At 59.3% G+C, this 55,670-nt stretch carries 48 protein-coding genes and 4 pseudogenes (1 of these 52 only partly in view); 32 read left to right on the forward strand and 20 right to left on the reverse strand.

The genetic code is table 11. The features are described 5' to 3' along the window. From YUU_RS0128435 to YUU_RS0128445, 3 genes are all read right to left on the reverse strand, one after another. Positions 1–229: the beginning of a hypothetical protein gene (locus tag YUU_RS0128435; RefSeq protein ID WP_035663558.1), read on the reverse strand. Its footprint begins 302 nt before the window's first position; the window shows 229 of its 531 coding nt (coding positions 1–229); the start codon lies at positions 227–229; its stop codon lies off the left edge, out of view. A gap of 123 nt (positions 230–352) precedes the next feature. Next, entirely contained in the window at positions 353–1,606 is a 1,254-nt protein-coding gene (locus YUU_RS51980; RefSeq protein ID WP_063621752.1) for an ERF family protein, read from the reverse strand. 13 nt (positions 1,607–1,619) lie between these two features. Continuing rightward, positions 1,620–2,429, reverse strand: a complete 810-nt coding sequence (locus YUU_RS0128445) for a YqaJ viral recombinase family protein (RefSeq protein ID WP_027525432.1) — start codon at positions 2,427–2,429, stop codon at positions 1,620–1,622. A 1,094-nt stretch (positions 2,430–3,523) separates the two neighbouring features. Here YUU_RS0128445 and YUU_RS0128460 point away from each other — a divergent pair. The 4 genes and pseudogenes from YUU_RS0128460 to YUU_RS60385 all read left to right on the forward strand — a co-directional run. Further along, positions 3,524–4,165, forward strand: a complete 642-nt coding sequence (locus YUU_RS0128460; RefSeq protein ID WP_156944552.1) for a hypothetical protein — start codon at positions 3,524–3,526, stop codon at positions 4,163–4,165. A 605-nt stretch (positions 4,166–4,770) separates the two neighbouring features. After that, positions 4,771–5,658 (forward strand): branched-chain amino acid aminotransferase, encoded by an 888-nt coding sequence (locus YUU_RS0128465; protein WP_027525436.1) that lies wholly within the window; start codon positions 4,771–4,773, stop codon positions 5,656–5,658. A 109-nt stretch (positions 5,659–5,767) separates the two neighbouring features. Next, complete coding sequence (locus YUU_RS0128470; RefSeq protein WP_027525437.1) at positions 5,768–5,983, forward strand: hypothetical protein; 216 nt, start codon at positions 5,768–5,770, stop codon at positions 5,981–5,983. Between the two features lie 261 nt (positions 5,984–6,244). Beyond that, positions 6,245–6,350, forward strand: a pseudogene (locus YUU_RS60385) (transposase domain-containing protein); the annotation flags it as partial. A 279-nt stretch (positions 6,351–6,629) separates the two neighbouring features. Here the strand turns inward: YUU_RS60385 and YUU_RS51985 are convergent. Beyond that, on the reverse strand, positions 6,630–7,535 hold the full coding sequence (locus YUU_RS51985) for a response regulator transcription factor (protein ID WP_084801589.1): 906 nt from the start codon (positions 7,533–7,535) through the stop codon (positions 6,630–6,632). A 1,309-nt stretch (positions 7,536–8,844) separates the two neighbouring features. Here YUU_RS51985 and YUU_RS0128490 point away from each other — a divergent pair. The 6 genes and pseudogenes from YUU_RS0128490 (at position 8,845) to YUU_RS0128515 (ending at position 14,590) form a co-directional block, all read left to right on the forward strand. Then, on the forward strand, positions 8,845–9,153 hold the full coding sequence (locus tag YUU_RS0128490) for a helix-turn-helix domain-containing protein (RefSeq protein WP_027525439.1): 309 nt from the start codon (positions 8,845–8,847) through the stop codon (positions 9,151–9,153). A 114-nt stretch (positions 9,154–9,267) separates the two neighbouring features. Beyond that, complete coding sequence (locus YUU_RS55265; protein ID WP_027525440.1) at positions 9,268–10,941, forward strand: hypothetical protein; 1,674 nt, start codon at positions 9,268–9,270, stop codon at positions 10,939–10,941. A 41-nt stretch (positions 10,942–10,982) separates the two neighbouring features. Continuing rightward, the gene (locus YUU_RS52000) at positions 10,983–12,698 is read left to right on the forward strand and encodes a type I secretion system permease/ATPase (RefSeq protein WP_051389932.1); all 1,716 of its coding nucleotides are present in this window, start codon (positions 10,983–10,985) and stop codon (positions 12,696–12,698) included. A gap of 8 nt (positions 12,699–12,706) precedes the next feature. Further along, positions 12,707–13,999 carry an HlyD family type I secretion periplasmic adaptor subunit gene (locus YUU_RS52005; RefSeq protein ID WP_035663565.1) on the forward strand — a complete coding sequence of 431 codons (1,293 nt, stop codon included), beginning with the start codon at positions 12,707–12,709 and terminating at the stop codon, positions 13,997–13,999. A 62-nt stretch (positions 14,000–14,061) separates the two neighbouring features. Beyond that, positions 14,062–14,271: pseudogene (locus YUU_RS0128510) on the forward strand (branched chain amino acid aminotransferase); the annotation flags it as partial. 157 nt (positions 14,272–14,428) lie between these two features. After that, positions 14,429–14,590 carry a hypothetical protein gene (locus YUU_RS0128515; RefSeq protein ID WP_245288110.1) on the forward strand — a complete coding sequence of 54 codons (162 nt, stop codon included), beginning with the start codon at positions 14,429–14,431 and terminating at the stop codon, positions 14,588–14,590. Positions 14,591–14,838: 248 nt separating this feature from the next. Here YUU_RS0128515 and YUU_RS52010 read toward each other — a convergent pair whose 3' ends face one another. Beyond that, positions 14,839–16,287 (reverse strand): UbiA family prenyltransferase, encoded by a 1,449-nt coding sequence (locus tag YUU_RS52010; protein ID WP_051389925.1) that lies wholly within the window; start codon positions 16,285–16,287, stop codon positions 14,839–14,841. Positions 16,288–16,457: 170 nt separating this feature from the next. On the opposite strand from YUU_RS52010, the gene YUU_RS52015 reads away from it, so the two are divergent. Continuing rightward, positions 16,458–17,750 (forward strand): glycosyltransferase family 87 protein, encoded by a 1,293-nt coding sequence (locus YUU_RS52015; RefSeq protein WP_063621754.1) that lies wholly within the window; start codon positions 16,458–16,460, stop codon positions 17,748–17,750. Positions 17,751–17,770: 20 nt separating this feature from the next. On the opposite strand, the gene YUU_RS62410 is transcribed toward YUU_RS52015, so the two are convergent. After that, positions 17,771–17,899 (reverse strand): hypothetical protein, encoded by a 129-nt coding sequence (locus tag YUU_RS62410; RefSeq protein WP_256375310.1) that lies wholly within the window; start codon positions 17,897–17,899, stop codon positions 17,771–17,773. A gap of 163 nt (positions 17,900–18,062) precedes the next feature. Here YUU_RS62410 and YUU_RS0128535 point away from each other — a divergent pair, with 163 nt between their 5' ends. The 3 genes from YUU_RS0128535 (at position 18,063) to YUU_RS0128545 (ending at position 23,037) form a co-directional block, all read left to right on the forward strand. After that, positions 18,063–19,514: a hypothetical protein gene (locus YUU_RS0128535; RefSeq protein ID WP_156944553.1), complete on the forward strand. Its 1,452-nt coding sequence runs from the start codon at positions 18,063–18,065 to the stop codon at positions 19,512–19,514. Positions 19,515–19,520: 6 nt separating this feature from the next. Further along, positions 19,521–21,083 (forward strand): hypothetical protein, encoded by a 1,563-nt coding sequence (locus tag YUU_RS0128540; RefSeq protein WP_156944554.1) that lies wholly within the window; start codon positions 19,521–19,523, stop codon positions 21,081–21,083. Positions 21,084–21,474: 391 nt separating this feature from the next. Then, positions 21,475–23,037: a hypothetical protein gene (locus tag YUU_RS0128545; RefSeq protein WP_156944555.1), complete on the forward strand. Its 1,563-nt coding sequence runs from the start codon at positions 21,475–21,477 to the stop codon at positions 23,035–23,037. Between the two features lie 138 nt (positions 23,038–23,175). Here YUU_RS0128545 and YUU_RS0128550 read toward each other — a convergent pair whose 3' ends face one another. Next, positions 23,176–24,399, reverse strand: coding sequence for a glycosyltransferase family 87 protein (locus tag YUU_RS0128550; protein ID WP_027525446.1), 1,224 nt, complete (start codon positions 24,397–24,399; stop codon positions 23,176–23,178). A gap of 1,511 nt (positions 24,400–25,910) precedes the next feature. Between YUU_RS0128550 and YUU_RS0128560 the strand changes: the two genes are divergently transcribed. The 11 genes from YUU_RS0128560 (at position 25,911) to YUU_RS0128615 (ending at position 34,824) form a co-directional block, all read left to right on the forward strand. Then, positions 25,911–26,105: a hypothetical protein gene (locus tag YUU_RS0128560; protein ID WP_027525447.1), complete on the forward strand. Its 195-nt coding sequence runs from the start codon at positions 25,911–25,913 to the stop codon at positions 26,103–26,105. A gap of 77 nt (positions 26,106–26,182) precedes the next feature. Further along, positions 26,183–26,386, forward strand: coding sequence for a hypothetical protein (locus YUU_RS0128565; protein ID WP_027525448.1), 204 nt, complete (start codon positions 26,183–26,185; stop codon positions 26,384–26,386). Between the two features lie 170 nt (positions 26,387–26,556). After that, entirely contained in the window at positions 26,557–27,063 is a 507-nt protein-coding gene (locus YUU_RS0128570) for a prepilin peptidase (protein ID WP_027525449.1), read from the forward strand. 2 nt (positions 27,064–27,065) lie between these two features. Next, positions 27,066–28,019 carry a Flp pilus assembly protein CpaB gene (gene cpaB, locus YUU_RS0128575; protein ID WP_027525450.1) on the forward strand — a complete coding sequence of 318 codons (954 nt, stop codon included), beginning with the start codon at positions 27,066–27,068 and terminating at the stop codon, positions 28,017–28,019. Beyond that, positions 28,019–29,224 carry a P-loop NTPase gene (locus tag YUU_RS0128580; RefSeq protein ID WP_027525451.1) on the forward strand — a complete coding sequence of 402 codons (1,206 nt, stop codon included), beginning with the start codon at positions 28,019–28,021 and terminating at the stop codon, positions 29,222–29,224. The genes cpaB and YUU_RS0128580 overlap by 1 nt, the downstream gene beginning before the upstream one ends. After that, complete coding sequence (locus YUU_RS0128585) at positions 29,221–30,666, forward strand: CpaF family protein (protein ID WP_027525452.1); 1,446 nt, start codon at positions 29,221–29,223, stop codon at positions 30,664–30,666. Before YUU_RS0128580 ends, YUU_RS0128585 begins: the two co-directional genes overlap by 4 nt. Further along, the gene (locus tag YUU_RS0128590) at positions 30,663–31,595 is read left to right on the forward strand and encodes a type II secretion system F family protein (protein ID WP_027525453.1); all 933 of its coding nucleotides are present in this window, start codon (positions 30,663–30,665) and stop codon (positions 31,593–31,595) included. The genes YUU_RS0128585 and YUU_RS0128590 overlap by 4 nt, the downstream gene beginning before the upstream one ends. Further along, a complete protein-coding gene (locus YUU_RS0128595; RefSeq protein WP_027525454.1) occupies positions 31,592–32,497 on the forward strand; it encodes a type II secretion system F family protein in 906 nt (301 codons plus the stop codon). The genes YUU_RS0128590 and YUU_RS0128595 overlap by 4 nt, the downstream gene beginning before the upstream one ends. Positions 32,498–32,502: 5 nt before the next feature. Further along, positions 32,503–32,991 (forward strand): hypothetical protein, encoded by a 489-nt coding sequence (locus YUU_RS0128600; protein WP_027525455.1) that lies wholly within the window; start codon positions 32,503–32,505, stop codon positions 32,989–32,991. Positions 32,992–33,001: 10 nt separating this feature from the next. Continuing rightward, positions 33,002–34,402, forward strand: coding sequence for a pilus assembly protein TadG-related protein (locus YUU_RS52020; protein ID WP_035663567.1), 1,401 nt, complete (start codon positions 33,002–33,004; stop codon positions 34,400–34,402). Further along, entirely contained in the window at positions 34,402–34,824 is a 423-nt protein-coding gene (locus tag YUU_RS0128615) for a TadE/TadG family type IV pilus assembly protein (RefSeq protein ID WP_245288112.1), read from the forward strand. The genes YUU_RS52020 and YUU_RS0128615 overlap by 1 nt, the downstream gene beginning before the upstream one ends. 20 nt (positions 34,825–34,844) lie before the next feature. On the opposite strand, the gene YUU_RS0128620 is transcribed toward YUU_RS0128615, so the two are convergent. Continuing rightward, the gene (locus tag YUU_RS0128620) at positions 34,845–36,005 is read right to left on the reverse strand and encodes an acyltransferase (protein WP_051389926.1); all 1,161 of its coding nucleotides are present in this window, start codon (positions 36,003–36,005) and stop codon (positions 34,845–34,847) included. A 624-nt stretch (positions 36,006–36,629) separates the two neighbouring features. Here YUU_RS0128620 and YUU_RS0128625 point away from each other — a divergent pair. From YUU_RS0128625 to YUU_RS0128640, 4 genes are all read left to right on the forward strand, one after another. Next, positions 36,630–38,285, forward strand: a complete 1,656-nt coding sequence (locus tag YUU_RS0128625; protein WP_027525459.1) for a type II and III secretion system protein family protein — start codon at positions 36,630–36,632, stop codon at positions 38,283–38,285. A 12-nt stretch (positions 38,286–38,297) separates the two neighbouring features. Continuing rightward, the gene (locus YUU_RS0128630; RefSeq protein ID WP_027525460.1) at positions 38,298–38,693 is read left to right on the forward strand and encodes a hypothetical protein; all 396 of its coding nucleotides are present in this window, start codon (positions 38,298–38,300) and stop codon (positions 38,691–38,693) included. A gap of 268 nt (positions 38,694–38,961) precedes the next feature. Continuing rightward, the gene (locus YUU_RS52025; RefSeq protein WP_245288114.1) at positions 38,962–39,423 is read left to right on the forward strand and encodes a tetratricopeptide repeat protein; all 462 of its coding nucleotides are present in this window, start codon (positions 38,962–38,964) and stop codon (positions 39,421–39,423) included. A 130-nt stretch (positions 39,424–39,553) separates the two neighbouring features. Further along, positions 39,554–40,072, forward strand: a complete 519-nt coding sequence (locus YUU_RS0128640; RefSeq protein WP_027525462.1) for a hypothetical protein — start codon at positions 39,554–39,556, stop codon at positions 40,070–40,072. A gap of 118 nt (positions 40,073–40,190) precedes the next feature. Here YUU_RS0128640 and YUU_RS0128645 read toward each other — a convergent pair whose 3' ends face one another. Next, a complete protein-coding gene (locus YUU_RS0128645; RefSeq protein ID WP_198031841.1) occupies positions 40,191–40,646 on the reverse strand; it encodes a pilus assembly protein N-terminal domain-containing protein in 456 nt (151 codons plus the stop codon). Between the two features lie 312 nt (positions 40,647–40,958). On the opposite strand from YUU_RS0128645, the gene YUU_RS56740 reads away from it, so the two are divergent. The 3 genes from YUU_RS56740 (at position 40,959) to YUU_RS0128655 (ending at position 41,859) form a co-directional block, all read left to right on the forward strand. Next, positions 40,959–41,093: a helix-turn-helix domain-containing protein gene (locus tag YUU_RS56740; RefSeq protein ID WP_198031842.1), complete on the forward strand. Its 135-nt coding sequence runs from the start codon at positions 40,959–40,961 to the stop codon at positions 41,091–41,093. A gap of 62 nt (positions 41,094–41,155) precedes the next feature. Further along, positions 41,156–41,545: a hypothetical protein gene (locus YUU_RS0128650; protein ID WP_027525464.1), complete on the forward strand. Its 390-nt coding sequence runs from the start codon at positions 41,156–41,158 to the stop codon at positions 41,543–41,545. A 74-nt stretch (positions 41,546–41,619) separates the two neighbouring features. After that, complete coding sequence (locus tag YUU_RS0128655; protein ID WP_027525465.1) at positions 41,620–41,859, forward strand: hypothetical protein; 240 nt, start codon at positions 41,620–41,622, stop codon at positions 41,857–41,859. Between the two features lie 261 nt (positions 41,860–42,120). Here the strand turns inward: YUU_RS0128655 and YUU_RS0128660 are convergent. The 11 genes and pseudogenes from YUU_RS0128660 to YUU_RS0128725 form a co-directional block, all read right to left on the reverse strand. Then, positions 42,121–43,310, reverse strand: a protein-coding gene (locus YUU_RS0128660; protein WP_156944557.1) for an IS3 family transposase whose coding sequence is annotated in 2 segments (ribosomal slippage) — positions 42,121–43,061 and positions 43,061–43,310 — 1,191 coding nt in all. Because the reading frame shifts where the segments join, the coding sequence is not laid out codon by codon here. A 1,490-nt stretch (positions 43,311–44,800) separates the two neighbouring features. Beyond that, on the reverse strand, positions 44,801–45,145 hold the full coding sequence (locus YUU_RS0128675) for a hypothetical protein (RefSeq protein ID WP_245288115.1): 345 nt from the start codon (positions 45,143–45,145) through the stop codon (positions 44,801–44,803). Between the two features lie 313 nt (positions 45,146–45,458). Continuing rightward, positions 45,459–46,022: a hypothetical protein gene (locus YUU_RS0128680; protein ID WP_027525469.1), complete on the reverse strand. Its 564-nt coding sequence runs from the start codon at positions 46,020–46,022 to the stop codon at positions 45,459–45,461. Beyond that, positions 46,019–47,197 carry an ERF family protein gene (locus YUU_RS0128685; RefSeq protein ID WP_027525470.1) on the reverse strand — a complete coding sequence of 393 codons (1,179 nt, stop codon included), beginning with the start codon at positions 47,195–47,197 and terminating at the stop codon, positions 46,019–46,021. Before YUU_RS0128685 ends, YUU_RS0128680 begins: the two co-directional genes overlap by 4 nt. Beyond that, positions 47,181–48,040, reverse strand: a pseudogene (locus YUU_RS52030) (YqaJ viral recombinase family protein). Before YUU_RS52030 ends, YUU_RS0128685 begins: the two are co-directional and overlap by 17 nt. A gap of 701 nt (positions 48,041–48,741) precedes the next feature. After that, the gene (gene terL / locus YUU_RS0128700; RefSeq protein WP_027525472.1) at positions 48,742–50,193 is read right to left on the reverse strand and encodes a phage terminase large subunit; all 1,452 of its coding nucleotides are present in this window, start codon (positions 50,191–50,193) and stop codon (positions 48,742–48,744) included. Beyond that, positions 50,190–50,594: a DUF5681 domain-containing protein gene (locus YUU_RS52035; protein ID WP_051389927.1), complete on the reverse strand. Its 405-nt coding sequence runs from the start codon at positions 50,592–50,594 to the stop codon at positions 50,190–50,192. The genes terL and YUU_RS52035 overlap by 4 nt, the downstream gene beginning before the upstream one ends. Next, the gene (locus YUU_RS0128710; RefSeq protein ID WP_027525473.1) at positions 50,591–51,928 is read right to left on the reverse strand and encodes a site-specific DNA-methyltransferase; all 1,338 of its coding nucleotides are present in this window, start codon (positions 51,926–51,928) and stop codon (positions 50,591–50,593) included. Before YUU_RS0128710 ends, YUU_RS52035 begins: the two co-directional genes overlap by 4 nt. Before the next feature lie 59 nt (positions 51,929–51,987). Continuing rightward, the gene (locus tag YUU_RS0128715; protein ID WP_156944558.1) at positions 51,988–52,980 is read right to left on the reverse strand and encodes a hypothetical protein; all 993 of its coding nucleotides are present in this window, start codon (positions 52,978–52,980) and stop codon (positions 51,988–51,990) included. A gap of 144 nt (positions 52,981–53,124) precedes the next feature. Then, positions 53,125–53,513: pseudogene (locus YUU_RS56745) on the reverse strand (transposase); the annotation flags it as partial. A 555-nt stretch (positions 53,514–54,068) separates the two neighbouring features. Next, positions 54,069–55,358, reverse strand: a complete 1,290-nt coding sequence (locus YUU_RS0128725) for a glycosyltransferase family 1 protein (RefSeq protein ID WP_027525476.1) — start codon at positions 55,356–55,358, stop codon at positions 54,069–54,071. Positions 55,359–55,670 lie beyond the last annotated feature (312 nt).

Below are 55,670 nucleotides of genomic sequence, written 5' to 3' on the forward strand. Positions count from 1 at the left end.
TCTGTGCTTGCCGGCGTTGCCGAAACTGGAGCAACTGCCGGGCCTGGATCTCGAACAGCCCGCTCTCAATGGCGGTCGCTCGACGGAGGCGCCAGAGCAGGCTTGCCAATCGGAGCACGAGCTCGCGCTCGACCGACGATTGCGCATCAAAGTCCGCGGTGATGGTCATCTCGAACGCGGCGTAATCTTCCGCGTCTTCCAGCGCATCGATCACGGTTTCGGCGGTCAACCCATGGCGGACCGCATTCTGCCGTGACCGCTTCCTGCCGTCCGCCGTCACCGGACCGGTGCTGAGACGCGCATTGCGACGGTTGGATTCGAGCTGTCGAAAGGAGGTCATTCGTCTTCGGCCCTAAACTGGGTTCGTTTCGTTATTTTGACCGCCGCGCGTCGCAGCCGCGTTGAATCGGGCGCCGTTCGCACTCCCGTCGAACTCGTCTGGGCCGGCGGTCTCAAGGGCATGCGTTTTCTCCCAAAGTGCGGCAGCGACATCCAACGGCGCGATGCCGTAGCCTTGCCACCAGGCCCGTTCATTGCCGCGCCGATGAAGTTCGCGGTGGTGGAGCCGGCAAACCGGAACGGTAAATCGGTCGCTGACCTTGCGGCCCACCGCGCGCTGCTCGGCGAACTTGACGTGATGAGCGTCGGAGGGCGTACGACCGCAGATCAGGCAGGGCTGTGTGGTGACAAATTTGAGATGGGGGCGATTGCGCTGACGGACTGGCTTGCTGCGCACGACGACCGTGTCGCTGCTGGATTCCGCCCGTATCGGCTCGCATTCAGTACCGGGCGAGCTCTGATCTCTCGCCGCGGAGACGGTCTGCGGTTGCTCAAGCAGCCTGAGCTTGGCTTCAAAGGCTGACTCGACGGCCTGCGCGTCCGAGATTGAGAGTGGGTTCTTGAGAGGAAGCGCCCGGTACGCCCAGGCTGTCAGCGAATTGGCATCCCTGAACTGCTCAACTTCACCGGCCAGTTGGTCACGCAGGCGCGCTGAGTCTTCAGGCGTGAGCTCGACCGCTTTGTGCCGCCGTTCGCGCACGCGGCTCGCGAAGGTCGGCGCAGTCCGGTTGCCCGCCAGCGCTGGCGACGGCGAGGCGGACCCGGGAGGGGTTGATCGGTCCGCAGGCGGGCCATTTGCGGCTTGCAAGGGACTGGCCGACACCACCAGATCGGGTGCGTCCAGATCATCCTCCCCGGCAATGCCGACCAGGGTGAACAGGGCGTAGCGGCGGGCGTAGGTGAGGGCCGCGCCCATGCGATGGGGGGCGGCGGTCTCGGCGACCGGGCACACCGGCCAGTCGGACGCGATCCATTCCCCCGAGGTGTGAAGGAGAGTGGTGGTCAGCTTGATCAGCCCGGTCTCCGGCTCGATCGAAGTCGCCTGGACGGTGGCGATCTCGTGCTTGGTCAGGCATTTCCGGACGATCTCAAGACCGCTCGCCAGCGAGGCATAGCGGAATGTCCGCGGCTGCTCCCGCGGGAAAGGCGAGGCGATTGTTGCGGTGAGAGCCTTTTCCGGGTTTTCCAGCGCGGCCTGCGCCTTCGCAAGGGCGCCGGCAATTTGACTGATGCTTTCGCTCGATCGCTGCATGTCGATGCCTGTCAAAGCAAGAGAGCGCCTATGGTCCGGCTAACAGCTCAAAGCTGATCGCGCCGGATTTCGAGCGCTTGGCCCGCAGGCCGTGCGCAGAGGCCTCTTTGGCGTCTTCGGGCACGAGCGCCTTGAGCTCGATCTTGGCGCGCTCGTGCTCCCCGGCGGCGTCACGGGTGCGCCGGTAGATCGCCGCAAAAGCGGCCCAGGCGTTCGAGCTGCTCATGTCGACCACCCGGACCGCCTCTGGTCGCGGCCTCGGCGGCTCGATTCCGAACAGATGTGGCGGCTCGCCGCTCTCCACACAGCGCCAGAACTTCTTCTCCGCCGTGAGCAGCAGATGCTGGTACAGCGGATCGGCCCGAATGGTCATCTCCACCCACTTGCCGCCGCCCGTGATAATCGACAGCACGGCCGTCCGCGACGCCGTCACCCACATATTGTGCTGCAGCTGCGCCATATGCTTCTCGGCGGCCGCCTCTTCGGAGAAATTCCAGGGCAGCATGAACTTGGCCTCAAACACCGCGCCGGTCGCCTCGATCCGTCCATCGAGCGTTGCCGCCATCCAGCGGTGCACCGGATGCATGACCCGGCGCTGAACATGGCCAACGGCTTGCCCGGTGTTCTTCTCGTACCAGTACCGGTTCAGCTGTTCGGTGGCATTTCCGAGCTGGACCAGCAGATCGCCCGACAGATCTTCCGGCTCAACTTCGCCCCGCTTCTCCTGCCAGAGCCGGAGCAGCGCCGGCGCATTGTCGCCCATGATAATGCGGGCATCGGAGCCGCCGACGAAGGCGCGCCGATCCACAAAACGCTTTGTCCCAATAGCCGAATTCATCCAACATCCTCCAACACGCGAATCAGCTCCACATGGGTTATTTTAACCCATTTAGGTTAAAAGTCAACATGGTCGGTAAGCTGTCTGGAGCTCAAATTAGGGCTGGTAGAGCGCTGGTCCGGTGGAGCGCCGCCGAACTGGCACAGGCTTCCACGCTCGGCGCTAATACCATTCGTCGCGCGGAAGTCAGTGACGGTGAGACTTCCTTGACCGCGGCTAACGATCAGGCGATCCGCCGTGCATTGGAATCAGCCGGCGTCGAGTTCATTGACGAAAACGGCGGAGGAGGCGGTGTGCGATTTCGCAAGCCAAGCAAGAAGCTATCGAGGTAGACGGCGCTGAAGTGCACAGCCGGCCGACGCCTGGGCCGCGAAACAATCATCGCGTTTCCTGCCTCCGTGGATGACATCCGAGGCTGCCTTATCTGAGACCTTTCACCTCCTCGGCGGACGCGGAATTTTAGCTGTCGTATTATTGGTCCGTCGCGGCGTTCTTATTTGCAGTTACCGGTTTGCCGATCATCCGGACACCGGGCTCAAGCTGCTAGAGAAATATTCGCAGGTGCCATGAGTTTCGCAGATGCTTGCCTCGTTCGGATGACCGAGGTCGTAAACGATCGCACATTGGTGACAACGGATGCCGACTTTCAAATCTATCGGCCGGCACGATCGGCAGATGATTCCGTGCGTGCTCCCGCATTGAAGCCGGCTCAACGGTCGGGACGCATTGAAAACGGCGGCCGTCGAGTTCATCGGTGAGAATGGTGGATGAGCGAAGGTTCGCTTTTCGGAGCGGAGGAGTGATCGGCCGCCGGGTATACCAACGGCCCGCGGATTTGACTCACATTTGGGCTTCCTCAATCAGTGAGTTTCAGAATCGATGTTGCAGCTTAAACCGGAGAATATCGATGGGGGCGGCGGTAGCGATTACGCGGCTTGATTTGACCGCCGGCGAGCTTCTGGTTCTACGCGAGCGCGCGTTGCGGCAAATCGACCATCGTCAGGAGCTTGCGGCGAGGTGCAGGCGTGCGTCGGAAATGATGTTGAGAGATGGCGCAACTTACCGCCTGTCGTCCATGCAGGAGGATTGATGCAATGGCGAGCGACCGACAAATTGCCGCAAACCGACGAAACGCGAAAAGGAGCTCTGGTCCGAAGACGGCCGGTGGTAAAAAACGGGCGAGCCGCAACGCATTTCGGCACGGGCTCAGCTCGGCCATGCCGTGCAACAGCGGGGAGGGGAAGCGGATCCGTGAGCTGGCCAACGCCCTCAGCGGCGCCACGAACGACCCATTGATCGCGGAGCGCGCGATCGCGCTAGCCCAATCTAAGCTTATGCTCGAGCGGCTGGCGCAAGCGAAGATCGAGATGATCAAACGGGTCTACGCACAAGGCTGTGTCGACAAGCCGCCGCCCCACCTATTTGCGAAAATCGAAGATTTCGATGATCATACGGTATTAACTCATCGGCCCGGCGTGAGGGTGTCTAAGTCGCTGAAACACTATCGTAGACTGCCCGCCGACGAACCGCGCCGGACCACTGAGGCTGTTTTCCGGGCCCTCCCGGTCCTGACGGATTTGGGTCGATATCAGCGGCGCGCGGTGGCACGGTTTGATCGGGCAGTCAGGAGCTTCATGGAAGCTTGTCCTTTACCGAACCCCGACAAGTCCGGTCCTGCAAGTCGAAAACGGCGAAGGGAAGGGCGGGTCAGCCGCGAGAAAAAGCGAACGCGCTGACACCTTGCGCCTTGGGATCGCAGGCGTCACTCGCTCATTTATTCCGAGCGGCGAACACTGCCCCCGCCAGGTCGAAGCAGGCCAACTGCAAACCAAACCCAGTTCCTCGGAAACGCGAGCTGGGTTTTTGCTGCTGTTCGATCGCCAACGACCTGCTTGGCTCGCTATCGGCGGCGAGGGCTGGTTGATTCCGAGGGAGTCCGCTCTTGCGGTTGTCCAGAGCCTCAAGCGGGTTGAGCGATATGCCTGCAGGTGAAGCGGGACAGGCTGGTGCGACGCTCGATCCTGGAGCAGCGCAGCGGACGCCTCGCAGAAAGTTTAAAATGTGCAGAACGAACCCAATTTTTGTCAATGAGATCAACGAAGCTCTAATTGAAAGCGCGGGGCTGGTGATGCAGCCACTCCGGGGTCGAGGCCCCGCGCGGGGTCCTGCCGCAATGGCGCAAGCTCAACCGCTACGAGGCGCGAACCTGTGCGGCGTGGGATCAGGCGCTGTCGGAACCCGCGCCGAAGGTGTTTCCGCGCCGCGACCTTGCCGATCTGTCGGATTCCGAGTTGGTGATCTACGGACCATAAACTCAGTCGTCCCAGAATGGAGGTTCGTCATGGTTCCCAACACCAAGCCCGTCAGCCATTCGAGGACATGGACATTCTTCCGAGGCGAGTGGCACGAGGGCAATTTGCCGATCATGGGGCCACGCACCCATGGGCTCTGGCTCGCCTCGACAGTGTTCGATGGCGCGCGCGCCTTCGAAGGCGTCATGCCCGACCTCGATCGTCATTGCGCCCGCGTCAATCAATCCGCACTCAATTTCGGGCTCAAGCCGATCGTCGATCTCGGCACGTGGCTCGGACTGGCGCGTCAAGGTATCGCCCGTTTCCCGGCCAATGCCGAACTCTACATCCGCCCGATGTACTGGCCGCAGAACGGCATCGGCGGCGGTGTGCTGTTCGATCCGGAAACGACGGACTGGTGCCTTTGCATCTACGAATCGCCGATCCCGGCGCCTGTCGGCAGCGCGATTACGCTGTCGCCGTTCCGCAGACCGACCGCCGAATGCGCGCCGGCCGACGTCAAGGCCTCCTGCCTTTACCCGAACAGCTCCCGTGCGCTCAGGGAGGCTGCCTCGCGCGGCTTCCAGAATTGCCTGATGCTGGACATGCTCGGTAACGTTGCGGAATTCGGCAATTCCAACGTGTTCATGGCGAAAGCAGGCGTTGTCTATACGCCGGCGCCGAATGGCACCTTCCTGAACGGAATCACGCGGCAGCGCGTCATCGAGCTTTTGCGCGGCGACGGTATCACGGTGATAGAGGCGACGTTACGCTATGCCGATTTCGTTACTGCGGACGAGATCTTCTCGACCGGCAATTTCGCCAAGGTCGCGCCCGTGATCCGGATCGACGACCGGCAACTCTCGCCCGGGCGCTTTTATGCGCGTGCAAGAAAGCTGTATTGGGATTTCGCACACGGGGTGAAGCTTGCGGCGTGAGGGCTTTCCGCTGGTCCTTTGATGGTGCAGTGCGATGGGGCTTGCGAGCCGCTCGCGGACCGATCAGGATGAGCGCGCGACTGCAGGCATTCCAAACCGGAAAATGATGATGCGAACACTCATTCCGCTCTGTGCCGCCCTGGTCTGCTTCTCGGCAGCGATGACTCTGAGCTCATCCAACGCGAATGCGGTGTTCTGGCGCGGCCTGACCGCGCCAACCGATATCGACTATCATGGATTCTTCATCATCAAGGAGCCTCCACCGAGCTCATGTCAGTGGATACGGGTGAGCGGCGGCTATTACGTCCGACAGTGCGTGTACTAATGCGATCCGCTCCCGCATCGAACCTATCGTCCCCCTATGGGGCGGCACGATCGCCTTTGGCGCTGACGTCGGTGTGCAAAAAAGGGTACTCCGGACGTAAGCGTCGGCATGGGGGCCTCCTGAAAAGCATTGTCGTCTCCAACACGCACCCACGCAATTCGCTCGGCACAAAGGTCACGCCCGAGACCACACGGATGCGTCCTGCACTTCCGACCCCAGGGCCCTGGCCGCAAGGCGCAGGTGCCGGGAATGATCGCTCCTGACGTCGATCCGCACGCTTGGCTGACACAGACTCTCGAACGGATCGTCGCTCAGGGCTGGCCGATCTCAGATCGACGCGCTCATGCCCTGGAACTTCAAAACCTGAACGGCTTCAGCTAAACGCTTACTCCGGGTCAGCAGCGTTATGGCGACGGGCAACTTAACTGCAAACAGTGGATCAATTTGTCGAGGGTATCGCCGCCAGCACGCGGACCCGCCTGGTGGCGAGTCCGCGCTGGGTCCTGTGTGGCAGCACGACGCGTCGGAGGCGCAGAGTGACGGGCCCACCAAATCGGTGTGCCTGCCCAATGAACGCGTGCCGCCATCGCCAGACAAAGTCGGCGGCACGGCTCAGTTGGTGCACCGTCCCCGCCCGTTACGTCTTTCAACTGAGGTTTTTGCGGAACAGTGCTTCTGACCTTCGAACGTCAACCTCGAAGCTGGCGATGCGAGGTGCGCCAACGTGATTACCCTGGCCGTTGATCAATTCACGTGAGCCCGGCGCCTCAATTTGCTTGACATTGGAGATGACGTCGATGACCTCCGGCGTTCGTCGGTCGATGTCGCGGTCTGAGGGCGGCGCATCGCTCAGTTCTGCACGTGCCAGCGCCCCATGGTTCATTGCCCAAATTGCCGCTTGTGTCCGGTTCTGGACCCGGATCTTGCGCAAGATCGCCTTGACGTGGACCTTCACCGTGGCCTCGGCGATATCGATCTTTCGGGCTATGGTTTTGTTGGAATCGCCTTCGATCAGGCAGCGCAGAATTGATTTCTCCCGCGGCGAGAGCTGCGGCGCGACCGTGTCGTCCGTGGTGACGCAGATCGCCCCCTCGTTTTCATCGTGGATCGCTGCTTTGCTTCCGTGGTCAGTTTTGGTATCGAGAGCGAACGATAGAAATGCCGGCGGGAAGACTGTCCCACCCATCGCCACTAGTTCGATCGATTTGATGAACGCATCGCAGCAGTTGACGTTCACGAAATAACCGTTGGCGCCCGCCCGAAATGCCAAAGCCAGTTCGGCGGGCCGATCGCGATTGGCCACTATCGCTATGCGTCCACCCGGATGCTGATCCCTCACCAGCCCGATGTGTTCTGCCGCGAGATCGAAATGATCTCCGGCTTGGACAATGAGAAACAGCGGCTGGGGCGATTGAAGCATGCTCGGCAATTCATCCACGCTTGATACCGAAGCCAGGATCCGGAAACGTCCCGCACGCAGGATTTGGGCAATACCTTCTCTGACTAAAATATTCTTCCCAATAAGAACCGTTGCAAAAGATTGACGCCTCATATCACTCTCCCAACCTGACGAAGACTGACACTTCAACGGGCGATTCAAAATAGCGAGTCTGCACGAAAAAAAATGGGCTCGGAGGTGAAGTCATTTCGTTCAATGCTGTCGTCTAAGGTAGAACGCCGCCAAGGCTGATGATAATTCCAGCCAGTCACATCTTCGAGGTAGCTGGATTGGATGATGTGTGCCACCGTCTAGCACGCGCTCTCTCTTCGGCCTCCCGCACCCGCCTACGAAGATCGTCAAGTTCAGTAACGTTCGGCCATTTCGTGGACGCTTCGAAGCAAAGCCTCAGCAGAAAAACTTTTGGCTACAACTACTCGCAGACAAGCTCCTCGCAAAACAGATTGAGGAAGGCGCCATCGTGCTGGTTGCTCGCGTCATCCTGTTTGCCTTGATGTGAGCAATACTCATGCCGCCTGAGGGATAAAGACGAGATGCCAGCAACTTGAGACGGCCTTATCGCATGAACACTAGAATCAACGCCATCGTGACCAGCGTGAACGTGCTGGTAACAGTGATGCCCAGGTACAACCGTTCCATTCTTTCCCTCCATCCTTGAAGGCAGACCCCGCTCCGGAGTAGCCGGAGCGGGGACCGACACTGAGACCGGTACGCAATACCCCGGGCTGTCTGGTGTACAGTAAAGTTAATACTGCTTAGCCATCGACGCAAGCGGAATCTGCGGTGCCCTTTCGCCCTCGATCACAAAAAAAATAGGGGGTAGTCTATATTTCAACTCGGAAACCGGTGCGATCAGGCTCGTACTTTCCGACGCCGCTGTTGGCCGTGGTGCGCAGACTTCGACGCGACAATGGCGAATGAGAGTGGAAGCCGCGCGACAGCGTTGCGGCTCCTCCGTCTTGCTCACAAATCCGGGTATCGATTCGTTGGGCTAGAAGGTCATCCGCCACCGCCGACGTGCGACTTACGAACTGCCGTTGCTGCTGCGTTTGCGGGCTGGTCGACGATGTGCTCGAGCAGCTTCGGATGGTCACGGTCCGGGTAGTTGCGGCGCACGATCTCGCATCTTGAGCCGTTGGCCTTCTTGGGACGCCCGGCTTGCGCCTTGGGCCGGGTTTTGCCACCGCCGATCTTGATCGAGGCGCTTGGTGTTTTTCCTTGTATTGAATGTGCGGGGTAGATTTCCGCCCCTCGTCCGTATTTGGGTCACGTCCGTATTCTCACGGAGACAAATTCCTGGCGGCATGGATATTTACAATTGGTAGCAAAAACACTATACACGGTTGCCAATTTTTTCACGCCCCGCCGGCCAGTGATTTGGGGCAATTTCATTGGTGGAGTGATGTATTCAAGCCATCAGCAAATTTCATCGCCAGAGGTTGTTGAGTTGCGTAAAGAGGCGGGCCTCTGGCTCAAAGAGCTGAGGGAAAGGCGGGGGTTGTCGCAGCGCCAGATGGCTGAGAAGGTGGGCGGGAATTATTACACCTTCATCTCTCAATTGGAGTCAGGGCGCGGCCGGATACCCCCCGACCGATATTTAGTGTGGGCCGAGGTTTTGGGCGTAGAGCCGAAGGTTTTCGTCAGAAATCTACTAAGGTGCTATGATCCGGTCACCCATTCGATATTGTTCGGAAAGAGCGACAAGAGGTAGGCCCTAGGGGCATCAACACTTTCGATTGTACTTTCCGACCCTGGGGGAGCTTGGCCGCATCGATGATGAGCGGTTGTGTTACGTAGCGAGTTCACCATTGGGCTGAGTACTTTCATGTTGCAAAGTAATCAGGTTCTTACCTTTTTTCGGGCTTACGAGCGAGGCGATTGGAGCCAGCCGGAGCTGGCGGAATTCTACAGGGTGGAAGATGCCCTGACAAAATCCGGAGTTGGGATTTCAACAGATCGTGGGCTCACCGACGAGGGCGAGCCCTGGTTTGTTTTCTTCCGGCAAGACAACGAAGAGGTAATCGTTCACTTTGCCCGCATCGACGGCGAATACGTTGTCGCTTCGAATTTCACCGAAGCAGTACTTCGCGGCCGAAACTTCGAGAGGTTGGTGCGGGAGTTGCTGGATTCCCATCCGTACGTTTTACCGAAGCAGCATCCGTCGCGATCGACCGTTTTTCTGCATCCCGCCACACTGTTGGCCGCCCTGGTGGTCACGGGCTACGTCAAGAGCAGTGAACTGAATGCGACTGCCGACGACGGCAGCCGGCCGGAGAAGTCCTTCGGGTGGTTTCTCGATCGTCACGATCTTGCGGCGACATATTCCGCAATCGTAATCGCCTCAGTTTGGGATAGCCTGGCGATAGGCGGTTCGCTTAGCAAGCCGTCTGATGATCTCGTGTCACTCGATCATGCACAGCCCGCCCACGGTGAGCACTGTCCACATATTGGACAGGCTGTCGCCGACGACAGCTTGCTGCAAAATTTTCAGGCGTTTCACGGCACGGATGATCGGTCCGTCTTGGCTGCGGCGGCGCTCCATCTTGACGGGCAGGACGCCGTTCACCATTTCAATGAGCCGGCGATTGCTGGCTTGGTGGCCAAGCCGTTTGGTCCCCTTCCCGAGTCATCTCATCACGATAGTGTGGCTGCCTGTTCGGCGCATGACGTAGTCCGTGCCGAGCATGATTTCGATTTGAAGCTGGCGGATTTTCACCCGCAGCAGCTTGACGGCTTCCCGATTGCCGCCGGGGAACAGGCTGAACGAACCGTCACCCACGATCCTGTCAGTTCCTCCGCCCCGTCAAATCTGACGCCGGACCATCCTGCTCCTGAGCATGTTTCGACGGCGCCGACCACAGCGGCTGCGCATGCGGATACGACCACCACCACTCCTTTGATCCCTAACGTGACAAGTCTGGCTGACGCGACCCAGACGCCGGTGTCGGATCTACAGCCCGAAGTCACGTCGACCGTCGGCCCGTCCGCTCAGGTGAATCAGCCCACAGCGACCGTCGACCCAACCGCGCACGTGAACCAGCTCATAGCGACCGTCGATCCAACCGCTCAGGTGGACCAGCTCGCGGCGACCGTTGACCCGACTGCTCAGCTGAACCAGCTCGCGGCGACCGCCGACCCGACCGCTCAGGTGAACCAGGTCGCGGCGAGCGTCGACCCGGCTGCTCAGCTGAACCAGCTCATAGCGACCGTCGACCCGACCGCTCAGGTGAACCAGGTCGCGGCGAGCGTCGACCCGACCGCTCAGGTGAGCCAGGTCACGGCGACCGTCGACCCGACTGCTCAGGTGAACCAGGTCGCGGCGACCTGCGACCCGAACGCCCAGGTGAGCCAGGTCGCGGCGACCGGCAACCCAACCGCTCAGGTGAACTACGCCGCAAATGATATGAGCGCCAACACACACGATCTCGACGTATCGGATGGCTCGACGGTCAGCATCGTCGGAATTGATGTGCACCACGCCTCAACTGCTCTGGCGTGAAATCGACCAAGCCTATCAGTCGTTGTTATGAGTTGCCCGCCATGTCGAAACGTCCATCTTTTTTGGCCGACGCGTCCAAGGCTATTCGCCCTGGCTTCGCAACGGCCATTGTTTTTAGCTTCTTCATAAATCTGCTGGCGTTTGTGGGCCCCCTCTACATGCTCCAGGTGTACGATCGGGTTCTGGGCAGTCGAAACATCGGCACGCTGGTTGCGCTGACCATGATCGCGGGCTTTCTCCTGATCGTGTATGCGGCTCTGGAGAAAATCCGATCGTCCGTCCTTGTCAGGCTTGGCCTTCTGTTCGCCGACAAGGCAAAGCGCCCGTTGTTTGATACGGTCCTGCGCGGCACGATTGTTCAGCCGGGTGCAAACCAGGCGCAGGCTTTACGAGACCTCGATACTATTCGCGAGTTCCTGACTGGCACAGGCCTCATCGCGTTCTGCGACGCGCCCTGGGTTCCTGTGTTTGTCGCTGGATGTTTCATTATGCATCCCTGGTTCGGTTATGTGGCCGGCGTGGGGGCATTGCTCATTTTTGCGTTAGCGTTGGCCAACGAGCTATTGACGCGTAATCAATTGAAGGACGCCTCTCGCAATTCGGTCCAGGCCCATTCGTACGCAGCAGCTACGTTCCGGAACGCTGACGTGCTTTATGCCATGGGCATGCTCAAGGGCTTGCGGGACCGTTGGTCCGATCGACATAGTGAAGGCCTGCAATTGCAGGCGGGCGCCAGTGATCGGGCCGGTTTTCTTGTAGCATTCAGCAAGTTCGTTCGTGCGTTTCTTCAGATTGCGATACTCGGAGTTGGTGCGTATTTGACGGTCAACCAGGAGACTTCGGCAGGCGCAATGGTTGCAGCCTCGATCATCATGGGGCGCGCACTTGCCCCGGTCGAAATAGCCGTCGGACAATGGAAGACATTCCTGGCAGCTCGCGCTGCATACGAGCGGATAAGCAATCTCGTGAAAATGCTCCCCGAGGAAGGCGAAAAAATCGCGCTTCGTCCGCCCCAAGGCCTGATCTCAGTCGAGAATATTCTCGTCATCCCCCCCGGCGGAAAGGAGCCCGTTATCCGGGAACTCTCCTTCGCCCTGCAGCCTGGTGAGATCTTGGGAATTATAGGTCCGAGCGCAGCAGGTAAGTCCAGCTTGGCACGAGCGTTGGTTGGGGTGTGGCGACCCGCCGTTGGGAAAGTCAGAATTGACGGATCTGAGTTGGCTCATTGGAATCGCGATCAGCTTGGCCCCTATATCGGATATCTTCCGCAAGACATTGAGTTGTTTTCCGGTACGCTTGCAGAAAACATTTCCCGGTTCGGCGAGCATGACGAGGAGAAGCTGTTTGCTGCGGCCGAAATGGCTGGAGTTCACGAGTTGGTGCAAGGCTTGCCCGATGGTTACAATACCCAGGTAGGCGAAGGTGGACTTGTCCTGTCGGGTGGGCAGCGGCAGCGTATAGGCTTGGCTCGCGCGCTCTATGGAAAGCCACCGATCGTGATACTCGATGAACCAAATGCGAGTCTGGACTCGGAAGGCGAAGCTGCGTTGATGGAGGCGATCGAGGCGCTGAAGCGAGCGCGCTCGACCGTTGTCGTTATATCGCACAAGACCGCGATGCTTGCGGCGGTGGATAAAGTGCTCGTGCTTGCAGCCGGACGGGTGTCGGCGTTCGGCGGTCGCGTTGAGGTGCTTTCTCGATTGATGGGCGGTCCGAAAATCGCGGCGGTCGCCGGTGCTGCAACAGCCGTCCGATAGGTGCGACGATGCAGAAGAACCTCGTTCCGGACTGGAGAGTCCCAGCCATAGCCGGCTACGTCGTCATCGTCGGCACTTTTCTCGTTCTAGGTGGATGGTCTGCCTTTGCTCGGCTGGACAGTGCGATCACCGCCACCGGAGTTGTGTCCGCGCAAACCAACCGCAAGACCGTCCAGCATCTGGAGGGTGGTATCGTTCGCGAAATCCGCATTCGCGAGGGACAACACGTCCAAGCCGGGCAGGTCTTATTCCAACTGGACCTTACGCAGGCAAAGGCTGGATATGAGCTGCAGCGCAACCAGCTGGATTCAGCGATCGCCCAGGAAGCGCGTTTGATCGCCGAACGGGATGGCCAGGACGAAATAGCATTTCCCCAGGAGCTGCTTGATCGCGCCGACGATCCAAACGTCAAGCGGGCAATTGCCGACCAAGTGGCTCAATCTCGCGAGAGGTGCGGCTCTCTCAAGGGTCAGGTCCAAATACTTGACGCCAGGATCGATCAATATCGATCGGAGATCGAGGGCCTAAGGCAGGAGCGAAGCGGAACGGCCAATCAGCTCAAGTATGTAAATGAAGAATTGGTTGACGTCCGTCACTTGTTTGAAAATCAGCTAACCCAGAAAAGTCGATTGATGGCGCTCGAGCGCGAAAGGAGCCGCCTGGAAGGCTTGCTTGGGCGCTCAACTGCGGATGAATCAAAGGCCCGCAACGGCATCGAAGAAGCGCGTCTGCAGATCCGGCAACTTCGCCAAAAGTTCCAGGAGGATGTTGCTAGCTCGATGCTCGAAACGCGACAGAAGATCAATGATCTTCGTGAGAAAGTCAGAGTCGCGCAGGACGTCCTGTCTCGCGTGGACATCGTGTCTCCCAGCACAGGCGTTGCACAAAATCTGCGGGTCTTTACCTCTGGCGGAGTCGTCAAACCGGGTGAGCCCATGGTTGACGTGGTCCCCGAGCACGACGCGCTCATTGTGCAGGCGCACGTGCAACCACAGGATACGGAAAATCTCCAGCCTGGTATGCCCGCGGAAGTCAGGTTCACCTCATTTCAAACGCGTATCCTTCCGATCATTGTGGGGCAGGTCGAGAGTATCTCCCGCGATCGCCTCATCGACGAACAGACCAAGCAACCGTACTTCCTTGCTCAGGTTGTCGTGGATGACATACCCTCGTTCGTAAAGGATCGGTTGTCAGCTGGAATGCCCGCGGATGTGATTTTCCCCACCGGCGAGCGAACGGTTCTTGATTACTTGGTCCGCCCGCTCAAAGACCGTCTGCGAGGCGTCATGCGGGAGAAGTGATCGGAGCAAGCGCCATGAACGCGCAGAGGCTTCGCCTGTGGACGCCGTGTGGCAGGACGCCGGTCTTGCGCGGTGACGGCATCACAGTGATAGAGGCAACGCTACGCTATTCCGATTTCGTCACTGCGGACGAGATCTTCTCGACCGGCAATTTCGCCAAGGTCGCACCCGTAATCCGGATCGACGGCCGGCAACTCTTGCCCGGGCGCTTTTATGCGCGTGCACGCAAGCTCTATTGGGATTTCGCACACGAGGTGAAGCTTGCGGCGTAAGAGCTCCCCGCAGGCCATTTGATGGCGAGATAGGACTTGCGAGCCTCCCTGGGACCGATCAGGATGAGCGCGCTACCGCAAGCAGCTCCATAACCGGAAGATGACGATGCGAACACTCCTTCTGCTCTGTGCCGCCCTGGCCTGTTTCTCAGCAGCGATGACTCTGAGTCCGTCCAACGCGTATGCGGTGTTTTGGCGCGGCCTGACCGCGCCAACCAACATCGACTATCACGGCTACCTCATCATCAAGGAGCCGCCACCCAGCCCCTGCCAGTGGATACGGGTGAACGGCTATTACGTCCGTCAGTGCGTGTACTAGCTGCTGTCCGTGTTCGATGTGAAGGCCGGCGATCGGTCATCTCGGCGCTGCTCACTGTCTAGGGCGTGGACTTAACTATGTCTATGTCACGGTAAGGCCGAACCGGAGGATAGCAACTCTCGCCGGTAAGCGTTCGATTCTGCCAAAGCTGAACCTTTTTTCCTCGTGCGGACTGCGTCTCACGATTTTCGGCATATTGCCGAGCAAGCGCCCGCAAGCGGATGACACGATGCTTCGATCTTTGTCGCCTACATCGCAAAAAGTAGGATTGCGGCGATCGAGCCTAACGCGGCGAGGCTGTTGCGGTCCTTGAGGGCGAAGATGATGGGATCGTCATCCATCGCGCGCCGATGAGCCAAGATCAGGATCCTACTTAGCCAGTACATCAAGATCGGGCAGATCAGCCACAAGACATCCGGACGGCGATACAGCCGGTGAACGGTGTCCGAAGAAATGTAAAGCGCAAATACAGTGACCGCATTGAACGCTGCCCCAGCCGCTACTGCGGCGATAACACTGAGATCCGACTTGCGGTAATCGCGGTTGGTCGGATCTGGCAGCTCGCCATCAAGCCGAGTGGCCAACTCAACATACCGCTTGATCAGAGCAAGCGCCGTGAAGATGAGTATGGAAAACCCGAGCAGCCATTCGGACAGTGGGACCGTCACTGCTGCTGCGCCGCCGACCACGCGGCTCGTATAGAGCAGCGCCAGTGCAATGACGTCGATCAACAACTTGCGCTTCAACCAAAACGAATAGGCCGTCGTCAGCAAAAGATAGAAGGCCAGAACGGCGCCAAATTCGCCCGGCAGGGGAATAGCAAGCCCGATTGCGGCAAGCAGCAATAGCACGGCCATGTACAGCGCAGCTGCCATTGGGACGGTTCCTGCCGCGAGCGGACGTGCCTTCTTGGTCGGATGCTTCCGGTCGGCATCGAGGTCTACCAGATCGTTTAGGATGTAAATGGCAGAAGCCGCGAGCGAGAAAGCGACAAAAGCCGTGAGCGCGGCGATCATCGAGGCAAGCGCGAATTTCTGAGCCGTGACCAGCGGCACGAAGACAAGCGCGTTCTTGGCCCACTGATGCATTCGGAGGAGCTTGATCCAGGAACGGACCTCCCCACCGGTGGATTTCGACAAAATCGCTGCGCCGCCGAGTTCCGCAAGTTTGGCTCGAACGGCAGCAGAGGGACGGACGGCCAGGCGCTGCCGGGCAGCCTCCCAGATCGGATAATCTGCAGCCCCGTGGCCGATATAATCGAAGCCGCCGCGCCCGAACGCATCAGTAAGAACCTGCGCCTTGGTCGGCTGCGAAGGATATTCTGATGCGCTGCAAGCAAATATTCCGGCGAACAGACCCAGATGGTCGGCCACGGCACGGGCATAAGCCTTGCCGTTCTCTGATATCAGATAGACCGGCGTGCCTGACGCAGCCGCTTCGCGGACGAAGCTCAGCACCGGCTCGTCAAATGGAAGGTGCGAGACGTCGAGCGGGGTTGTGCTGACGATGTGGGATTTGAGAGCTGCCTTGCCGCGCAAGAGCGCCTTCATGAACTTGCCTGGTTCGGCCGTTCCTCGGCCAAAATGGGCAAAGATTGCTTCGACAAAGAGATTCGATCGAATAAGGACGCCGTCGAGATCCACCACTAGGGGCGTCTTCAGCCTTAACTCTGAAGGAGGGTTCAGCCTCGGACCCATCGTTTTTTACCCCGCAGCACGGCGAAACTGCTAGTTTTCTGAATGCGCGTGAATGGACCCCACATGATCCGCTTCATGAAATCTATCGTTTAAGAAATCCGGGTCCTTCGTCCGCAATCGTGTCCTGTATCTTATTGAAACAACGTTAATTTTCTAAGGTGCTGTGGTCGATGTTAGCCAGAACATTGGAGTTAGTCCGATCTTCAACATCGAATCCGACGAGGTACGCGCGCTACATCCTCGAGGGCCTGGCGGTCATCCTTGTCTTCATGACCGGCTGGTTCTCCCGTTGGGGAGCCTGGCAAGATAGGGGTGTTCTCGATTTTGACGCGTTTTACATCGTCGCGCAAAGGGTTTGGCTCGGGGACCTCGCCCAGGCCTACCGTTTTGACCGAATGGTACAGATGCAGATGGATGCATCCGGTGGCAAGTTCAGTTTCCTGCCGTGGACCTATCCACCGCAGTTCGATCTGCTGGTCGCACCCTTAGCGCTCGTGCCGGTCGGAACTGCATACTTCCTTTTTACCGCGGCCACACTCGGGTTTTATCTGCTGACGCTAAGGGCGGTTGCGAAGAGTTATTTCGCGCTGGTGGTGATTCTGCTTTCGCCTGCCTTGCTGATCAACCTTATGTGCGGCCAGAATGGCTTTCTGACCGGGGGCCTTATCGGCCTTGCGTGCCTTACCATCGAACGGCGGCAGCTTGCAGCCGGGCTAAGTCTTGGCGCGATGATCATCAAGCCGCACCTTGCGATTGCCTTCGCGGTTTATGCGCTACTCGCACGCCGCTGGATCACCGTCGTTACGGCAGCGGCGGTAATCCTTTCGAGTTCGATTCTCTGCACGTTGTTGCTGGGGCCCCAGATCTGGAGCGCGTTTCTAGGGAGCGTGCACGATTCCGCTACTTATCTCGAGCGTGGATCCTACCCTCTGTTTCGCATGATTTCCGTCTATGCATTGCTGCGAACGGCCGGCTTTTCCGCCTCGCTGGCATTTCTGAGCCAAGTCGTCGTGGCCGTATTCGTCCTCTCAGTCGTCGCCGGCGCGATCTACCGCCAACTACCGGCGCACTGGTGCCTGGGCCTGGCAGCCGTCGCCTCGGTATTGATCAGCCCATACGCCTATGACTACGACCTGACGATCCTTGGCGTAGGCATGGCCCTTTTGCTGCCCGATCTCACTCGTCTCGCAAGCACGCGCGAGCGCGCCGCTATTTACTGCATGACGCTCCTGGCAGGATCTTACAGCTGGCTCCAGATCTTGCGCGCGTGCGTGCAGGATGGAACAGGCGCGATGGAGCACTCCGTCCCCTCGTTCAGCGGTTTGCCGCTTCTCGTTCTTCTCTGGCTCATAGTTCGAGTTTTGCTGCGAGGCGCAGGCGAGTTCCGCCTTGAGCGTCAGCAGGCGGCAGTTCAAACTGTGAGCACTGAAGAGGATTTGGCAGATTCCCTGGTAGCAAGATGAATGCTGTCCACCGGCCGGCGCTACGTGGAATAGCAGCCGCCGGCGCGCTCTCTCTTAGAGAAGGAAGCCACCTGCGCCTGTCGGGCCGCAGCGCGGCCGAGGTAATCAAAACTGATGAGGATCAGCTCACCCGATAGGATGAGCTTCATCTCCATTACCCCTTAGTCACAACGGCTCGCTTCAGATATTCCGGAATGCGACCATACACGAGTTGTCAGCTTATCGTTCCGCGCGGCTGGCTCGAGCTGCTTCGAACGCTCTTATCTGTTTCGTCGAATAAATTAGATCCTACGATATTTCGTGGAAGTTATGATGAGAAGTTATAGAATTCTGGCGCCAGTCATCGCCATCCTTTGTTTTTGTGTGACGCTTGTCCTCATTGGCGGGGCAGCCTTTCCGGGCGACGATGCCTATATCAACCTGCACAACGCACAGGTTCTGCGACAGGGTTTTGACAGCGCCTACGCCGGTGTGCCAGCGCTGGTAGGCGCAACAAGCGGCGTGCATCTGGCGTTCCTGCTCCTGTTTGAGGCGATATCCTATAGCGATGCAATGGCGCTTTTCCTGCTTGGAATGGTCATTGCTGCGGTCTACGCGCTCGGACTGTTCGATGCTGCGGTGAATGTCGGTTGCTCCGGGTTTGAAGCATTCCTCATTTCGCTCGGCGGCCTTGTTGTAGCAGGCTCGGTTTTTCAGCTTCTAAACGGCATGGATACGGGGCTTGCCATGGCGGCGGTGGCGTGGACCATCAAGCTGCTGACCGATCGCGAACGAACGCTATGGTTGCCTGCGCTATGTGGTTTGATGACGTTCGTGCGGCCCGAGCTCGCCTTCTTAGCGGGTGGTGCGATGCTGCTCTTGTTGTGCGAGCCGCTGTCGAATTGTTTCAAAGCGGCGAGCATCTTGCTTTGCGTCGCAACGGCTACGCCGTTTCTGCTCTGGTATTGGATTGACACCGGCGCAGTCATTCCGTCAACGATGGGGGCCAAGACCTACTTCTTCGCTGGACAGCACGCTGGCCTCACGGTGTCAAATTTCCTGCTAGCGGTGTTTGCTCACGCGCTGCCGGTGTCATTTCCGCTGTTCGTTTGTTGCTTCTTCATTCGTCCGCTGTCACTCCGCCTGCTCCTCGGCGGATTTGTCGTCGCTTTCCTTGCGGCACTTATTTGGCGTTTTCCGGGTGGTCTGGCCCATAACGGAGGCCGATACCTGTTTCCCTTCGTTCCGATCCTGTTGTTCGGCGTGGCTGACGGCCTCTCGTCACATCGTCGCCGCCGGACGTTGATGTATGCGGCAGTGGCCACATTGATCGCCCCACTAGGGTTATATGCTCAAGCTTCGCTTTTCGAAAACGGCTTGCGTGGGTTTCATCGCAGTTCGGAGCTCGTCGTCAGGTGGATGAACACGGAGTTGCCGGGACAACCAACTATCATGGTGCATGACGCCGGATATCCTAGCTATGCAGGCCGGTTCTCCCTAGTTGATCTTGTCGGCCTCAAGACGCCAGACGCGGTCGAGATCCACAAACAAACTACATTTCCTAGTGCCGGACGGTCGCGCGGCGACGCGGTTGCCGCGATCGCAGAAAAATTCCATCCCGGCTATTTAGTGGTGCTGCAGGATTGGGATGTCTCGTTCGGGCTCGTCGCCGGCCTGCGCGCCCACGGCTGGAGCGCGCAGGAAGTCTATGCTGGGACCGGTGACGGGATTCCTGCGGAAAATGTCTATCGTGTCTACCGTCTGACTCCGCCCGAGAGCAGTTAGATATCGATGCAAGCCAATATCGCGCGCCGACTTTCACCCCGGCATATTTGGGCAACACTCATCTGGAGTGGTGCCGTAGGGCTGTTGCTTTGGCAGATCTATCGGCAGCGAGCATTCTTTCATGACGATGCGTTTATCTCCCTTCGCTACGTCGTTCATCTCGTTCAATCCGGAGAGTTGACGTGGAATTTGGGCGAGCGGGTCGAAGGTTATACTAACTTTCTCCAAATTCTAGCGACCTCCGTTCTCGTTAAACTCGGACCAGGTCCTATCGATTCCGTGCGTTCAATCAATGCGGTCGCGGCAGTTGGCCTCATATTGTCAACCATTAGCGGCGCAAGGCGCCTTGCGCCGAATGACCCGATTGCCGTAGCCGTCGGGGGCTTTCTCGTGATGAGCTCGGCGCCTGTCGCACTCTGGATATTCGGCGGCCTCGAAACGATTATGGTGGCTGCGTTTATCACCATCGCGATCACCCTAATTCTTCCGGTATTCCAGGCGAACGACCACCCGACCGCTCGAAGCCTCTTCGCCGGACTGGTGATTGGTCTGGCCTATCTTACGCGCCCGGATGCGTTGATTGTCGGGGGTACGATGCTCTTAAGTCTTTGCTGTTTCGCGCCAGGAAGCCTATGGTACCGGCTCCGATCTGCAGGACTGTTCGGATCGGCAACAAGCGCGATCCTTCTGCCTCATATCATATGGCGCGTATCTTATTACGGCGATCCGCTACCGAACACATTCTACGCCAAAGTTGCTCTCCCGCTGTTTCAGCGTCTGCCGATTGCGGGTGCATATGCCGCCGTCGCTATGTTCTTGCTTCCTGCGATCCCACTTGCGATAGCCGGACTCGTCTGGGCGATATGCACGAGAAAGATTAACTCGGCTATTTGTTCGATTTCGGCAACGATATCTGGATATTTCCTCTACGTCGTTTGGGCCGGCGGTGATTACATGCCTGGTGCGCGTTTGCTCGTACCGCTAGTCGCCCCGGCATCACTTCTGGTGGTCGCGAGCCTTTCTATCAGCACTGATCGAAAATGGCGCACCGGCTTTGCCACCGTAGCCATCGTCTTTGGATTGATGGGAGCGATTACCTTCCAGCAACGGCGGATGGACGCTGCGGCTTTCGTGGGTTCTTTGGTCGGAAAATATATTTCCGATGCGTGGCCGCCAGGCGCGCTGGTCGCACTTCACACCGCGGGCTCGACTCCCTTTTATGCGCCTCACTTGAGATTTATCGACATGCTCGGTCTTAATGATCGTGCCATTGCACACCGCTCGCCCGTTCCGATTCGCACGCCGTGGCAGACGGTGCCCGGACACGCAAGGGGCGACGGAGCCTATGTATTGCGCCGTGCGCCTTCGTACATCATCGCCGGGCCTGCGCAGGGCAGCTCTGTGAAGACGCCCTGGTTCCTCTCCGATGTTGAATTGGGGGAGAGCCAGGAGTTTCAACATTGCTATATCCCTGAGAGCGCTGAGATCCCATACGCAGAGGAAGTGGCCCGTCTGGGGCCGGAGGGGCCGCGCCCGCTCATTTTCACTTACTATCGGCGCATCTGCTAGGCGGCCGAGGTTGGCCAAGTCATCCTTTCCGCCCGGCGGATGGTCGATGCTGTCCCGGCCTTTAGGAATCTGCTGCGCAGCCACCGTTCGAAAGCTGCGGAGATCCAGGCGACAGTCACACCGAGCTATGGCACGGTTGCGACGTGCCGGCGCATTAAGAATTAAGACCGGCAGGACGCTAGGTGGATTAGACAAGAAAAGCTGGGCTTGTCCGAGCATCCTAAAAGGACGCGGTGCCAGAACTGATGGGGCGGTGCGTGCAACGCTCTCAAACGGAAAGCGGCGAATCAAGCGAATCTCATCTAAGTTCTTAAGGACATTCCTGCCAACAAATCATTAGAATGGCGGTGGGTTTTCGAATCCATCGTTGCTGGCCAGGAGCAAGGAACCTGTGACCGATATCCGCGCCGTAAGGAGCATGTTTCGAACAGACAAGTCACTGCCCGCGCATCAAGCGATCTCGGCCGGCCTCGTTCACCGCAAGACCGTCCATGGCGTTCTATGGCTGCCATTCATATTCGGTGGACTAGAGTATCTGGCTCTACTTCGCCACGGCGACAAGTTGCTCCTCGATTCAGACGTCTATTTGCACTTAGGGATCGGTCAATGGATCATTGATCATCGCGCTTTCCCGCATGCCGACCCGTTTTCGTTCACTGTGGTCGGAACAAATTGGATAACGAGCGCGTGGCTGTCGGAGATGCTCTATCTGGCCGCATTCAGGCTGGCTGGGTGGGCCGGGCCGGTGGTGTTAGCGGCATTGGCAGTCGCGACGGCGTTCTTTTTGCTTACGCGATTGCTGCTTAGGACACTGCCGCCAATCGCCGTGTCGGTCCTGGTCGGATCCGCCATGATCGTAACGACAAGTCATTTGCACGCCCGTCCTCATGTGCTCGCGTTTCCAGTGATGGTCTTGTGGGCCAACGCCATCGTCGAGGCCGCAGAGCAGCGGCGTGCGCCCTCGCTCCTATATCTGGCGCTGATGTGCCTGTGGGCGAACCTCCACGGCAGCTTTACGCTTGGGTTGGCGCTGATTCTGCCGTTCGCAGCCGAGGCGCTTTGGACCGCTGACAGATCCGCGCGAGCAAGGTTGGCGTTCCAATGGATTCGCTTTGGGCTGCTTGCGCTCGGGGCAGCCTGCCTTACCCCTTACGGCCCCGAGTCAATCCTTGTCACCTTTCGGCTCTTTGGCCTTGGTCCCGTTCTCTCGGCCATCGGCGAGTGGCAACCGCAAGATTTTGGAGTGTATAATCCTTTTGAGATCTGTCTGTTGGCCGGGATGGCGTACGTTCTCTATAGCGGATTCAAGCTGTCCCCGTTGCGAATTGTTTTGTTGCTTGCCGTCATTTACCAAACCCTTGCCCATCTACGTTATATCGATGTCATGGCATTGGTCGCGCCGTTTTTTGTTGCCAGGCCACTGGCGCAGCACCTTTCGCGAAGCCCCCAGCCGAACGATCTCTCAATGACCGCATCGACGCGGCGATGGTCCATCGCGTTTGCGGTCGCGTTGATTGGCCTCACTGTTTTTGTCGTCAAGATGATTGATTTCAGCCCGGCCCGGTCTCCGTCGGCTGCTCTGGAGACAATCAAGGAGGCGAAATCCAGTCGAATTTTTAACGATTATCCTTTCGGGAGCTATTTAATCTACAGGGGCATCCCGCCGTTTATCGATTCTCGTGCCGAATTATATGGAGCCGAATACATCACGCGGTATCGACGCGCAGTTGGGCTACAAGATGTAAGCGATCTTATCCGATTGCTTGACGAATATCGAATTACGGCAACTCTGCTGAGCCCGACTACCCCGGCTGTCGCCTTGTTCGATCGAATGGAGGGATGGGAGCGGGTTTACACGGATGACATTGCGGTAGTGCATGTGTATCGCGGGAATGCGGACCCAAAATCAATCCCGGACGGGACGTCCGCGGTCAAGCAATTTCGCCCCCAGTAACATCCGAAGGACGATGAAGGATTGCTGCCGCCTGTTCGCAACTGCGAGAAGATCAGCCGGCGCCGGCACCGTTGGCAGCAGTGCTGATGCGCGGGAGCGAAACGCGGGAGACCTGACTAGCCGCCCGGGGAACGAGGGTCAGGCGTGATCTGTTACCGGAACGTCGACCGTCCGCTTGCGGGCCAGTATGCGGAGTAGCAGGCCGAGCAGCGCCAGCAGCGCGAAGCCGGCAACGGCCGGGACAGGATGTTCGATAGGATCGAAGTTCTCCAAGCGGACCGACTGCAACATCCCATAGCCGCCGGCCAGCAGAACCAGCCCGAACGCGACATTGCGTTCCCGCCAGCTCGCCAGCTTGGCGAGATCGGGCAGCAGCAGCGCCAGGCCGATGCCGAGAATCGGCAGGTCGTAGTCATGGGCATAGGGACTGATCATGACCGAGGCGATCGCCGTAATGCCGATCGTCCAGTTTTGCGAGAGCTGGCGCGCCACGGCGAGGGCGACTGCGAACAGCGCGAAGGCGGCAGTAAGCGCCTGGCCCACGAGCGCCCAGGCGGCGGGAACGCCGGCCGTCAGAAGGGCGGCATAGCTCGAGACCATGCGGAACAACAGATAGAAGCCGCCCTCGAGAAGAATGGCCGACTCCCTGACCGCGCCAAGCAGCGCGGTCCAGATCTGCGCTCCAAATAGAAGCGTGCAGATAGCGGAGCTCACCAGCACCACGGTGACGGCAATAGTGAGCGCGACGAAGCGGCGCGTCAGCAACAGATAGACGCCGGCGGCAACGGCGAGGTGCGGCTTGATCACCATGGCCCCGAGCGCGAGGCCCGCCAGCCATTGTCGCCGGCCCGCGTTGAGGCAGACCGCGCCGATCAGCGACCCTGTCAAGAGGCCGTTTTGCCCGCTCGTGATTGTGATCGTCAGCGCCGGGAATATGACTATCAGCGTCGGCACAAAGTACTCGCGCGCGATCCTGCGCATGGTCACCAGGTAGAGCGCCAGCGTCGAGGCGATGAACAGCGCGTAAGCAAGCCACACCGGCAGGAAGCCGAGCGGCGCCAGCAAAAGATCGAACTGCGGCGGATAGGTCCATGGCATGAACGTTCTCGCACCCGCCTCGGCCTGGATTTTCGCAAGGGTCTCGAACCGGTAAACGAGATCGAGATCGCCATGCCAAACGCGTTGCGCGACGAAGTGGAAGACGTCGAAATCCGTCAGATCGCGGCCGCTCCCGACGTTGAAGCACGCAAGCCGGAATGTCTTGGCGAGAACGAGCGCGACAAGGCCTGCGAGCAGGAGTCGCTCGTAAGCGGCGCTTTTCGACGGCGACGAGCGAATCTGATCCAGCGTCTGTGCGAGCATGAGGCTGACCGGGAAACAAGGTAACCCACATCCTAAAGCGAGTGACCCAGCGCGAGCAATAGGAAGCGCGACTTCTTGTTGCTGCTCATGTTCACGGGGTTTCGAGAGACCGAGGTCGCCCGACTGAAGTGGACCGACATTGATCTGGTTCAGTGCGTCATCACGCTTCCGGCGTGCAACACCACGACCAAAACGGACCGGCCACACCGACATGCGCCGCGGCATGAACCCGTTGGCCTCATTGCTGCAGGAAGGCTTCAAGCGGGACCCGCACGGCGGCCGGCGGCAGCCGTGTTCTTCTACTCGTCTGATCTTGGGTGGTGCGCACGGAGCGGCATCTGGCGGAGTGTGCCGGGCTAATGCCGGCGACGCCCATGCGATTGCAAGGCCAATCGCAAGGAAGGCCCGATCATTGAGCTGCATGCTGGGCCCACGGCAGGCGCGCGTTCTTCGATCTCGCGGGTCAGTCCGATCGCGGCCGGTCGAGGCGGTCAGGCGCATCGATGTCTGTTCGCGATCGAGCGCGAGATCAACGGTCTTGCACCGCAGGACCGTTTGCGCGTGCACCAGGAGCGCAGCTGCCCCTTGATCGTCGAGCTGGCGGCGTGATTACGCGAGCAGCGCGCCAGGCTCTCCAGGAACAACGACACGACCAAGGCAATCAATTCCTGCCTCAGCCGCTTGGATGTGTGTCAAGCAACGCCGCCGAACGCGAGCTCCGGCGCCGCAGAAAGAAGTAATTGGACTTCGGCGTTGAGGGCGGGAGGCGTGCGGTAGCCAGCGCCAAGCTCAATTGATCCCCAAGCCTGGTTTGCCGACGTCCTGGCCCGCCTGTCAGATCACTCACCCTAAAAATGGGAGATCGGCGCCTGATGGGTCTGTGGCGGGTGAGACGGTATCTCGCGACTTCGGAATTGAACGCCTGATCGAGCTCATCGAAGTTCACAAACACAATCCGGAGTTGCTTAGGCGCTGGTCACCAACCAACCGACCCCGCGGTCTACGCCGGATGCGAAGTCGCCGCGGCGGTCGCGCGGCTTACTAATCGTTCGTTAACCTTACTGTGGCGCCCCGCAAGAATACGGGTAAGCCAGATCAGATGCAGCATGCGATGGCAACAACGTCTTCATCGCAAGCTGTCAAGCAGGCAATTTTCCGGCGTACCGGGCGGGTTGTGAAACGCGCAACGACCGCTCGCGCCAGCAAGCGACGACAACCCGGCAACTTATTGATAGTGCGAATGTTATTGTTCGATCCGAGAGTCTCACTTCAGGAAATTGAAGCTCTCAGAAGTGGCTTGAGCAAGCAATTGGCCCGCGTGTGATCAGGCAATGCACAGCCTTCCCAACCGCCGTCAGCGTGTCTCGCTGAGCCTGTCCTTTCTCTCTCGGAGTAGCTCGAATGAGCCATCGCTGCCTGATTCTCAAAAGCTAAGATCGAAAGTACCCCGTCGGCACCCGCTTCGTCTGCCGCGGATGTGTAGATCAATCACGTAAGAAGGGATTTCTCCGATGTTGAAGTACTATTTTGAACAGTTGAAGCGTGTGCGCGAGGACCAGAACGGCGTGGTGTCATTCGAGTACGTGATCGTTGCGGCTTGCGTCGTCGCCGCGGTGCTTTTTGCGTTCGGTCCTACTGGTAGCGGGGTTATGGGGACGGCATTGAGTAAGTCGATCGCCTCGATCGTCGGCAAGCTTCCGACTTAACCCCTGCGGGACGGCACAGTAACCAGGTCCCGGGTTCGTCTATCGCGGGATTAATCGCGTAAAGAAGGATTTCCCCGATGTTGCAGTATTATCTTCAGACCAGAGAAGCATTGAAGCGTTTACGCGTGGACCAGGACGGCGTGGTATCGTTTGAGTACGTGATCGTTGCGGCTTGTGTCGTCGCCGCAGTGCTTTTTGCGTTCGGTCCCACTGGTAGTGGGATTATGGGGCAGGCGCTTAGTACCGCGATCGGCTCGATCGTCGCCAAGCTTCCTACCTGATCCCAGGACGTTCCAGATCAGGGGGGTATTCATTATTCGGTGCCCCCCACTTTTTTATAGACATGCACCGACGCGTTGAAGCGTCCGCACATAAACAAGGACGGCGTGGTGTTCCACAGCCATTTCTGAGGCAATGTATTTGATGTCTTGGGTGTTGAGGCCCGTATTCGATGAGTTGGATTGTTCCCATAGCCTCCATTCTCGAAATCCTGTTGTTGCTCTATGTCGCAACGATCGATATCGCGACGCGATTGATCAGCAATGAGATCTGTCTGGCGCTGGCGCTCCTCGGGATCGCGGGGCAATTGGCCAGCCCGATGCAAGTTGCCCAATCGGTGATCGCCGCCACGATCCTCTTCCTGCCGCTGTTCGTCGCCTGCACACGGGGATGGATTGGCGGTGGCGATGTCAAGTTGTTGGTTGCCTTGGCGATCGGTCTTCCGCTGACGGGCGTGATCCAGTTGCTGACCATAACTGCGCTGGCCGGCGGCGGTCTTGCCCTGGTGCATCTGATGATGCGCAACCTGCCATATCCCAAATTAGCGCCCGCCGGATCGTCGCTCGCACGGCGCGTCTACGCGGTGGAGCGTTGGCGCCATTTGCGACACGCACCGCTACCTTACGGGGTTGCCATAGCGTCCGGCGGTATCTGGACCATTTTCACTCGAGGATTTTGAACATGTCAGCCGCTTTGCGTCTCTCGATCATGATGGTGCTGTTGCTCGCAGCCACGGCGTTCGGACTTATTGCCTACAACATGAACCTGCCGAAACAGATCCCGGTAGAGATTACGGAGAAGGGGCCGGCGCCTGCGACCACGGTCGGGTATTTTGTTGCGGCACGTCCGTTATCGAAGGGTACGTTGGCCCGAGAAGAAGATTTCACAGTACGCTCGGCTGCGCCGGAACATGTACCAGCCGGGGCGATCCTTGAAACGCCGGACTCTAAGCTCGGACTTCCCGGTTCTCTGGTTCGCAAGTTCGTCGATGCTGGTAGTCCCATCACATTGCAAGACATCTTGCGCCCGAAGGATAGGGGTTTCCTCGCCAGCGTCCTCGCGCCGGATAGCCGTGCCATCAGCGTCAAGGTTGACGAGGAATCCGGCGTCTCGGGCCTGATCCGGCCGGGTGATCATGTGGATGTCGTGTTGACCCAGGTGTTCGAGAAGGCAGACCCCGCGCGTCGCGCCCTGAGCGAAACCGTTCTACGCAACGTTCGAATCATTGCGATCGATCAGGAGATTGCGCAAGGCGGGCGACCCATCAGCGCCTCGGCAGGCAGGCTACCGCAAACTGTGTCGTTGGAGCTGACGCCAGAGCAGGTCAAGAAAGTCACAGTTGCAAAACAGCTCGGAACGCTTTCCTTCGCCGTACGGGCAGCAGTCGATCAGTGGGACAAGGCGGACACGGGCGCGATGTCCAGCTGCGATGTGTCTCCCGAACTTGCCCGCCAGAATGCGCTTGCCGGCCAAAGAACAGCGGTGTCGGTTCATTCGGGTAGTGAGGTCAGGCAATACACGGTCAGGAAACAAGTTTCAGAAGAGGGCGACGCTGCGGTCAGCTGCGATGGTTCGTCGGAGACCGTCCGCACGACTGCAACGGCGTTGAGCTACAAAGTGCCGGAGAAACGCTGATGAATATGGCCGTACTCAGTCCTGCTGAAGCTTCATCTGAAGCTACATCTGTTGTCACGCGCAACCGGATCGTCTGTTTCGTCGATGACGATCTCAGTGCCGCAGCGCTGCGCAAGGGTCTCGAGGGTAGCAATTTATCGATCCGGCGTGGCACGATCCGCAACGCCATACGGATGCTCGAAACCGACACCGAGCTATTTGCGTTGGTGACGGACATCAGTGGAGTTGATGATCCCTTTACCGAACTGGAAAGGTTGGCCAGCGTCTGCCCACCGGACGTGCGGGTGGCCCTTATCGGTGACAACCGGGAGATCACCTTCTACCGCGATCTGATGGAACTCGGCCTGACCGAGTACCTTCCGAGGCCGATCACGCGGGAGATGGTGCTGGACCAGCTGCGCCCGAAGCTGCTCGGCGACGCGGCGCCCGGTCAAACCGATCGTGGCGGGCATGTGATCTCGATCTGCGGTGCGCAAGGAGGCGCAGGAGCGACCAGCATCGCGATCAATCTGGCGCTGCAACTGGCCGAGACCACCAAGGCCAAGGTCGCGTTGCTCGACCTTCATTTGCAAGGCGGCGAAGCTGCCGTGATGCTGGGGGTTCAGGTTGGGCCCGGGCTGCGGATCGCTCTGGAAAACCCGATGCGGGCGGATACGTTGTTCCTCGAGCGCGCGGCCATTGAGGTCAACGAGCGGGTTTGCCTGATTTCTGCCGATGAGGACCTGGATGCGCAGCTCGACATCACGGAAGCGGGCGTGCGACACGTGCTGGGTCTGCTCCGTCAACGGTTCAACTATATCGTTGTCGATGTACCAGTCCCGTTTCCGCCATCAATTCATCCCGTGATCAATCTTTCTCGTCACGCCTTGGTGCTGCTGGAGGCCGAGGTGACTGGACTTCGTAACGCCCATGCACTCCGCGCTGCCGTCACCAACATCGCCGGTCAAGACCGGGTCTTTACCTTGCTCAACCGTGCCGGTCGTCCAGGCGGCCTTCACTGGGCCGCGATTGTCAAAGCGTTGGGCGCAGAACCAGACATGGTGATTCCCGAACTCGGGAAGGGGATGACTGAAGCGGTCAATCTGGGAATTCCAGCTCTCGAGCACGTCAGGAAATTGCGACGTCACCTCGCTCCGATTGTACGAGAAATCAGCGGTGTCGGCGCCGAGCGGAAAAGTCGGCTGAGGAGGCTGCTCCGGCTATGAAAAAATTTGGTAGGCGCGAAGACGACCAGTCGGCTCCTTTGCGTCCATTGACGCCAGGGCTGCCTGAATCCGCGACAAGCTTGCATACGTCGACACCAAGCGTGACTGCATCCGCGCCAGGCGCGCCTGCATCTCCGCCAAACGTGCCCGTATCCACGCCGAGCCGCGACGAACCTGCGATCCATCATCCCGAGATGTCGGCCTCGCTGCGTGAACGGGTCATCGAGCAGATTGAGCCATCGGTGGCGGCGACCGTCTCGCGCGACGTTCTTCGGCGGCAGATCGAGGAAATCATCCACGGGATCGCCAACCAGGAACGGCTCGAACTATCGGGTCGCGAGCAGCTTCAGCTGGCGGACGAGATTGCCGACGACATGACGGGCTACGGCCCGCTTCGTCCGCTCCTGCTGGATCAATCGATCAACGATATCATGGTCAACGGACCGAGTAATATCTACATCGAGCGATACGGCAAACTGGAACGGATTGCTGTACGATTCCGCGACAAAGATCACATTGCAGCTGTCGCACAGAAAATTGCCTCGCAAGTTGGACGGCGCGTTGACGAATCCAGTCCGATGGTGGATTGCCGCTTGCCAGACGGCAGCCGGGTCAACATCATCCTGCCGCCGCTGGCGATTCATAGCCCCTGCATTTCCATCCGAAAATTTCCAAGCCGCCGTTTGAATATCGCCGGGATGATTGAGAACGGCTCAATGAACGCGGCCATGGGACAATTGCTGGAGATTGCCGCCCGATCCCGGCTCAATGTTCTGGTCTCCGGCGGTACTGGTTCCGGTAAGACCACGCTGCTCAACGCCATGAGCCAATTCATTGATCACAGCGAACGCATTGTCACCATCGAGGATGCGGCAGAGCTGCAGCTTCAGCAGCCGCACGTGATCAGCCTGGAGACCCGGCCTCCCAGCCTCGAAGGCACGGGGCAGGTGACCCAACGCGATCTGCTGGTGAATGCCCTGCGCATGCGTCCTGATCGGATCGTCGTAGGCGAGGTGCGCAGCGCTGAAGCATTCGACATGCTGCAAGCCATGAACACCGGACATGATGGCTCGATCTCCACGGTGCACGCGAATAGCACCCGGGACGCCCTGACCCGCATCGAAAACATGGTGCAGATGGGACAGGTCAATCTGCCGTCGCGGGCGATTCGAGCTCAGATCGTTGCTGCGTTGGACATCATCGTGCAGGTCGAACGCATGCGGGATGGACAACGCCGCATCGTCCAGATCAGCGAGGTGATCGGCCTGGAAGGCGAAGTGATCACCACCAATGACATCGCGGCGTTCGAGTACCAAGAGGAGGATGTGCACGGGCGGATAACGGGCACCTACAAGTCCACCCACGCAATCCCGAAATTCAAGAGCCGCCTTGTCTATTATGGGCTTGATCGAGCCTGGGCCGAGGCCATGAGGCAGATATGATACCGACGTATTGGATCGTCATTAATTTGGTGCTCCTGATGTGCGCAGGAGCCACGACCTTGTGGCTCGACGGACGCGAAAAACGCATGGATCGTCAGCTGACGACAGCTCTACGAGCTTCCTCGGCCTCTAGCCTGCCCTCCATTCGTCGCTTAGAGACCGGGTCCAGCTGGCAGTTGCTCCACAGCCTTTCCAACTACAGGCCTGAGGTCGTCTATGCTTGGCACCCGGCCTATACGCTCTTCGCCGGGCTCTTCGCGGCACAAGCGATCTTTTTTGCTAATCAGCTGTTGGAATTTTCCACCCTCTACGTGTCGATCGCGGCTGCAATTGTCGCCATCATGGTGGTGCGAGGTCTGTTCGGATGGCAGCAACGTCGGTTCGCCACTCAACTTTTTCGACAGCTCCCTGATACGATTCAACTGGTGACGAGTACCGTTCGATCGGGGTTGCCCGTGAACGAAGCATTTCGCACCATCGCCCGAGAGATGCCGCAGCCAACAGCCGGGCAGTTTGCGATCGTATGCAGTGAATTGAGTGTGGGGAGACCTCCGGAGGAGGCTGTAGAAGGTATCTATCAGCGAACGCAAGTGGCGGAGTACGGGATTTTCGCGGTGACACTTGCGGTCCAGTTGAAGTCGGGTGGCAGCTTGGCCGAAACCTTGCAGACCCTGGGAGAGACCGTGAGTCAGCGTGTTGCGCTGGCTGCTCGCGCGAAGGCTCTGGCGGCGGAGGTGATCTTTTCCTCTCGTGCACTTTCGTGCATGCCCCTCATTGTAGGCGGACTCCTGTACTTGATCAGTCCGCGGTCAGTCGATCTCCTGTTTTATGATCCGACTGGAAACATGCTGCTGGCTTACGCGGTCGGCTCGGTGATTAGCGGGCACTTCGTGATACGTTGGCTGATCAGAAGGGAGACAACGCTATGACTTCCGGTCTCGGCTTCGTCGCCCTCGCTATAGCGGCCGCGACTGCGGTCGCCCTGTTGATCATCCGAGAAGTACACGTTCGTGCATTGGAGATGCGGGTGTCAAACGCTGTGATGGGCGTTCCGGCGGGGTCGACACGCTCCCAGGACATGGCTGGTTTGCTTTCATCCATCGGCATGCGGTTTCGGCGTTTTTACGCCGATGAAAATCTCGAGCAGCTGCGAGCGATCCTTCAAACATCAGGTTTCAATCATCACCGAAGCTTGCCGATCTGGCTCGGTGTCAAGATCGTCAGCATGTTCTTCTTCCCGGTCAACGCCTTCTTGATTGCGCAGCTTTCGGGCAGGCCGCCGACCGATGTGCTGGTCTTCACGCTTTGTGGCGTGGTGATCGGAATTATGGGGCCGCGATTGATTCTGTCGGTGTTCAGACGGCGTTTTGATGCGGCCATTCGGCTCGGCACGCCGGATACCATCGATTTGTTGGTCGTGTGCAGTGAAGCCGGAATGGGCCTGGAGAGCGGGTTGCAGCGCGTGGCGCACGAAATGAGCAAGACCAATCCTGCCATGGCCCGGGTCTTGAACGGTCTTCTTGATGATCTCCGGATGTTGCCAAATCGCAGCGACGCGTTCGAGAAATTGGCAGCGACCTCGGAGGGGCTTCGCCGCTTCGGCACCATGATCAGCCAGAGCCTGCAATACGGAACGCCGTTGAGCCAGGCTCTGCGCACCATTGCTGCCGACCTCCGGCGTGAACGTATTACCAAGCTGGAAGAAAGGGCCCACAAGTTGGGTGCCAAGCTGACGGTCCCGATGGTGTTGTTCCTGCTTCCATCCATGTTCATCATTCTCGGCGCAAGCCCGTTTTTGCACCTCATTCGTACGTTCGAGCACTTGAGATAACGGTCATGACCACGGTTCGCGCCTGGCGACAGAGGCTCAAGAGCCGTACAGATGCATTCATCGCGGATCGACGCGGCGCCGTCTCCTTCGAGATGGTTTTCGTCTACGGTCTCCTGATGTTCAGCCTGTTTCTGCCGCTGGCCGACGTTGCTATCGCTGGCTTCAGGTATATATCAGCGTGGGAAGCGTTGCGCGGCTTCGGTCAATTGATCCAATACGCGCCGCCACCTAACATCGCGGACGCCTCGAGCGTGTCAAGTTGGTCGACAAGCGCGCGCGCCAAGGCCGATCCCAGCTACCCCATCCCCAGTATTCAGCTCATTTGCGGCGACAGCAACGCTGTCTGCTCCTCGAGCAACACAGCATCGCCCAAGTATTATTCGTACACGACGACCGTCACCATGACGCCCCTGGTGCTGAGATCGGTGTTGTGTACGAGTGCCAATGCCAATCCTTGTACGTTCACCCTGTCTTACTCGGAACGGTTTCAATAGGATTATTCCCATGCGTAACGTGCTCCTTTGCCGTCGAGGTTCAGTCGCATTCGGAACCGTCATGGCACTCGTGCCGCTGATCGGAGTGGTTGCACTCGGAGGCGAGGCGGGATCGTGGTACGTCACCAGGCAGCACGCCCAGAATGCCGCTGATGCCGCAGCCCTTTCGGGTGCCTTTTGGCTGGCGTGCAAAAACTCCGGCAGCAGCCTTTGTGAGCCAAATCCAGCACAGGACTATGTCTCTCGTGGGAAAGAATTTGCCGCGCAGAATAGTTTTTGCAACTCCGGCGACTTGTCCTATCCAGGCTCCACGTGTCCCAGCTCGCTTGCGAAAAATACGTCACGGAGTGTGCAAATCGATCGAGGTACCTATGACGTTGCTGCCAACACTTGGACTGGCTCGGCGAGCGGCAGTGACGTTCGTGCCATTGTTGGCCAGCAACAGCCAGGATATCTGGCGGCACTAGTTGGTTTGTCTACTGTCAATATTAGCGCTACGGCCGTTGCACGGGTCGGGAAGCCGAAAGACGTATGTACGCTGGCCCTTGCACGGTCGCCGTCAAACAGCTCAGCGCTTACACTCGCCGGCAGTCTCAGCGTTACCGGAAATGGTTGCGAGATGATGTCGGACGACACCGTCAAGTATGCCAGCACTCCGAGTTTCACTGGTTCGGGTTGGGCCATTGGTGCTGCAAATGGCTGTGTCAACTCGGGCAACTGCGATCCTGGCGTGCCATACAACTATTCTATGCCGCCCGCGACGAATCCGCTCCAGGTCCTGGATACTGCATCGTTCAACAGTAGGACTGGCAATGACAAACCAGCCACATCGATAACGTGTCCAACTTCGCCACCGCCGCCCACTGGCACAAATAAGTGCTATTCGACGGCCCCGAACAGCACTGGGGCGTATGGAAACCTGACGGTGACGACCGGTGATTGGGTAGATTTTGCACCAGGAACATACTTTTTCTATAACGCAGCGATAAAGATCAATGGAGGAGCCGTCACCTGCACCACCTGCACAAGCTGGGCTACCACAGGTTTGGGCGTAACCCTCGTACTGTTGGGAGATTCGAGCATTTCCATCACGGGCGGGACGGTTAGCCTCTCCGCCCCAAAGACCAACACGACATCGTCCGCTCTGAATGGCGTTTTGATTGACGATCAGGCACCACACAAGAGCAACAATGCAGTCACGATCAACGGCAGCGGTACGGTTGCCCTGGGCGGCGCGATGTACCTCCCGAACGTCGATGTCACGTGGAGCGGAACGACCGCCAATACCAATACGAACTGTTCAGAGGTGATCGCCAACAGTGTGACCATGAGCGGTGGTGCGTATATGAGCACGCAGAACTGCCTACCAAATACCGTTCCTTTCACCCAGGTTGTCATTTTGGTGCATTGATGAGAAGGCTTGATCAGCGCGGGACCGCGGCGCTGGAATTTTCCCTCGTCGCCCTGCCGTGGTTCCTGTTGATGTTCGCCATCTTCGATCTCGGTCGATATGCGATCACCATGCAGTCGCTGCGCAAGCTCGCGAGTGCAGGCGCCCGGGCAATGATAATCCAATGCTACTCTCCGGCGGTGACTGGTTTGACACCTGGTACGTCACCCTCGAGTTGTACCGGTACTTACCTTTCTGCGGCGCAGATGCAGAATGCCGCCCCCTTCCTCTACGCCGGCGGTCTTACGCCTACACTGAGCATATCGTCGGGAGTCTCTGCACTTACCGTTACGGCCTCTCAACCGGGCTTCACAATGCTGACGCCGGTGATCTGGGGCACAGCGTTCAATGGGCCGAGCGCGTCCACCCAGGTTCCGTTCTAGTGCAGTTCGAGCGCCCGGACTTACTGGATGACCCGGGCGAGGCGCATGTGCTGGAGGCCCCGTATCGCGTTGCGCGCCGGCATCTCGATCGCGAAATAGGTACCGGTTGAAATGAGAAACGTTGTCCCCAGCAGCAGAACGTAAATGGATATCGGCCAAGTGTCAGGCCTGGATTTGAACGCAAGGATGAACAGGGCAAACACGATGATGTGTGTCATGTAGATCGAGTAGGAAATGACGCCGAGAAAGTGTAACGGCCTCGATCCAAGCAGGCGCGATGTAGCTGAAGCTGGTTCTGTCGCCGCGAGCACCACGAATGGAAAGAGGAATACAAGCGCCTGCGAGTGGATGCGGCCGCAGTACCACAGGACGAGAATGGCAACGAAGCCTAGCCAGAGCGGGGTGGAGAACCTCGTGCAGACCGCATATAGCCCGTCGCGCTTCTCAAAACTCGCGAAGACGATCCATCCGGCCGTGAAGCCGAAAACGCCACGGAGCAGGTTTAGCCAATAGCTCCACTGGCTCTTCGCGACATAGAGCTCCGGGTTTGTCAGGCGCTCGTCGTAATAGTCCATGAACAGGCGGAAAGAAACAGCCGACAACACGATGAGGCAGAGCAGCTTGATCGGCGTCGAGCGCGGCGCATTTTGAAGCAGTAGCAAGGGAAACAGCAGGACGTAGCAAAACCATTCGACAGAGATGGACCACGCCGGAGGATTCCAATGCACACAGGAACCTACCACCGGCCAGCAGTTCAGCATCATCGCCTGTAACACAAAATCGGAGAAGGCTGTTCTGGTGGGATAGGTTACCGGATCAATCACCAGCGGCCAGATGTAGAATGCTCCGGCAATGATGAGTGTCACGACGTACAAAGGGTAAATCCTGGCAACGCGAGCCATCAGGTAATTTGAGAACTGAAAATTTTCTCGGCTGTAAACGTACGAGAGCGTGAAGCCGCTGAGGCAAAAGAACAGATCAACCGCAGCATTCTGCCATAAGAAGAAGAGGTGAGCGTCGTAGGGCAACAGTGGCCGGAAGTGCGCTAAGGCAACGGTCGTCGCTGCCACTCCGCGAAGCCCTGTTAGCGCCCTCAGCTCCGGCCGCGGTACAGGGGTGCCCTGCCCAATCTGGTGCGTTTCCAATCTGCCGTCCCTTGCGCGTGTCGGAATAGGTATCATCACTATCACCACCGAACAACCGAGCGTCGGTTTGGCGCGAGCGTGGGGGCGGCGGGGGTCCTTTAAGACCCGCGGCGGTTGATCGGGCCGTCAGCTTATCGGTCGCGAGCGATCGAGCCGCGCCGACGGTCAGCACCACTGCGGGAGCCGCTGCGGTGACTGTGACGGCCTCTCAAGCGGGCTTCACCATGATGCCGATCAGCACTCAATCGGCCGAATGCGTCCACCAAAATTCCGCTCTAGCGGGAATCAGTGTCCCCCGATGGTCGTAAGCGGCCGAAGCAGGTTCCCTGGCTTCCCGAGAATCGATAGGGAACTTGCCCGAACGGCGGAGCAACGGCGGGAACTCCTTTGCGGTTCCACTGCAGAATGGTACCAGCCAAGCTTAAAGAAGTGGTGCTCACCGGCAACATCGCAAAGTTTTCTATGCCGCTGCCGCACTGCAGTAAGTGTCTCTTCTTGCAAGCAGACGGCATGAGGGATGATGATGTTGGAAATACGAAGTAACGATTTGTAGTGAGACAGATTGTAAACTCTGCGACGTGGTGCGCGGAGGGAACTCTTAAGGGACATCGAGTGCGTAGATCTGCGGGATAGGCGTGGATCGCAGCGGGGGGAACTCGAATGGGTGGCGGTTGCGTTTCGGGTAATAAGGTAGGGAGGCCTCTCGCCTTCGGCGTGATGGCTCTTGGCGCGGCGCTCGCTTTGTCCGGGTTCGCGGACCGCGCGGAGGCTGCAGACCGGGGGAGCTCCAGCGGCGTGTTCGTCAGCGAGATGAATGACGTCCAGCGCGTCAGGGTGGTGGTCAACAAGTCACGCACCTTCAGGGTCGATAGCCCGTTCGCGACCATTATCGCGGGATCGCCTGACATCGTCGACGTGAAGTCGCTGAGCGATCACCTAATCTACGTACAGGGCAAGCAGACCGGCACCACCAACGTCATCCTGTTCGACTCGTCGATGAAGCAGATCGGGATCCTCGACGTCGAGGTCGTGCTCGATACCGGCAATCTGCAGCAGAACATCCGAGCCAGCACCGGCGCCCAGGGCATTCGGGTCTCCTCCTCCGAGGGCCAGGTTGTGCTGAGTGGAACGGCGCCAGATGCCGTCGCCGCCGAGCGGGCCATGTCGATTGCCACCGGCAGCGTTCCCAAAGGGGGCGTCGTCGTCGTCAACGCCATGAGTGTCGCGGCCCCGCAGCAGGTGATGCTCGAGGTGCGCTTCCTTGAGGTCAGCCGGGAAGCGGGCCGTGACCTCGGCGTAAAACTCTATGCCGCGAACGCCAATGGTACCAACGTTGCGAATTCGGGACTAGGCGGCGTCATTGCGGCGGGCCGATCACCGATTGGCGGTATCAATACCACCAACGGTCCCCTCGGTGCTGGCGGGGGCGCTGTCGGTTCTCCCCCGACCGGAAGCCTTCCGCTCCTCGGAACTGCGGGGACGCTCATTGGTTCGGCGGGCGGTATAGCTCCCACCCCGTTCGGAAGCCTGTTGACCAGCATCATCCGAACCAGCAATGGCGGCTCGGTGGACTTGTTGATCTCGGCGCTGGAAACCAAAGGATTGGCGCGTCGACTAGCGGAGCCGAATTTGACTACGCTGTCCGGCGATGCGGCCCGCTTCCTCGCCGGCGGTGAATTCCCGGTGCCGATCCCCAACACGACAACGAACGGCTTTCCGACCGTGACCATCGACTACAAAAAGTTCGGTGTTGAGCTGGCCTTCGTGCCCACCGTTCTATCGCGCGGCGTAATCAATCTTCGGGTTGAACCGTCGGTCAGTGAGCTCGATTTCTCCAATGCGGTAACGATCCAGGGGACGACGGTTCCAGCGTTGACCCGCCGCGACGCGCGCACAACGGTCGAGTTGCGCGACGGTCAGAGCTTTGCCATTGCTGGCCTGCTGCAGACCCGCAACCGGCAGGACGTTTCGCAATTGCCCTGGATTGGCTCGGTGCCGGTGCTTGGAACCTTGTTCAGCAGCAAGTCGTATCAGCAGGAGGAAACGGATCTGGTCATTATTGTGACGCCGCGTCTCGTCGCGCCGGCGGCACCTGGTCAGCAACTGGCATCGCCGCTCGACTCCCGCCTGCCGGCCAACGACGTCGATTTCTTCCTCAACGGCCAGATGGAAGTCCGCAAGCGTTACGACGACTACGTCAATTCCGGCGGCGACGTGAAGGGCCCTTATGGCCACATCATCGCTCCTGAAGTCAGGGCGCCCGTTGTGGCCCCGGCGGCCGCTGCAAACCAGCCGGTCGTGAAAACCCTCAACTAGAGGAAGCGGGAGATGACCATCAGGTATCTGGCTCTGTTCGCACCCCTCCTGCTCGGGGGATGTTATGGCCTCGCCGGTCATGACGAGATGGACCGCTACGTCCAGCGCTCCGACACCATCACCATGAGCGCTGGCGATGCCAAACAGGTCAATGCCGTCACCCACACGATCCATCCGTGGCCGCGCTATGTCGGCGACCGCAGGCTCGCCTACGACGGGCGACGTACAAGCGCCGCAGTGAACCGCTACACCACCACGACGCGGCCGGTGGATCAACTGCCCAACATCGGCCTTGGGGGAGACGCCATGGGCCAACCGCCACCGAGCAACCAGAATATCAACATCAGCGGATCGGGGGCAGGAGCGCCTGCAGTTGCGGTGCCGACCGGCGGTGCAGCGGGTAGGTAAAGACCGATGCAAGCCTCAAAGCGAACGAGCATTAAGGGCGGGGGCTGCAGGGGTGGCGAAATGGGACTTCTGTTTCTGGCGCTGACCTGCTGCTGGGTGGCAACAAGTCAGCGGCCTGTTCATGGTAGAGTTTCAGCGATGATATTCCATTGAGTCCGCTGGAGCCGGGCGGGGGACAAGATTTATGCGGCGTCTAATTCTAATGCTGACCTGTTGCTGGTTAGGGACCGTCCTTGCGGCGTGCGACTACACCGTGAGGGAGGCCGCCATGGTGGCCCCCGTGGACCCGCCGGGCGGCGACCCCGTGCAGGAGCCGACCGACGTCAAATATTACCCCTCGGACGAGCCGGTACGGCTGGGGCTCGAGCATTACAACCGCGGCAGTTACGGGCTCGCCCAGCGCTATTTCAAGGACGCCGTCGAAAAATCGCCGAAGGACGTGACGGCATGGATTGGATTGGCAGCGAGTTATGACAAGATTCGCCGTTTCGACCTCGCCGACCAGGCGTATGCCCAGGCGATCCGTCTTGGGGGCGTAACCGTTCAAATCCTGAACGATCAAGGATATTCGTACATGCTGCGCGGCAATCTGAGTGCAGCGCGGCGGAAGTTCGAGCAGGCCTATTCGCTCGATCCCGGCAACCCGGTCATCGCCAACAACCTGGAGCTTCTCAATGGCAGCCGGCGGTTCATTGAAAGGCCGCCGAACAACCAGCCATCGGCAAACTAGCCCGGACACGGATTTAATTCATATTTTACGATGGCCAGACGCCCCCCTTGGGCCGGGGAACTTTAACATATCCTAAACGTTGCTGGCGCAAGCTACGCGGGACGTTGTCTGACCCATGGCGTGTCGTCACATGAATCGTCTCTTCAAGCTGCAATTTGTGGGACCGTCTGCGCTTTTTGCCGCCACGCTGTGCGCCGAATTGTCTGCAAGGGCACTTGAATACGCCCCCCGCTCCGAACTTCTTTGGTTCATCAATCTCAGGATCTTCGGCATCTTTCAGCGAAGCCACGCTACGTTGAGCTACTTCGTCGCGATGGATGGGGTTCAGTTGTTCGGGCTCGCCCTTCCGATCTTCCTGCTTGCCTGCCTTGGGCTCGTTGCCAAGTCCCGGCTCCCGTTCACGGTGGCAACCCACTTGAGCGCGGCATATGCAGGCTTTTTGGTCTTCTCCTGGCAGGCTGGCGTCCCCACCGCGAAGCAGGCCTCGCTTGTGCCCATCGCGGTCCCATCTGGTGCTGGCCTGTACGTATTGGGGACTATTCTAGGGACTTGCGTGCTGTCCTTTGCGGTCACGCACCTCCTCTATTTCCGCGCCGTAGGACAGGAAATTAGAGCCCTGGTAAATTGGCTCGGGACAACACGAGCTTGATAATTTTGGCCGAGCCTGAGCAGAGGCGTTAAACGGTCGCGCTACCGTCGCCGGGTTTGAATATCATCTCCGCGCGCCGACTATCGCAGTCTGCTCCCCACCCGCGCCGCAGTCCTCCTCACCTGTCCTCCCTCACCGTTGTGACGCTGGTATTGTCACCCTTGTTCTGCGCTTCCGATGTCGATGTCGGGGAAGGCTTCGGCGCGATATCCGGGTCGGCGCGACCGCAACCGGCCTCAGTGCAAATAAGGCCGATATAGTCCTTCGTATCCCCTCCAAAGCCATAGATTTTGACCAGGTGACCGGCGTCCGCCACAGAAACATTGGAGCGGTGGACGACTTGGCCGCCTGGGGCATAGGCCGTCATCAAGACCTGGCCGGGGCTTATCGCACGTATGGTGAAGGTGCGATCGGTTTCAGGTCTGACTTCCACAATGCCGTCGGCCGAGAGCGAAAACCTGTTCACAGCCTGCTGGAACATAAAGGTCCGCGTCTGCCCGGTCTGAATCTGGATCGTGTCGGCCCCAACAATCTCCTGCGGCGGCTGCGCCTTCGTGGTGCTGATGCTTCCCACGAGTAGGGCTGCGCTGATAGCGCTGAGACATAAAATACGCATTGTGCTCTACCTCTGCTTGAGGGCAATTTACGATAAAGCTCCAATGCCAGGATGCTACTTGGGGATGGCCACAAATTCAATCACGAAAAGGGTCCCAATGGCTGGGGCTCGGCGTGGCGGCCGCCATTCTGAAGGTCCATTCGATAGCGGGACACGCAAAAAATGCCTTCGCTCTGCAAACTGCAAATCGCTGGTCTGATTAGGCGGCCTGGCTGAGTTCGATCCGCAGCCGCACCAGCGAAGGCACGGGAGCGCGCCAAAGCGCAAGACGTGGGTGACGGCCGCAAGCCGAAACTAACGCAGCACCAGCGCTTGGAAGCTCTTGCAAGGCGTAGCGCCGGCGAGGCTCTAGTTGACATCGCTAGAAGCTTCAACGTCAGCCATTCGACCATCTGCAGGTTTTAACCCCCTGGTTGGAGGCTCCACGCTATAGTCTCGAAAGCGCGCGAAGAGCTGCGGGAGCCACGATGTCCGACCAGCAACAGCCGAACCAAGCCGGTTATTTTCGGCCGACCCCAGAAATCGCGGCGTTCAAAATGAAGGTACGCGAACTCGCAAAATGGTTTCTGGATTTGCTGCTCTATGTGGCAGTTGTCTCTATTCTGCAAAGTTTTGCCCGACAAAGTCCGGGGTGGACATTGAAGGTCGTTGCCCAATTAGCAAGTCTCGCGTTGGCGGTTTACTTGGTAACCACCCTCCCGACGGGGTCGATCTTTCCATTGCCCGAGCGGATGGCGAAGTCCAGGACCTGGCTCGCCGTGGGCTCGCTGATCTGGGGCATTGCGATGCTGGCGCTGATCTTTATTGCCGGGTCCACACTCTCGGCCATGATGGAGGAGGCGTTCCAGAGGCGATAAGTTGGCGTGATTTGCCTTCCACAACGCCGCCAATAATTATTCTGATCGCTGGAGGAGATTTAGGGGAATGAACGATGAACGATGACAAACTCAGTGAGCGCGTCGCGCATCTGGAAGGGCAACTCTCTCGGTTACTAATTGCCCTTTGCTGCGCGCTGAGCACCATTCTCGTGCTCATCTTTTACAACCGTCACCCGTACTTTATCGATCAAGACATCGGCACCCTAGTGTGGAGTGTCGTCGGGACGATCGCTTCCTCTTTCGTCGTGGGATGGCCCATCGTTAGGTGGGTTGTCGGCAAAAAGCCGGAATAGCTTGTGGCGTTTGCGCCATAATACCGGGTTTTTCAATTTCGGCGCATGTTCGGACAATGCACGAGCACTGCATCCTGTTCACAAGCGATATCCAGCGGTTTCTGGCGCGTCGGATACGCCTCCTCGGCCATCACAACGACCTACCTGCGCTGAGTCAATCGTAGATTGATGTCATTATTCAAGTTCATCATGCAGAGACTAACGGCATTTTTGCCTTTCAAATGTCTTTTGCCTTTTTCAATTGACCTTGCCCCCACAGTTTTATCCAGTCCTGAGTTCGCTCGGGCCATTGGATTTGCCCGGTTGGGCGGTGGGAGCGACGGGAGCTGGCGCGGAGCCATCGGCATAGCGCAGCGCCAGATCCCGGCGCGGGTGATAGGTGAAGGCAAACTCGGAGGGCGTTTTCCATCCGAGCTGCGAGTGCGGTCGTGTGCCGTTGTAATCGGCACGCCAGCATCCGAGCGCGACGCGAGCCTGAGCCAGCGACGTGAACAGCGTCTCGTTCAGCAGTTCATCCCGCAGCCGACCGTTGAAGCTCTCGATGAAGGCGTTCTGCATGGGCTTGCCCGGCGCGATGTAGTGCCATGCAACCCGGCTCTGATCCGCCCATGTCAGGATAGCGTTGCTGGTCAGTTCGCTACCGTTGTCGCTGACCACCATCTTCGGCTTGCCGCGCTCGATCACAAGCCGGTCCAGCTCCCGTGCCACCCGGCTGCCCGAGAGCGAGGTATCAGCCACCAGCGCCAGGCACTCGCGGGTACAGTCATCGACCACAGTCAGGACGCGGAAGCGGCGGCCGTCGGTGAGCTGATCCGACACGAAGTCGAGCGACCAGCGGTCATTCGGCGCCATCGGCACCGTCATTGGAGCTCGGGTGCCAATTGCGCGCTTGCGACCGCCGCGGCGGCGCACCGCAAGCTTCTCCTCCCGATAGAGCCGGAACAGCTTCTTGTGGTTGACCAGATAGCCCTCCCGCTTGAGCAGAACATGCAGGCGCCGATAGCCGAAGCGACGGCGCTCCTGGGCGATCGCCTTCATCCGCTGCCGAAGGCCAGCATCATCCACCCGGGTCGTCCGGTATCTCATAGTCATGCGGCAGCAGCCGATGGCTTTACACGCCCGCCGTTCGCTCATCCCGTGGGTGTCCACTAGATGCGCGACAGCCTTCCGCTTGGCCGCGGGCGTCACCACTTCTTTCCCAGGAGGTCTTTCAAGGCCGCATTGTCCAGCATGGCGTCAGCCAAAAGCCGCTTCAACCGGCTGTTCTCATCCTCCAGCGTCTTCAGCCGCTTGGCCTCCGAGACTTCCATCCCGCCGAATTTTGCCTTCCATTTGTAGATGCTGGCGTCGCTCACACCATGCTTACGGCACAGATCGGCAACCGGAACGCCGGCCTCGTGCTCCTTCAAAATCCCGATGATCTGTTCTTCCGTAAAGCGGCTGCGCTTCATGCTCTGGTCCTCGGCGTAGGCCAGAGCGAACTTCAAACTGGATTAAGCCCGTGGGGCAAGGTCAGCGGCGCAAGAACAGGCCATGCAGCCGGGGGAGCGAGGAACTGAAATGCTGAGCGGCCCCAGGGAGATTAATCCTGAGGCCGCTTCGCTTGTCGCCTCGAGTTCACTGGCTACTCCACGCGCTCTTCGGCGGTTGATAGCCGTTACTGTTCCACCAGCTCGTGGACGAGCTCGCAGGCGGTTGATAGCCATTGTTGCTCCACGCGCTCTTCGGCGGTTGATAGTCATTCCACGTGCTCTTGGGCGATTGATAACCATTATTGTCCCATGCGCTTGTCGGCGGCTGGCGCCGTCGGGCGTCATTGCTCCACCAACTATTCGGCACTCGACTTGGACGGTCTTGCTGGATGGACAGCCTCCGTTGCTCGGAGGTGCCGGCGCTGGGCATCTGGCGTTGCGCGGTGCCAATTATGATCTGGTCTTGTGCGTAGGATGGCGCAGCGAATCCAATTGCCATTGCAACTATGATGATTGTTTTGCGCATTAGTTCGCCTTCCGGAATGGATGGGAGCGGGCCTTAAAGATAGCCCCGTCGGGCGTCACGCACTATGGCCGAGCGCGCTCAGGGTGCCGGAAGAGTTCTGCTCAAGGATGGCGTTATCTCAGGTGGCGAGACACCTGCGGCCAGGTGTCTCCAAAGGCATTGTGTTACCGGATCCAGACAAGCTTTGGTAAGGTATCTAGATGCCGTAAAAATCCCGCTAGAAGGCCTTCTAGGCAGCCGCAGCAATTGAGCACTTTTTTCATAGATTGCGTCTCGAGACGCCTCGTCCGTCCAACCGGACGCGAAATCACGGAATTTCTCCAGCTTGCTTGCTAATGTTCCTGTTTTACCGAAACGAGCGGCGAGACTGGTTCGGTCACAACTGCCGCTTGAGCCATCGTCAGTCCCGTGGACCGATAGCCGCCTTTAGCCGTGTTGTACCTCTCATCGCGCGGTGCTGGGCCCTTCAATGCAGCGCACGGTTCATCTCGATCGGTGGTATCTCCGGGGCTCTGCTCAACGCTGGTTTGGTCGGAAATTTCGTTAAGCCTCGACACAAGCGACCGCGAGATGATCGCAAATCGATGCGAACGCCTGTTTCGCTTCCGCGTTCTCAAAGCAAAACCGCGTCCCCTGATCGCCGCGCTCGATCCACCAGTCGATCTTGATCTTCCCCCGAAAAAGTGGACGGGTTAAGCGGCTTTTAGCTCCATCTCGATCGGGGAGATATATCCGATGGCGGCAAGTCAGTTATCTCACTGCAGCGCTTCACGTGCTTGAAGGAATAACCAGGCTACGGCGCGGTCAATTCGTTCGCGAACGAGAGGGCTCGCCGCGGCCTCTGACATCGTCTCTCCCGGAAAAGATGTTCTCCGCCAACGAATTCGCTGGCGCGGAGTACGTCACAGCATCTGGCAGGCCAACCGGCGAGGGGCGATTTGCATCAACGTTTTGCTGCTCTCTCCACGAATTCCAGCAGCGAAGGAGCTACCTCCTCGAGTTCAACGAAGCGACGGCGCAGCTCGTCGGCGATCTCCGCGGTTACATCGCGCGACCATCCCTCTGCGGTATTGAAGGCCACAATGCGCATCGGGCGAATATATTCTCCGTCCAGCAGATGGTTGATCAGGGTGTCGAGATTGGCGTCCTCTTCATCGGTCTCAGACCAAGCGCGGCCCAGCCCGCCGCCAAAGTCCTCTAGCACCAGATAGACGTCATGGTCCTCCGGACCCTGCGGCACGATGGACGGAGCGGGACTCATGAGAGCAATCCCTTTCTGGCCTTTCAATCGCTGTCCCAAACGATCGAAAACACTATGGCTGTAAAGGGTCAAGCACGTCCAATGATCACCGGACCAACCGATAAACCTTGGGTCGATTCTTACGTCGCCACCGCTCGGGATTAGGCTAGTATCGGCTGAGGGACTGCCTCATGCCGATCGCGGCGAGCATGGTCGCGCCGCCGCTAGGGAATCTCACGACGTTCGAAGCTTTTGAAGCGGATCCTCGACCTTTCGCCCCACCGTTGACGCTAGGCAGATCGACAATACGACCCGGTCTCAGGTTCGAGCCACACATCACCAAACATAACGTCGATCCAGTCTACTTTGACGCGCCAAGGAAGCGATGGTTCGTGATCTCCCTGAGCAGCAGCAATCGTTTGGTTTGCGCGGCATTCATCAGGCCCTCGAACAGGGCGAAGATCTCGCGGGCCTGCACGTAGACTTCGGTGTTGATGGCGTGTTGATCGAAGCCATAGCGAGCAAGACGCGCGTCGATCTCGGTTGCAGCCACCGCATCAATCCGCCAGCTCACGGCGTTTTGCAGCGTGTAGTACTCGGCCTCATCTTCGAACCCCGGGGCGGTCCCGATCATGTCGATGCTGCGAAGCGCAGCTTCGATGGCCTTTTGGCGATGGATTTCGAGAGCCTTGTGTCGCAACACGCGGTAGCGCTGGATCTCCCAGGAGAGTTCAGCGACATCGATCGCGAGCAGCCACTCAATGGCTGATCGGGGCGCGAGGTCGGCGAAGATTGCCTGCTGCAGCACTTGGTAGTGCTCAAGCTTTTCGCCCGGGAGCAGCAGTGGCGGCGGTGCCAACACCTCAAACTCTGCCGGCAGCGCGGTCGCGGTCAGCTGCTGCGCGGTTTGGAAGGGGCCGTTCATGGTGGCGAGGCCTCCGACCCCAGGTTGGCGGCAAGGGCCGCGGTGCCGACGGACGCGTTGGATGGACCGTGGACCGGGCTCGCCGCCCATAGCTCCTGTGCCACTGGCAGCGGCGCGATCTGCAGGTTCGCCCACCACGCCCGCTCATTGCCATGCCGGTGCAGCTCCTGATGATGGGCGCGGCACAGCGGCACGGTGAACTCGTCGCTGACCTTCAGGCCCAGGGCGCGCGGCTGGGCGAACCCGAGGTGGTGCGCATCGCACGGAGTTCGCCGGCAGACCAGGCAATGTTGGTCGCGGACGAACAACAGGTGCGCCTTGCTGCGCTTACGGGGCAGATCCTTGGGATGGGCGAGCCCTGTCTCGGGCGCCGCTGGCTGTAGCGCCGCCTCGGCGCCCGCGTCGGCGGCTTGGAGCGATGCTAGGGACGGGTTTTGCTCGCCATCGGAGACGGGAAGTGGTTCAACCCTGCCGGCTGCGGGTCCGGCGGCGGTCTCGAGCTTGGCCCGGTAGGCGGCTTCGACCATCCGGGCGTCGGCCTCCAGCAGGGTATTTTTGAGCGGAATGCTGGCCTTGGCCCAGGTGAGCAGGTCGTTGCCGGCGGACAGGGCTGCGAGTTGGCTCAAGAGCTGCTCCCGCAGCTCAGCGGACTGCGGCGGCCCCAGCACCGGCGCGCGGTGGAGAACGCCCTTGGCGGGCTTGGCTTTGGCGCCAAGAGATCCCTGCGCGCCGGCCTCCGGCACGGCTGCCAGCGCATCCGGGGCATCCAGATCGTCCTCACCGGCAATCCCGACCAGGGCGAACAGGGCATAGCGCCGCGCATAGGTCAGCGCCGCCCCCATCCGGTGCGGCGCCTCGACATCTCTGGTCGCGCACACCGGCCAGTCCGAGGAGATCCACTCGCCTGAGGAATGGGCGAGCAGGGTGGTGAGGTGGATCTGTCCGGTGGCCGCCTCGATCCGGGTGGTCTGGATGGTGGCGATCTCCTGCTGGCTTAGGGTCTTGCGCACGATGTCGAGGCCGCTCGCCAGCGAGGCGTAGCGGAAGGTTTCGTCATCGCGCAGGAACGGCGAACGGATCTGAGCTGTCAGGGTCTTTTCCGGGTTGGTCAGTTCGGCCTGCGCGCGGGCCAGCGCCGCCGCAATCGCACCGATGTGCTCACTGGCCTGGTGCATGGACGCTCTCCATCTCAACCGGATCAAAGCTGACCGCGCCGGCTTTGGAGCGCTTGGCGCGAAGGCCGTGGCCAAAGGCCTCCTTGGCATCCTCGGGCATCAGCTTCTTGAGCTCTGCCTTGGCCTGCTCATGGTCGCCATAGGCCTCTCGGGTACGCAGGTAGGTCGCCGCACACTCGGCCCACAGATTGGACGCGGTCATGTCGATGACCTTGACGGCGGCCAGGCGCGGCCGCGGCGCCTCGATGCCGAACAGCAGCGGCGGCTCGCCGCTCTGCACGCAGCGCCAAAACTTCTTTTCCGCGGTCAGCAAGAGGTGCTGGTAGAGGGGGTCGGCGTGGACGGTGTCTCGACCCATTTGCCGCCGCCGGTAATCACCGAGAGCACCGCCGAGCGGGCGGCGATCACCCACATGTTGTGCTGCAGCTGCGCCATGTGTTTTTCGGCGGCGGCCTCCTCGGTGAAGCCCCAAGGCAGCATGAACTTGGCTTCGAACAGCGCCCCGGTCGCTGCGACGACGCCGTCGAGCGTTGCCGCCATCCAGCCATGCACGGGATGGCGAAGACGCTTTTGAACGTCCTTGATGGTCTGGCCGGAGGCGTGCTGATACCAGCTCCGGTTGAGTTCCTCCGTGACGGTCCCGAGCTGAACGATCAGATTGCGCGTAAGATCTTGCGGCGCGATCTCGCCGCGCTTTTCGCGCCACAGGCGAATGAGATCGTCCTGGTCATCGCCCATGATGATGCGTGCATCTGAGCCGCCGATAAAGGCCCGGCGGTCGTGCGGGTTGAAGTTGACGACGGGATGGGGCGCCTCGGCGCCATTGGCAGCGATCGTGGTCACCGGTATCTCCTTCGGGCTTGGCACTCGCGGCTTGCCGCCGCACCGCCAAAACCCCCGTTCCCGCGGGGTGAGATACCGGGGCCATCGGTCCACGCCCGGCCCAATCAGTAACGCTCCTTTTGCGTGAAAATGCCAGTCCTTTCTGCAGCAAGATCGTTGTTCTTTTGGCCTAAAAAATCTTGATATTTCCGGGGCTTGGAGGGAGCTTTTTTAGTGTTGGAATGAGCGCAACCGAGGACGCACCGACATGGCATCACACCGACAAATCGAAGCCAATCGCCGCAACGCCAAGCGCAGCACCGGCCCGAAAACGGCGGCTGGAAAAACAACGTCAAGCCGAAACGCCTTGCGTCACGGGCTCGCGGGCCGCGGCACGCGGGATGACCTGGAGCTAGCGCCCCTGATGTACGCTATTGGCTCCGGCCTCGGGCATGAGATCGGATCGGAAGCGGCAGCTGCCGTCGCACGTGCCAAACGCGACCTATGCCGTGTCCGAATGCTCCGCCAAGCGATGTTGGCCGATCTACCCGATGGCCCGACTGGCGCCATCGGCAAGCGGCTCAACGGGCTTGAGCGATACGAGCGCAGCGCATTAGCGCTGCAGAAGCGCGCGCTTCGGTCTCTCAGGTCAAAGGAAGGCTAAGGTTCGAAACGCGACCAATTGGCTTCGTTGTGCAAAAGAGCTCCCCGCTAACCGGTGGTTATGGGTACCCAAAGCCATACTCCTCACCATAGTCCCCGCGGCCGACCGAAATGATGTCCAGCTCGATATCATCGAACATCGGATGGTGGCTCGCCCACTTCAGAAATTGCGATGTGCTGTCGACCTGGTCGTCGTGTTTGCCGTGCGGAAATGCCAGCAGCTCCAGCAAAAAGTGGCCGAGCCAGGCTGCGTTTGTCGGCAGATGCACTTGCCCGGCCTCGATCCGGAAGGATTGTGCCGCCATACGATCGGTCTTGCTGCCTTCGGGCTTGATGCCGATCGGGCGCGGCATGCCGTTCGGCGTATCACGTTGCAGGTCCTGCAGCATCATCATCCCCGGGCCGACGTCCTCGATCAAAACCGCGTCCACCTTATGTTTTGCAGCGAGGGAGATCACGGTCCTTCTGAGGTCAGGATATTGTTGTCGGCCCCTGAAAACGTCGAGCAGGTAATAGTTGTTATTGACGATACGCCAGGTGGTACACACCGAATAGTCGTTGTGTTCGCCGGTCGTCATGGCAGTGTCCCAGCTCTGCACGACGCGATCGCGCGCGCCTGGCTTGGGCAAGGTCTCGTAGCCGCGAAACCATTCCCGCTTGATCAGATTGCCCTCGATCGGAACGGGGCGTTGCTGGTATTGCGCCGAGAACTGGAGGCTGCCGATCTCGGCCTTGATCCGCTCAAGCACTGTCCTGTCTTCGCGCGCCGGGTGCAGCACATCGCCAGCACAACGTCGCACGAACCGCCCCGCCGCAACTGGAATTTCATCATCGTCCACCGCAATGGCGGGAAGGTCGAGATGGTGCCAGCCGCCCGTTTGTAGAAGATGACCCGCCAGATCATCCTCGTGTAGCCGTTGCATCACAACAATGATTTGGCCGGATTCTTTATCGTTGAGTCGAGAGACGAGGGTGCCGCTATACCAATCGATGACGCGTTTGCGAGCCACCTCCGACATTGCATCTTCCGCCTTCAAGGGATCATCGACGATAATCAGCTCGGCCCCACGGCCCGTCAATGTCCCACCGACGGATGTGGCGTATCGGCTGCCACCGGCCGTGGTCACCAGTTCCGAGCCGGTATCTTTTGCTATGCGCAAGGCAGGAAACAGCAGCCGATACCACGGGGACTCGATCAGCATTCTAAACTGTCGATGCAACTCGGCGGCAAGGTCGTTGGAGTAGCTGACCACGATGACGCGGCGATTTGGATCGTGACCCAGTAGCCAGGCCACGTAGGCGACCGATACGGACAGCGATTTGAGGGAACGCGGAGGCTGGTTGATGAGGAGACGGCCGCCGCGACCGGACATCAGACGGAGCAGCTGATAGACGATCGCGTCAATGTGCCAGTTGGGTAGATAGGCGATGCCCGGAAAGACCGTGTAGAAGACCTTGTGGATGAAGGAACGCAGATCCCGCCGGAGTAGCGCATCTAAGACATCCCTCATGAGCCGTCGTCTCCGCCGTCCTTGGTTTCGGCGTCGGCCAGAACCTGCGCTCGAAACGAGTCGAGAATTGCCTGATCGTCGACCGACATGCTCGTGTCCGCGTGCTGCGGGGGACCGTCGCTCATCGCCATAGCATAGGAGAGCAATCTATCCAGCGCCCGGACATCGCCCCTCAGCGCTTTTTCGCGAAGGCGCAGCAAGGCTGCTTTTTGCGTGGTGACGCGTCGTGATTTTCCGCCTTCGTTCAGCGTGATGAGGGCCTGAAGGGTATTCTTCAGGTCGGTTGCAAAATTCAAGCTGCCCTTCGGCCGACCGCGGGGATTGCCGGATTGCCCCGGTTTGAAGCGGCTGCGCAGGGGAGGTTTGCCGTAGCCACCGCCCTTATCGGATTTGTGACTCACGCGTGCTCTCCACCGCTGCGGTGCTCCCGTTGGCCAAACTGTTCGCCTGTCTCGGCGTGCACCGCCGCCTTGCCCGTGACATGCTGCCAGCGGCGGATGGTGACATCCACGTAGCGTGGTTCGATTTCAATCAGCCGCGCCCGACGCCGGGTCCGCTCTGCGGCGATGAGCGTCGTTCCGGCGCCGCCGAACGGATCGAGCACAATGTCGTGCTCGTTGGTGCAATCGCGGATCGCGTCAGCGATGAGCGCGACGGGCTTGACGGTGGGGTGCAGGGCGAACTTGCTTTTTGACGTTCCGCTCAGCGCGCTCTGACTCACATAGCTCCAGACATTGGTCCGGTTGCGTCCATGGCGGCCGAGTGCGATGTTGTTGATATGCGAAGCGTTACCAAACTTATAGACGAACACCAGCTCATGCTGGGAGCGGTACAGCGACCCCATGCCGGCATTGCTCTTGTTCCAAATGCAGAGGTTCTTGAGCTCGGGGTAGATCGCCCGGCCGGCACTGAGTAGCGCGCCCATGACCCGCCAATCCGAGAAAATGAAATGCAGCGAGCCATCGGCGGCGTAGCCGCATATTTGGGCGAAGGCGGTGGTCAAAAACGCTTCATATTCCGGCGGAGCCATCTCACCGCAGGCCATCGCAAAATCATCGTGTTTGACTTTGCCCCGACCGGAGACGTGCCCGTCGATCCTGCAGTTGTAAGGCGGGTCGGCAAAAACCATCCTGGCCCGGTCATCGCCCATGAGCCTGCGGTAGCTCTCTGCCTGAAGCGTATCGGCGCAGACGAGACGATGCTCCTCCAGGATCCAGAGATCGCCCGGCTGGGTGACGGCCGGACCTGCTTCGGCTTGCGGCAACTCGTCTTCCAAATCCTCTGAATCGGAAACGGCAACGTCGAGTTCTCCGGTTGAAAACCCGGTTAGTTGCAGGTCGACTTGTGGGTCGATGGTGAGGAGCTCAGTAAACTCAAGGCGCAGGGCCTGAACATCCCAGCTGGCGTCCTCGGTCAGCCGGTTAAGTGCAAGCCTCAGCATTCGCAGCTGAGTCTCGCTGAGATCGACAATCGTCACGGCGGGCACATGATCTAGACCGATTTGCCGAGCTGCTGCCACCAACGCCGAGCCCGCCACCACCCGATTCTTGGCGTCGATGACAATCGGTGCAACGAAACCGTACTCCCGCACGCACCCGGCGAGCTTGTCGATCTGGCTTTGCGGATGGCGGCGGGTTTGGTGGCCGAGCGTCGTGAGCTGGCTGATCAGAACGAGAGTGGGTTTCAGATCATGGCGGAGTGCATCGCCATTGGTTGGTCGGGTGCTGATCGTCAAGAGGGCCTCCTTGTGCAATATGCCTATCGGCATATTGGCGGAGGGCCCGCCTCACGCACTTAGAAAGACCTCATCTCCGATCTCCCGGCGCGATTTCTGTATCTGATCGCCGCGGCCATCATGCTGCTCACGGTTTGCGGGGTGATCGACGGACTGCAGGTTCGCAAGAATTTTAAGACGAACTGGCCGGCAAGCGTCTGCGGACTGCCATCGTAGCGTAGTCGCTCGTAAGGATTGTGAGTGAATGTGCCGCCATGCCGCTCCACGAGGTCAGCCAGCCAAATCACCACCTGCAGCCGCGTCAGCTGCCGAAGCGGACCGCCCCGTTTCTTGCTGATTGCGAGCGCGGTTTGGCTCGCGAGCTCAAGCCGCTGCGCGATGCTGATCGCATCCGCCAGATCACGCACGTCGTAGTCGTCGTTCTGGAGCAACTGAGGACAAATCTTGTCCTCTGAAGCTTCATCCAGCCGCATCAGCTGGTCCGCGAGATGATCGGCCGCATCCGCCAACCTGCGGAGCGGCGCGTCGTCGCCCTGCCGGGCCTTCCGCCTGGCGCTTTCGGCAAGAGCTCGTAATCGTCCCGGAAACAAGTAGAAGACGGCGAGGGCGCCCGCAGCTTCGGTCGGCGCGTGCTCGGCGACCCAATCGAACTCAAGCTGCGCCGCGCAGCTGAGGAATCGGCCAACGTGCTGGATGACGTGGCCCAAGGCTTGGTGGCTCTGGGCTCGGCTTGCTTGCTGCGCTCGTTGTTGTTCAGCCTGAACCATGACTTCGCGGACCCGCTCCAGTTGGGAGCGAATTTCTGCCTCGCAGCCCTCGCGTAGCCGGCCAGGGAAGGTGCTCATCACATCGGTAAATTGGTCGTCGCTGAGCAGACACGCTTCGGCGCAATCGCCCGGTCCGGCATTCGGATCGTACACGTGTCCATAGCCGCGCAGGAGGACCATTTCGGTCCCACCGCATTTTGCTTCGACGCGCCCAGGCATCGGCTCGGCCCCCTGCACCGCGGATGACGTTTTCAGATTCGCAACAAACAGAATCGCTTGCCTCATGAGGCTTGTGCAAGTCCGGGCCAGCACGGTCCTCCACCACGCTAATGTTGAAATCCAGATCGAGACCATAAGCCGCCGCGCGGGATTCACCGGCATTGACGCTTTTAGCCGGAGACCGTAAGCGTCCATTCCTGACACTTGGCGTCAGTTGACGGCCGTCGCTGGTCGCCAGTTCCAGGGCAGGAGCTCGTCGAGCCGACTCATGGGGTGCCCGTTTGACATGCGCTGGAGCACGTCCTCAAGATAAGCGAACGGCTCGACATCGTTGAGCTTGGCAGTGGTGATGAGGGAGCAGACGGTTGCCCAACGGGCGGCGCCGCCGTCGGATCCGGCGAACAGGTGGACGTTGCGGCCGAGCGTGATGGGGCGAATGGCGCGTTCAACGGTGTTGGTAACAAGCTCGACGCGTCCATCATCCAGAAAGCGGCAAAGGGTGATCAGCGGGTCAAAGCGTAGCGGATAGCGTCGGCCAGGCCGCTGCGAGGCGGGATGTGGGCGATTTGCGTCTCGAGCCAGGCCTTCATCGCGGTGACCAGCGGTAGCGACTTCTGGGAGAGCGATCTCTACTCTCCTGCAGCTCAACATGAAGGCCGCCTTCGACGGGTCACTGATCTGTTCGCCCCTATACACTCGCGGTACCACGGTGACGCGGCTTTCAGCCACAGACCTGCTGGCACAGACTGCATAGCTGCTCGACCCCATGCATGTGACCTCGGCGACGCAGGGATGGCGCTTGGTACAGTCGCTGCCCTTGCGGGATAGCAGACGCACGCGCTTGTCCTTCCGGATGAACCTCCGGTATCCGTCGTGCTTCACCTCATGAATCCAATCCGGTCCTGATGAGATTGATAGTGACGATGACGGAGGCGCGCTAATTCTTTTAGCATGAGGCCACACAGAAGGTCATTCCTTTCGAAGCGGCCAGTCCCTTAGAACATCCGAGACAGCAAGGCTAATTCCCTTGCGAGCTGAGGCACGCGATTGAGATCTCCTTCGGTAGATCGCACGGCAAGAGAATAGTTCGTCCCTCGATTACGGCCGACCATCCGGCTCCGCCCTCAAAGCAAAGCAAGCCGCAACGGTAGCGGCTATTTCGCGTTGTTCAGCGAGGCGAGGAATAGATCAATATTGCGAAAATGGGTGGTCCAAGTCGGAGCAACGAATTCTCTTGCGCATTCGATGCAGTAGGTTCGCAAGCCAGAGCCCGGCTTTGCTATTTCAACGATATCGTCCCGCCAGCCCAACCCATCGGTAAGTTTACGGAATCTCGCTTTGCCCTGACTTACTTCGTGAAAGACCGGAATGTCCGAACAGATGACAGGAGTGTGGAGCGACAGCGCTTCGACAATGGGCAGGCCATATCCCTCGGCGAAGCTTGGCATCAAAAGAGCTGCGGCTCCGCTTATCAATTCTTTCAAATGCGCTGGTGAAAGACCTGAAACACGAAGCACTCTGCCCTGAAGTTCCGGGGTAAGATCAATCTCCCGAATCGTCTGCTCGGTTTCCCAGCCTTTCATTCCAACGAGCACTAGCCTGGCGCGGAAATCAACCCGATCTGCGAGCGTTCGCCAGATGTGAAGGAGCAGGTCATGATTTTTCCTCGGCTCGATCGTCCCAATCATTAGGAAATAGGGGTCGCCACCGATCGGCGCTGAGGATCTCACACTTGGTGCGTTTTCCAGCGGAGATGGCAGCGGCTCGACATGAATACGTACGTTGTGACGGTCGTGCGCTGCAAATTCGTCACGAACTCGGTCGGCGACTCTCTGAGAACTCGTTATCAGGGCGCTCGCCCGGCGCATCGTTCTGAGACGCCGCAGGAAGCGCTCTTGGTATCCGGCCGGGAAAAACTCAGGAAAGTCGAGAGGCAGAAGATCGTGAATGAAGAAGACGGGCCACACGTCACGTCGTTGGTCCAGCCATCTGAAGAAGCGATCATGCTCGAAGGCGTGCTGTGCAACGCTGAGGTAGATCGCTCCCTCCGGGATTGTGGCCTTCCAATCCCAAAAAATCCTGAACCCGGTTTGGCGAGCAAAGTTGCGCACCAGGTTATTTTTCCACAATTTCGAGCTTCGTCCCGAGCTGAGTAGGCTCGTCGTCGATCCAGATAGTCTCTTCAAGAGCAGCAACCAGTCGGTATTGTCGGTTGTCTCGTGCTCGCGCTGAGCCTCCTCGAAATCGCTGAGCAGCCGGCGGCTTTGGCCTGTGCCAAGCACGTGGGGCCTGTACAAGCCGTACTGGGTGCTCGAGCATGGCATTGCGGGGTTGCCCAGAAAGTGCCGGGCATAGGCGAGATCGACACGGTCGATGCCGGTGGTTGCTGCTTGCGTCAGCCTGGTGATCAGATGACTGACGTCGAAAACGATGTCGGTGCCCACGGAAACCTTGGCTTAAGGGTTAGTTCGTCACTGCGTGATAGAACCGGGTAGAGGACTTACGACTACATCAGAATTTTTTGGGGCGTGGACTCACGAACAGATCGGCTTCCGGGAGCGCAGCAGACCAATTGTGCTCAAAGTGAGTTCTTCGGGTTTTGACCCCATAACAGAGTGCGCCAGGAAAGCTGGCAAAGAATAGGAGGTGAAAGTCCCCCATGGGGTAAGGACTAGCCATCCACCCCGACCCCGAGTGATGCGCGGCGTCCCGCAAGGGCCGACGTGAAGCGTTCACAGGGGAGACCACGGGCCAAG

The sequence above is a fragment of the Bradyrhizobium sp. Ec3.3 genome, assembly GCF_000472925.1.
Classification (GTDB): domain Bacteria; phylum Pseudomonadota; class Alphaproteobacteria; order Rhizobiales; family Xanthobacteraceae; genus Bradyrhizobium.

Bases quoted from the DNA above. Each gene is read 5' to 3' on its own strand.
- YUU_RS0128445 (WP_027525432.1), bottom strand. From the start codon at position 2,429: ATGAATTCGGCTATTGGGACAAAGCGTTTTGTGGATCGGCGCGCCTTC.
- YUU_RS0128460 (WP_156944552.1), top strand. From the start codon at position 3,524: ATGGCGAGCGACCGACAAATTGCCGCAAACCGACGAAACGCGAAAAGG.
- YUU_RS0128465 (WP_027525436.1), top strand. From the start codon at position 4,771: ATGGTTCCCAACACCAAGCCCGTCAGCCATTCGAGGACATGGACATTC.
- YUU_RS0128470 (WP_027525437.1), top strand. From the start codon at position 5,768: ATGCGAACACTCATTCCGCTCTGTGCCGCCCTGGTCTGCTTCTCGGCA.
- YUU_RS51985 (WP_084801589.1), bottom strand. From the start codon at position 7,535: ATGAGGCGTCAATCTTTTGCAACGGTTCTTATTGGGAAGAATATTTTA.
- YUU_RS0128490 (WP_027525439.1), top strand. From the start codon at position 8,845: ATGTATTCAAGCCATCAGCAAATTTCATCGCCAGAGGTTGTTGAGTTG.
- YUU_RS55265 (WP_027525440.1), top strand. From the start codon at position 9,268: ATGTTGCAAAGTAATCAGGTTCTTACCTTTTTTCGGGCTTACGAGCGA.
- YUU_RS52000 (WP_051389932.1), top strand. From the start codon at position 10,983: ATGTCGAAACGTCCATCTTTTTTGGCCGACGCGTCCAAGGCTATTCGC.
- YUU_RS52005 (WP_035663565.1), top strand. From the start codon at position 12,707: ATGCAGAAGAACCTCGTTCCGGACTGGAGAGTCCCAGCCATAGCCGGC.
- YUU_RS0128515 (WP_245288110.1), top strand. From the start codon at position 14,429: ATGACTCTGAGTCCGTCCAACGCGTATGCGGTGTTTTGGCGCGGCCTG.
- YUU_RS52010 (WP_051389925.1), bottom strand. From the start codon at position 16,287: ATGGGTCCGAGGCTGAACCCTCCTTCAGAGTTAAGGCTGAAGACGCCC.
- YUU_RS52015 (WP_063621754.1), top strand. From the start codon at position 16,458: ATGTTAGCCAGAACATTGGAGTTAGTCCGATCTTCAACATCGAATCCG.
- YUU_RS62410 (WP_256375310.1), bottom strand. From the start codon at position 17,899: ATGAAGCTCATCCTATCGGGTGAGCTGATCCTCATCAGTTTTGATTAC.
- YUU_RS0128535 (WP_156944553.1), top strand. From the start codon at position 18,063: ATGAGAAGTTATAGAATTCTGGCGCCAGTCATCGCCATCCTTTGTTTT.
- YUU_RS0128540 (WP_156944554.1), top strand. From the start codon at position 19,521: ATGCAAGCCAATATCGCGCGCCGACTTTCACCCCGGCATATTTGGGCA.
- YUU_RS0128550 (WP_027525446.1), bottom strand. From the start codon at position 24,399: ATGCTCGCACAGACGCTGGATCAGATTCGCTCGTCGCCGTCGAAAAGC.
- YUU_RS0128560 (WP_027525447.1), top strand. From the start codon at position 25,911: ATGTTGAAGTACTATTTTGAACAGTTGAAGCGTGTGCGCGAGGACCAG.
- YUU_RS0128565 (WP_027525448.1), top strand. From the start codon at position 26,183: ATGTTGCAGTATTATCTTCAGACCAGAGAAGCATTGAAGCGTTTACGC.
- YUU_RS0128570 (WP_027525449.1), top strand. From the start codon at position 26,557: ATGAGTTGGATTGTTCCCATAGCCTCCATTCTCGAAATCCTGTTGTTG.
- cpaB (WP_027525450.1), top strand. From the start codon at position 27,066: ATGTCAGCCGCTTTGCGTCTCTCGATCATGATGGTGCTGTTGCTCGCA.
- YUU_RS0128580 (WP_027525451.1), top strand. From the start codon at position 28,019: ATGAATATGGCCGTACTCAGTCCTGCTGAAGCTTCATCTGAAGCTACA.
- YUU_RS0128585 (WP_027525452.1), top strand. From the start codon at position 29,221: ATGAAAAAATTTGGTAGGCGCGAAGACGACCAGTCGGCTCCTTTGCGT.
- YUU_RS0128590 (WP_027525453.1), top strand. From the start codon at position 30,663: ATGATACCGACGTATTGGATCGTCATTAATTTGGTGCTCCTGATGTGC.
- YUU_RS0128595 (WP_027525454.1), top strand. From the start codon at position 31,592: ATGACTTCCGGTCTCGGCTTCGTCGCCCTCGCTATAGCGGCCGCGACT.
- YUU_RS0128600 (WP_027525455.1), top strand. From the start codon at position 32,503: ATGACCACGGTTCGCGCCTGGCGACAGAGGCTCAAGAGCCGTACAGAT.
- YUU_RS52020 (WP_035663567.1), top strand. From the start codon at position 33,002: ATGCGTAACGTGCTCCTTTGCCGTCGAGGTTCAGTCGCATTCGGAACC.
- YUU_RS0128615 (WP_245288112.1), top strand. From the start codon at position 34,402: ATGAGAAGGCTTGATCAGCGCGGGACCGCGGCGCTGGAATTTTCCCTC.
- YUU_RS0128620 (WP_051389926.1), bottom strand. From the start codon at position 36,005: ATGATACCTATTCCGACACGCGCAAGGGACGGCAGATTGGAAACGCAC.
- YUU_RS0128625 (WP_027525459.1), top strand. From the start codon at position 36,630: ATGGGTGGCGGTTGCGTTTCGGGTAATAAGGTAGGGAGGCCTCTCGCC.
- YUU_RS0128630 (WP_027525460.1), top strand. From the start codon at position 38,298: ATGACCATCAGGTATCTGGCTCTGTTCGCACCCCTCCTGCTCGGGGGA.
- YUU_RS52025 (WP_245288114.1), top strand. From the start codon at position 38,962: ATGGTGGCCCCCGTGGACCCGCCGGGCGGCGACCCCGTGCAGGAGCCG.
- YUU_RS0128640 (WP_027525462.1), top strand. From the start codon at position 39,554: ATGAATCGTCTCTTCAAGCTGCAATTTGTGGGACCGTCTGCGCTTTTT.
- YUU_RS0128650 (WP_027525464.1), top strand. From the start codon at position 41,156: ATGTCCGACCAGCAACAGCCGAACCAAGCCGGTTATTTTCGGCCGACC.
- YUU_RS0128655 (WP_027525465.1), top strand. From the start codon at position 41,620: ATGAACGATGACAAACTCAGTGAGCGCGTCGCGCATCTGGAAGGGCAA.
- YUU_RS0128680 (WP_027525469.1), bottom strand. From the start codon at position 46,022: ATGAACGGCCCCTTCCAAACCGCGCAGCAGCTGACCGCGACCGCGCTG.
- YUU_RS0128685 (WP_027525470.1), bottom strand. From the start codon at position 47,197: ATGCACCAGGCCAGTGAGCACATCGGTGCGATTGCGGCGGCGCTGGCC.
- terL (WP_027525472.1), bottom strand. From the start codon at position 50,193: ATGAGGGATGTCTTAGATGCGCTACTCCGGCGGGATCTGCGTTCCTTC.
- YUU_RS0128715 (WP_156944558.1), bottom strand. From the start codon at position 52,980: ATGAGGCAAGCGATTCTGTTTGTTGCGAATCTGAAAACGTCATCCGCG.